This is a genomic window from Psychroflexus planctonicus, assembly GCF_014640195.1.
Taxonomy (GTDB): domain Bacteria; phylum Bacteroidota; class Bacteroidia; order Flavobacteriales; family Flavobacteriaceae; genus Psychroflexus; species Psychroflexus planctonicus.
This window is the reverse complement of record NZ_BMGM01000014.1, coordinates 1-50597: the sequence shown is the minus strand read 5'-3', so window position 1 is coordinate 50597 and position 50597 is coordinate 1. Positions and strand designations below refer to the sequence as shown.

The 50597-nt window shown below is 33.3% G+C and carries 41 protein-coding genes; 23 read left to right on the top strand and 18 right to left on the bottom strand.

Annotated elements, in window-relative coordinates:
* Window positions 1–158: 158 nt before the first annotated feature.
* The 6 genes from IEV72_RS13205 to IEV72_RS13180 all read right to left on the bottom strand — a co-directional run bounded on the left by IEV72_RS13205 (window position 159) and on the right by IEV72_RS13180 (window position 9800).
* Window positions 159–1316 carry a cytochrome-c peroxidase gene (locus IEV72_RS13205; protein WP_188459596.1) on the bottom strand — a complete coding sequence of 386 codons (1158 nt, stop codon included), beginning with the start codon at window positions 1314–1316 and terminating at the stop codon, window positions 159–161.
* Window positions 1317–2798 (bottom strand): hypothetical protein, encoded by a 1482-nt coding sequence (locus IEV72_RS13200; RefSeq protein ID WP_188459595.1) that lies wholly within the window; start codon window positions 2796–2798, stop codon window positions 1317–1319.
* The gene (locus tag IEV72_RS13195) at window positions 2785–4251 is read right to left on the bottom strand and encodes a RagB/SusD family nutrient uptake outer membrane protein (RefSeq protein ID WP_188459594.1); all 1467 of its coding nucleotides are present in this window, start codon (window positions 4249–4251) and stop codon (window positions 2785–2787) included. The genes IEV72_RS13200 and IEV72_RS13195 overlap by 14 nt, the downstream gene beginning before the upstream one ends.
* Window positions 4252–4255: 4 nt before the next feature.
* Window positions 4256–7312, bottom strand: a complete 3057-nt coding sequence (locus tag IEV72_RS13190) for a SusC/RagA family TonB-linked outer membrane protein (RefSeq protein WP_188459593.1) — start codon at window positions 7310–7312, stop codon at window positions 4256–4258.
* A gap of 59 nt (window positions 7313–7371) precedes the next feature.
* Window positions 7372–8790, bottom strand: coding sequence for a T9SS type A sorting domain-containing protein (locus tag IEV72_RS13185; RefSeq protein ID WP_188459592.1), 1419 nt, complete (start codon window positions 8788–8790; stop codon window positions 7372–7374).
* 200 nt (window positions 8791–8990) lie between these two features.
* Complete coding sequence (locus IEV72_RS13180; protein ID WP_188459591.1) at window positions 8991–9800, bottom strand: UbiA prenyltransferase family protein; 810 nt, start codon at window positions 9798–9800, stop codon at window positions 8991–8993.
* A 127-nt stretch (window positions 9801–9927) separates the two neighbouring features.
* Here IEV72_RS13180 and gcvP point away from each other — a divergent pair, with 127 nt between their 5' ends.
* Together gcvP and IEV72_RS13170 are read left to right on the top strand one after the other, a co-directional pair.
* A complete protein-coding gene (gene gcvP / locus IEV72_RS13175) occupies window positions 9928–12777 on the top strand; it encodes an aminomethyl-transferring glycine dehydrogenase (RefSeq protein WP_188459590.1) in 2850 nt (949 codons plus the stop codon).
* Between the two features lie 246 nt (window positions 12778–13023).
* Window positions 13024–15768: an outer membrane beta-barrel family protein gene (locus IEV72_RS13170; protein WP_188459589.1), complete on the top strand. Its 2745-nt coding sequence runs from the start codon at window positions 13024–13026 to the stop codon at window positions 15766–15768.
* A gap of 71 nt (window positions 15769–15839) precedes the next feature.
* On the opposite strand, the gene IEV72_RS13165 is transcribed toward IEV72_RS13170, so the two are convergent.
* The gene (locus IEV72_RS13165) at window positions 15840–16391 is read right to left on the bottom strand and encodes a DUF922 domain-containing protein (RefSeq protein WP_188459588.1); all 552 of its coding nucleotides are present in this window, start codon (window positions 16389–16391) and stop codon (window positions 15840–15842) included.
* A 61-nt stretch (window positions 16392–16452) separates the two neighbouring features.
* Window positions 16453–17349 (bottom strand): GTPase Era, encoded by an 897-nt coding sequence (gene era / locus IEV72_RS13160; protein WP_188459587.1) that lies wholly within the window; start codon window positions 17347–17349, stop codon window positions 16453–16455.
* A gap of 110 nt (window positions 17350–17459) precedes the next feature.
* Between era and IEV72_RS13155 the strand changes: the two genes are divergently transcribed.
* The 6 genes from IEV72_RS13155 to IEV72_RS13130 all read left to right on the top strand — a co-directional run bounded on the left by IEV72_RS13155 (window position 17460) and on the right by IEV72_RS13130 (window position 23403).
* Entirely contained in the window at window positions 17460–18026 is a 567-nt protein-coding gene (locus IEV72_RS13155) for a hypothetical protein (protein WP_188459586.1), read from the top strand.
* 372 nt (window positions 18027–18398) lie between these two features.
* Window positions 18399–19808 (top strand): dihydrolipoyl dehydrogenase, encoded by a 1410-nt coding sequence (lpdA, locus tag IEV72_RS13150; RefSeq protein ID WP_188459585.1) that lies wholly within the window; start codon window positions 18399–18401, stop codon window positions 19806–19808.
* Between the two features lie 154 nt (window positions 19809–19962).
* Window positions 19963–20883 carry a DUF368 domain-containing protein gene (locus IEV72_RS13145; RefSeq protein WP_188459584.1) on the top strand — a complete coding sequence of 307 codons (921 nt, stop codon included), beginning with the start codon at window positions 19963–19965 and terminating at the stop codon, window positions 20881–20883.
* 17 nt (window positions 20884–20900) lie between these two features.
* Window positions 20901–21917: a DUF368 domain-containing protein gene (locus IEV72_RS13140; protein ID WP_188459583.1), complete on the top strand. Its 1017-nt coding sequence runs from the start codon at window positions 20901–20903 to the stop codon at window positions 21915–21917.
* Window positions 21917–22654 (top strand): shikimate dehydrogenase family protein, encoded by a 738-nt coding sequence (locus tag IEV72_RS13135; RefSeq protein ID WP_188459582.1) that lies wholly within the window; start codon window positions 21917–21919, stop codon window positions 22652–22654. The genes IEV72_RS13140 and IEV72_RS13135 overlap by 1 nt, the downstream gene beginning before the upstream one ends.
* Before the next feature lie 5 nt (window positions 22655–22659).
* Window positions 22660–23403 carry a succinate dehydrogenase/fumarate reductase iron-sulfur subunit gene (locus IEV72_RS13130; RefSeq protein ID WP_188459581.1) on the top strand — a complete coding sequence of 248 codons (744 nt, stop codon included), beginning with the start codon at window positions 22660–22662 and terminating at the stop codon, window positions 23401–23403.
* 7 nt (window positions 23404–23410) lie between these two features.
* Here the strand turns inward: IEV72_RS13130 and IEV72_RS13125 are convergent, their stop codons facing one another.
* Window positions 23411–24220: a lysophospholipid acyltransferase family protein gene (locus IEV72_RS13125; protein WP_188459580.1), complete on the bottom strand. Its 810-nt coding sequence runs from the start codon at window positions 24218–24220 to the stop codon at window positions 23411–23413.
* A gap of 41 nt (window positions 24221–24261) precedes the next feature.
* On the bottom strand, window positions 24262–24897 hold the full coding sequence (locus IEV72_RS13120) for an NUDIX hydrolase (RefSeq protein ID WP_229731931.1): 636 nt from the start codon (window positions 24895–24897) through the stop codon (window positions 24262–24264).
* A gap of 104 nt (window positions 24898–25001) precedes the next feature.
* Here IEV72_RS13120 and IEV72_RS13115 point away from each other — a divergent pair, with 104 nt between their 5' ends.
* The 5 genes from IEV72_RS13115 (at window position 25002) to IEV72_RS13095 (ending at window position 29768) form a co-directional block, all read left to right on the top strand.
* On the top strand, window positions 25002–25619 hold the full coding sequence (locus IEV72_RS13115) for a peptidylprolyl isomerase (RefSeq protein WP_229731929.1): 618 nt from the start codon (window positions 25002–25004) through the stop codon (window positions 25617–25619).
* A gap of 612 nt (window positions 25620–26231) precedes the next feature.
* On the top strand, window positions 26232–27314 hold the full coding sequence (gene gcvT / locus IEV72_RS13110) for a glycine cleavage system aminomethyltransferase GcvT (RefSeq protein WP_188459578.1): 1083 nt from the start codon (window positions 26232–26234) through the stop codon (window positions 27312–27314).
* A gap of 162 nt (window positions 27315–27476) precedes the next feature.
* On the top strand, window positions 27477–28307 hold the full coding sequence (locus IEV72_RS13105) for a sugar nucleotide-binding protein (RefSeq protein ID WP_188459577.1): 831 nt from the start codon (window positions 27477–27479) through the stop codon (window positions 28305–28307).
* 2 nt (window positions 28308–28309) lie between these two features.
* The gene (locus IEV72_RS13100) at window positions 28310–28594 is read left to right on the top strand and encodes a 4a-hydroxytetrahydrobiopterin dehydratase (protein WP_188459576.1); all 285 of its coding nucleotides are present in this window, start codon (window positions 28310–28312) and stop codon (window positions 28592–28594) included.
* Between the two features lie 541 nt (window positions 28595–29135).
* Window positions 29136–29768 (top strand): NAD(P)H-dependent oxidoreductase, encoded by a 633-nt coding sequence (locus IEV72_RS13095; protein WP_188459575.1) that lies wholly within the window; start codon window positions 29136–29138, stop codon window positions 29766–29768.
* Window positions 29769–30012: 244 nt separating this feature from the next.
* Here IEV72_RS13095 and IEV72_RS13090 read toward each other — a convergent pair whose 3' ends face one another.
* On the bottom strand, window positions 30013–31254 hold the full coding sequence (locus tag IEV72_RS13090) for a protoporphyrinogen/coproporphyrinogen oxidase (RefSeq protein ID WP_188459574.1): 1242 nt from the start codon (window positions 31252–31254) through the stop codon (window positions 30013–30015).
* Between the two features lie 129 nt (window positions 31255–31383).
* Here IEV72_RS13090 and IEV72_RS13085 point away from each other — a divergent pair, with 129 nt between their 5' ends.
* Window positions 31384–31803: an arsenate reductase family protein gene (locus IEV72_RS13085; protein WP_188459573.1), complete on the top strand. Its 420-nt coding sequence runs from the start codon at window positions 31384–31386 to the stop codon at window positions 31801–31803.
* A gap of 84 nt (window positions 31804–31887) precedes the next feature.
* On the opposite strand, the gene yaaA is transcribed toward IEV72_RS13085, so the two are convergent.
* The 6 genes from yaaA to mfd all read right to left on the bottom strand — a co-directional run bounded on the left by yaaA (window position 31888) and on the right by mfd (window position 39996).
* Window positions 31888–32649: a peroxide stress protein YaaA gene (yaaA, locus tag IEV72_RS13080; protein WP_188459572.1), complete on the bottom strand. Its 762-nt coding sequence runs from the start codon at window positions 32647–32649 to the stop codon at window positions 31888–31890.
* 141 nt (window positions 32650–32790) lie between these two features.
* The gene (locus IEV72_RS13075) at window positions 32791–33879 is read right to left on the bottom strand and encodes an AMP-binding protein (RefSeq protein WP_188459571.1); all 1089 of its coding nucleotides are present in this window, start codon (window positions 33877–33879) and stop codon (window positions 32791–32793) included.
* A gap of 52 nt (window positions 33880–33931) precedes the next feature.
* Window positions 33932–34882, bottom strand: a complete 951-nt coding sequence (locus IEV72_RS13070; protein ID WP_188459570.1) for a CPBP family intramembrane glutamic endopeptidase — start codon at window positions 34880–34882, stop codon at window positions 33932–33934.
* Window positions 34883–34885: 3 nt separating this feature from the next.
* Window positions 34886–35917, bottom strand: coding sequence for an o-succinylbenzoate synthase (locus IEV72_RS13065; protein ID WP_188459569.1), 1032 nt, complete (start codon window positions 35915–35917; stop codon window positions 34886–34888).
* A 259-nt stretch (window positions 35918–36176) separates the two neighbouring features.
* Window positions 36177–36404, bottom strand: coding sequence for a hypothetical protein (locus IEV72_RS13060; RefSeq protein ID WP_188459568.1), 228 nt, complete (start codon window positions 36402–36404; stop codon window positions 36177–36179).
* A gap of 178 nt (window positions 36405–36582) precedes the next feature.
* Window positions 36583–39996, bottom strand: a complete 3414-nt coding sequence (gene mfd / locus IEV72_RS13055) for a transcription-repair coupling factor (RefSeq protein ID WP_188459567.1) — start codon at window positions 39994–39996, stop codon at window positions 36583–36585.
* A gap of 475 nt (window positions 39997–40471) precedes the next feature.
* Between mfd and IEV72_RS13050 the strand changes: the two genes are divergently transcribed.
* The 9 genes from IEV72_RS13050 (at window position 40472) to IEV72_RS13010 (ending at window position 49516) form a co-directional block, all read left to right on the top strand.
* Window positions 40472–40693, top strand: coding sequence for a hypothetical protein (locus IEV72_RS13050; RefSeq protein WP_188406208.1), 222 nt, complete (start codon window positions 40472–40474; stop codon window positions 40691–40693).
* 59 nt (window positions 40694–40752) lie between these two features.
* A complete protein-coding gene (locus tag IEV72_RS13045) occupies window positions 40753–41472 on the top strand; it encodes a GLPGLI family protein (RefSeq protein WP_188459566.1) in 720 nt (239 codons plus the stop codon).
* A gap of 215 nt (window positions 41473–41687) precedes the next feature.
* Window positions 41688–41912 carry a hypothetical protein gene (locus tag IEV72_RS13040; protein ID WP_188406204.1) on the top strand — a complete coding sequence of 75 codons (225 nt, stop codon included), beginning with the start codon at window positions 41688–41690 and terminating at the stop codon, window positions 41910–41912.
* A gap of 51 nt (window positions 41913–41963) precedes the next feature.
* On the top strand, window positions 41964–42677 hold the full coding sequence (locus IEV72_RS13035; RefSeq protein ID WP_188459565.1) for a GLPGLI family protein: 714 nt from the start codon (window positions 41964–41966) through the stop codon (window positions 42675–42677).
* A 104-nt stretch (window positions 42678–42781) separates the two neighbouring features.
* Window positions 42782–43027 (top strand): hypothetical protein, encoded by a 246-nt coding sequence (locus IEV72_RS13030; RefSeq protein ID WP_188459564.1) that lies wholly within the window; start codon window positions 42782–42784, stop codon window positions 43025–43027.
* 51 nt (window positions 43028–43078) lie between these two features.
* The gene (locus IEV72_RS13025) at window positions 43079–43792 is read left to right on the top strand and encodes a GLPGLI family protein (RefSeq protein ID WP_188459563.1); all 714 of its coding nucleotides are present in this window, start codon (window positions 43079–43081) and stop codon (window positions 43790–43792) included.
* A gap of 36 nt (window positions 43793–43828) precedes the next feature.
* Window positions 43829–46504 (top strand): TonB-dependent receptor, encoded by a 2676-nt coding sequence (locus IEV72_RS13020; RefSeq protein ID WP_229731927.1) that lies wholly within the window; start codon window positions 43829–43831, stop codon window positions 46502–46504.
* A 135-nt stretch (window positions 46505–46639) separates the two neighbouring features.
* On the top strand, window positions 46640–48205 hold the full coding sequence (locus tag IEV72_RS13015) for a hypothetical protein (protein WP_188459561.1): 1566 nt from the start codon (window positions 46640–46642) through the stop codon (window positions 48203–48205).
* The gene (locus IEV72_RS13010) at window positions 48206–49516 is read left to right on the top strand and encodes a M48 family metalloprotease (RefSeq protein WP_188459560.1); all 1311 of its coding nucleotides are present in this window, start codon (window positions 48206–48208) and stop codon (window positions 49514–49516) included. It abuts the gene before it with no gap.
* A 102-nt stretch (window positions 49517–49618) separates the two neighbouring features.
* Here IEV72_RS13010 and IEV72_RS13005 read toward each other — a convergent pair whose 3' ends face one another.
* Entirely contained in the window at window positions 49619–50383 is a 765-nt protein-coding gene (locus tag IEV72_RS13005) for a DUF6503 family protein (RefSeq protein WP_188459559.1), read from the bottom strand.
* Window positions 50384–50597 lie beyond the last annotated feature (214 nt).

Below are 50597 nucleotides of genomic sequence, written 5' to 3'. Positions count from 1 at the left end.
TAAATATTTTTACAAAACACTCTACATTACCAAAACCAAACATCATAGCGAACTTGCGGGGCGCAAAAATACAACCTTTTTGCAATACAAAACAAATGTTTTTAAGGAAATAATTGAGGGAATTTTGAAATATTAATACTAGATTGATTTTCTGCGAATTAAGGCTCCACTACTAAATCTGTTTTATCAGAAGTAGTGTACTGAGAAGATAATGTTTTTAAAAATTGAATGATATGACCTACTTCTTCATTTGTTAATTGAAGGGGTTCTAGAATTTCTGAACTCTTTAAAAAGGCAATTCTTTTATCATTGGTTTTTAAGTGTTTTTTAGATATCGGAGCAGGATTACCATGATTATAGTATTGAACTACATCTTTTAAAGTTGGAAAATTGCCATGATGCATCCACGGCCCTGTAAGTTCTATTTCTCTTAAAGTAGGTGTTCTAAACTTACCTAAATCTGTTGTATCTTTAGTAATATTAAACAATCCTAAATCTTCGTGTCGAGAACCTAACAATGTTTGACCATCATTATGAAATTGATTATCGCTAAAATAAGGAGTATTGTGGCAACTTATGCAATTGGCTTTGGTTCTGTATAAATGCAAGCCTAAAACTTCTTCATCAGAAAAAATAGTATCGTTGCCTTTAACAAATTGATCAAACTTACTGTCTTTGCTTTGTATGGTACGTTGGAAAGTGGCTATTGCTTTGCGTAAATTTTCATCAGAAACTTTCCCGTCTTCAAATGCAGCTTTAAATTTTTCTTGATAATAAGGTAAACTAGCTATTTGACTTAATGCTATTCCAAAATCTTGATTCATTTCAGTGGGGTCTTCAATTGGAAAAGAAACTTGTTCTTCCAAAGTTTTTACTCGTCCATCCCAAAACAAAGAACTGGAATGTGCTATATTTATAATGGTCATAGCATTTCGTTTCCCCATGATTCCCTTGTGGCCTATAGACTTTTCAATTCCATCTGTCCAGCCTTTTTTGGGATTATGACAGGATGCACATGCTATCTGACCGCTAGAAGAAAGTCTTGGGTCGAAAAATAAATCTTCTCCTAGAGTTGCTTTTTCTTTTGTGTAAGGATTGTTTTCTGGAAATACAACATGTGGTAATGCTCCGATATCTTCAAACGAAGATACATCAACAGATTCATGCAAATTTGGGTTAGGCCAATTTTCATTGTTTCCTGAAGAGTAAACTTCTCGTAAATACGAAACATCTTCGTAATCGCTCTTAGAATCTTGATTGCATGAAACCAAAAACAATACAAATGTAAAAGATAAATAGGTGAGAAATTGCTTCATTTAAAATTCGTAATAGGGAGAACAGATTTCATCTAGATTTTCTGGGTCTCCAGATACATTTAACGAATATACGAAAATATGCTTTTCAACTAAAGGATTTCCATTAATTTCTGTTTCATCACAAATTAGTGTCAGGTCCATTTCCCAAGCATTAAAGTTTTCATTAAATGAATAACTTCCGCTTCCGCACATCGGTACATTTATTAGGTTTTCATCGACAAAAAATTGTAAGGTTCTTGGAATAACTCTAACCACTCCTGTATTTGTAAGGTTAGGATCGGGGAAAAATTCAACTGCTTCGTTAATTGCATAAGCTGGAGAAAAAACACTTGCTCCATCGTAGTATCTTCTAAGATTAAATGGATTGGTTCCTACAATATCTCCGTTTGGGTTTGCAATGATGCTTCTGAAACCAATTTTAAAACGGTGGTAGCCTTCTCCATTATCAAATTCACTTCCTGTTTCTACATCAACAGGTCTGGTAAAGGCTTGATAGCTTTGCCAATCGCATTCTCCATCTACTTCATCAAAGTACCAAGCTCTACCAAAAGTACGGTGAAAATTGTTATTTGCATTGTACCAATTTGTTGCGGGGTCGCCTTCTCTAGTTACATCTAAGCTTCCTTCTTTGGTGAAGTTAATCGACCTATTTCCTTGTCGTATAAATTCTTCAGAATTTACCTGTCTCAAATTTAGATTTAAATTAGATTCGAAATCTCCTACGTCTTCAACTATAGTAAAGCGTACTTCAACTGAGTTAGACAAACCTTCAAATGGGATGAGCTCTACTGAAAAGTCGAATTCGCTAAATGGATTTGCATCACAAACAAAATTGATGAATTCCGAATCAAAAAAATCAAACTCTGAAATCTCTTCAAAACTAACTAATTGATCAAACAGAATTGAAAAAGTAAATTCTTCATTTTGATTACCTTGTATATTGAAATCTACATCTTCAAATTGGTAAACAATAGGCTGTGTATTTTCAATAAAAACGGTGAAGCTGCTTAAATTATTTTGTTCTCTAGGATAACCTAAGTGAATATCTTCATCAGATATTTGATTCAATTCGATTTCTATGATAGCTCCTGAAAGGTTATTGAAACGTTGCTGCGGAACAATTGTAATGGTATCTGAAAATTTAGAATTATTAAAATTCAACTGATTGTTATTCGGCAAAAGAAGTAGATTTTCAGTTTCTAGTCCATCGATGCTAACCGAATAATCAAGGTTTAGATTTTCAATATTCTTTGAAGTACTCAACACTAAAGGTAACTTTAAGGTGTCTCTTTTATCTAATGTATAAGAAAAAACTTCTAAGGCATTATTGGATTGTTGTGGAAATACTAAAGGGTTTCCGTTGTTGTCCAACATTAAACTAAAGCGCACAAATTGGTCTTGCAAAACCGGTCTATCGTCTTCTTGGCATGAGCAAAAAGACAAGACGAATAGTAAAATAGAAACAACTTTAATAGCCTTCATTTTGTTCCATGTTTTCGTTAATCAATTCGCTTGCAAGCGGTATAGGCATAATAAACCTAAAATTTGGGTAATTTACGTTACAGTTTCCAATCGTACAACCATCGTTTCGGATTAAATCCTTTTGGTTACGCATTAAATCGAAAAACAAATGACCTTCAAAAGCCAATTCTCTCCTTCTTTCAAGCAAAATTTCTTCCACTAAATCTTCTCCTGATAAGTTGATTGGTCCTGCATTTGGATTGGCCCTTAATCTTATTTGCATAAGATCTGCAATAGCGGCTGTTTCATTACCCAACTTAGCATTGGCTTCTGCCCTATTCAGATACATTTCGGCTAAACGCATAAACATCGTACCGCTATCTCCTGGGTATTTTCTTACAAAATGATAAGGCAAAGCTTCCACTCCATCTGGAGTTTCAGTATTTATTTCGAAGGTTTCTAGCAAACCGCCCAATCCACGAATATCATTTTCTTCATACAACTCAACTAAATCTAGCGAAGCGGAATACCTTTCATTATCGATTACTTCACCATCATTATTAGTAATAATTGCATAGTAACCTGAAACACTTGAGCGAGTTGTTCCATCATCGCTCGAAATGGGTGGTGTGAATTCTAATAAAGTCTCAGAAATGGGTGAAAATTGTGACCATTGATTCACCAATTCTTCTCTTGGAGTAAGCTGGCTTTGTTGGCTCAAGACTTGAGATGAATATGTTATTGCATCTTCCCATCGGTTAGCATACAAGTACACTCTAGAAAGTAAAGCGCGAGTGTTTAAAGCATTAAAATAACTTATTGAAGCACCAAAGTCTATGGCGGAAGTAGATGTGTATAATTGAAGCGCATCTTGTAAATCTGCTTCAATTAAATCGAAAGTTTCTTGCACGGTATTCCTTGAAGGAAAGTCTACTCCAGCTTCTAAAATATCCATGGCGTAAACAATGCCAAGATGAGATGCATCTGCGGTAAAATTATAATCTTGAGCAAATAAATTAAGCAATTCGAAATGAGCTGAAGCTCGAATGCTCAAACACTCCGCTTTAATTTGATTTATTTTTTCAGGTGATGCATCGGGTAAATCGTCTACATTCAACAAAATTTGATTAACAGAATAAATCAATTGATACATTCCGTTGTAATAAGAAGTATAAGTTGCTGCATTTGCTTCTTCATTTAAAGTGTAAACCGTTTCAAATAAAGGGTCGATATTGGGAATTCCTTGTTGGTTGGGAGCAAATTTCACATTACCACCAAAAGCATCAGCAAATACAAAATGTATGCTCGATTTTAACTCTTCATATTCTCGATACGAGCCGTTCAAAGCTTGTAAAACTCCTTCAAGCGAACTGAGTTGCTGCTCGGTTGAAGTTTGTTCAACGGGGTCACGATCTAAAAAATCGCTACAGCCCAGAATTGCAAAAATCGATATGAATAGAATTACTTTTTTCATGTTATTATATTTTTACACTTGCGCCAATGGTTATGGTTCGCATTTCTGGATACCTAAATCTCAACTCTCGTATTCCATTTTGGCCTTTTGGGCTTCCGTTTTTGTACCAATACGCAATGTTATCCATATTTACAAAAATGGCTGCTGCTTTCAACTTTAAGCGTTCGACAAATGCAGGTTTTAGGTTGTAATTGATGGTTAAATTTTGAAATTTAATATGCGATGTATCATACACATAACGAGAAGTGTTTGAAAAAATAGGTTGTCCAGCTCCCGGTCTTGGGTTTCTGGCAACATCACCCGGTTGTTGCCAATAGTCTAAGGTATTTACAATCATATTTCTGGTTGGTAGCAATTGGTCTGTACTTTCTAAATCTCGACTCAACAAAATATCTTCACCCCAAGAATACAAAAATCTTGCTCGAATACTCCATTGTTTATGAATGACAAAGGAATGTTGAAAGCTACCAAAAAAACTAGGCAAGCGATCACCGATAATTTCCCAGTCTTGATTATCAAATAACTCTCGATAGGTTGCACCATCGTAAACTTGACCGTCTTTGGTAAAAAGCTCTCTTCCAGTTGCAGGGTCAATGCCGATAAAATTCAAACCCCAAATTGCAGTTGTACTTTCGCCAACCCTTAAAGCTGATGCACGTTCAGCCGATGAAAAGGCAGAACTTAAATTCTCTATGGTTAATACTTCATTTGCATTTCTGGAGAAAATAAAGTTGAAATCGTATTTAAAATTTTCTTTTTCAACAAATTTGACTCTAAGTGAAATCTCCACTCCTTGGTTCATCATGCTTCCTGTGTTGGCTTGTACTGTTGTAAAACCGCTTTCAGGAATAATATTGGTTGAACTAATTATGTCAGTAATAACATCTCGGTAATATTCTATGGTGAAGTTTACGCGCTTTTTCCAAAAATTAAGGTCTAAACCAGTATTGAATTTAATGTTTCTCTCCCATGACAACCTAGGATTAGGTGCAGATTGTGGAAATGCACTTATGCCACCATTGTATCCATCAAAATCCAATACATCTATATTGTACAAACCACGCGCTCTAAAACTTCCGATTCTGGAATTTCCTGAAGAGCCATAACTTGTTCTCAAGCGTAAGAAATCAATGCCATCGATTTTTTCAAAAAAATCTTCTTTTGAAATGACCCAACTTACCCCCAAAGCTCCATTAATAGCTGCATTTACATCACCACCAAAAGCTGAACTTTGATCTTGCCGTAGACTACCTGTTACAAAATACTTTTTTTGATAATCGTAATTTAATTGAGAAAAAATTGAAGTTCTAGCATTTTCTGAAGTAAATGAAGCTTTCCTTACATCGTTAGCATCTTCAAATGAAGCACTTCTGGTTTGTTCTATAAATCCACTTCCAAAAGTTCTTTGGTTGGTGATGTTTTCTTCGGCGGCTTCAAAACCTAAGATTCCATCGATAGAATGATTTTCGTCTATTTCTTTCTGGTAAGAAACAATTTGATTGAAAGTGTAACGTTGGTTATTTCTATTGAAATTTACTTTTCTTCCCCAGTTGGGGTAAGTTTCTCCGTCAGCATCAAAAAAACCACTAAGTCTACCTGATGCATTTTCACCTGAAAAAAAACGGTCCTGGTCTTTTTCGGTATAGTCTAAACCTAAAATGGTTTTAACCGACCAATTTTCGTTTATTTGGTAATTCAAATTTAAACTTCCTAATAAACCAATTGTTCGGGCATCTGATTGATTTTGTTCTAAAACCGCTAAGGGATTTCCCAAAACTCCGGTATCGATAATAGTAAAGCTTCCGTCTTCTTGAAAAGGTGAAACGTTGGGCGGTAAGGGAAAACTAAAAAGCGAATTGGGATTGGTTTTGTTAACCAAGGTTGGCACCAATCTGAAATCTGCTGAGAATTTTTCTTTTTTGTAGCTCACTCCAAAAGTTCCTGACAAATTGCTGAAAGAATTACCCACCTGTGCTTCATCGTTCAGCAAATAAGAAATGGAACTTCTAAAACCAAAATCGCCTTTTGAACCAGAAACTCCAACACGTGTTCTGCTAAATGAGCCGGTTTCATTCATTAAATCAAACCAATTTGTGTTGATTGTTGATGATCCTGCTAAGTTGGTCGCGTTGGCTAAAGATTCTCCATTGTTTAGATAATATTGAACCAAAACAGAATGGTATTGCGGGCCTGATAAATAACCTATTTCGTTTATAGGGTTTGAAAATCCAGATTGTTGAGAAACCGTAACATCAAAAGCTTTTGACTTTCCCTTTTTGGTGGTGATTAAAATTACTCCATTTGCTCCATCTGCTCCGTAAACACTAACCGCGGCTGCATCTTTTAAAATGGAAATACTTTCAATTTCTTCAGGTGGAATTTTGGTTAAGGGATTTAAAAATTCTTCTCCAAAGCGACTACCGCCATCAAAAAGTTGATCGTCAAAACCGTTTTCTTCTGAAAGGATTACACCATCAACAATAATCAAAGGTTGAGCTGAAGCATTTAGTGAATTTCCAGTTAGAGAAGTAAAGGTACCTTGTCCCCGAATGTTGATTTGCGTGGCCGTACCCAATTGAGAATTAGCTTGAATTTGCACTCCGGGTGCAATTCCTTCAATCATTTTATCTACCGATTCAAAGCTTTGCAAGGTGTTGATGTCTTTGTTAGAAAGCTGTGTAATACTTCCAACCACTTCTTCTCGCAACTTGTTGGTACCGTAAGAACTGGTAATTACTACTTCACCTAATTCATCTTCAGATGGTTCCAGATAAATGCTAAATGTATTTTTGGAACCCACTTTTATGGTTTTGGATTTAAATCCTAGATAGGAGATAATCAATTCAGTTTCTTCAATATTGTCGGCGATGAGTTGATAAATAAACCTTCCATCAAAATCGGTTATCGCGCCCTTTTTTGTTCCTTTAACCGTAATATTTGCAGACGGTAACGGAATTGAATCTTGTGCGCTAAAAACCTTTCCGGTTATTCTTCGGGACTGTTGTGCTTGCGTAAAGTTGACCAAGCTAATGAATAATATGGCTGTAAAAAGATATTTCATATACAATTTGCTCGTCTGCAACAGATACAGACAAGCAAGTTTGAAAAATTAATGTGTTATTACTTTACAGTAAGCTTAAAAGTTTTGTTGAAGTTAGCCTGGTCAACTACTTTCAAAAGATACATTCCTTGTTGTAGATTGGTTTGTATGCTTTGGTTGTTGATTTCGCCTTGCTGAATTAGTTTTCCTTGTAAATTGAAAAGTTGATAATTGGCATCTGGCAAGTCTTGGTTAAAATTGATTTGGTTTTGCACCGGATTTGGATATACTTCCAATTCATTTAAAGGATTGATTTGCACTACCGATAAGCTTTCAGGATCGAAGGAATACAATTCATTTCCGGTTACGTTTTCTTCTTCACCTCTAAAAAAGATGCGGTTATCAAAAACAGCGAGTTCAGATACACTTATTATAAAATCATCCAACTGTTCAACTGTAATTCCGTCTGTTCTCCATAAATGATCCTCAGTGTCTTCTCCATCTCTACCTGCATAATACATAAACCCATCATGAATTACAAAATTAGATGGTCTGTGATCATCGTTTCCTCCGGAAACACTTGAAAGTTGGGTGGCATCATCTGCCACAGGATCGTACTTCCAAAGTTCTCTTCCATCATCGTTGTTTCCTTCAAAATAAAGATTTCCTTCCCAGACAAATAAGTCATCTACTTCAAGGTTTTCATTTTCGGTAGCTGCTATTTTTAGAGTTCCTGTTTCTGTTCCATCTGTTTTCCATAATTCATTTAAAGCTTCAAAATACACTTCGTTATCAAGGTTTACAAAATTGGATAGATTAGAATTCTCATCTCCTGGATTAATGTCTTTTACCAATTCAAAAGTTTCATCAGGAATAGAATATTTGTATAATTCTCTACCAACATCGGTTGGTTCTGTTGTTAAATTCATGTAAACTAAAAGATGATCGCCTAATCCGATAAATTGCCCACCTAATACAACTTCGTCTCCACTACCTGGAACTTCTCCACCGGTTGTTCCGTCAAATTCAATTAAACGGTTGAATGTAAAATTACTATCGAATCCTGCAAAATATATTTTACCATTATGAACCACTGGATTAAACAAACCAGAAAATTGATTTCCGTAAAGCGATTCGCTACTTACTTCTACTCCATCGTAAGAAAACAAATCTACGCCTCCAACATTTACATCAAATGCGGTAAAAAACAATTTTCCATCAAAAAGCGTCAAATTATTAGGAGTTGAATTACTACCTGGACGTAAATCTACTACTAATTCTGCACCATCATCTATGGTAAATTTAAACAATTCGTTTCCGCTTCCACCACTACTAGAAGTACCATTTGATGCTCTAAAAATTAATTCACCATCATACTCGGTAAGCTGTGTAGGTGTTGAATTACCGTCTCCAACATTAATATCCGCTTCTAAAACAGGGTTTTGAGCAGTGGTCAGAAAGAACGTCATAAACAAACTAAAAAAGTAAATTTTATTCATATTTGGGAATTTTAAATTAATTGAATTGCAAATATATTTATTTTTATTAAATCTAAATAAGATATAAACTCAAAACAATCAAACTTTAGAAACAAATTACCTATTTTTAAATCAATTATTCACAAACTAATTGATTTATTTTTACAAAAAAATTTCCACTAAAGCCAATAAAGCAAATATTTCTATCAAAAAAACATAAATCATGAGCCAAAAATTAAATTCATTACAAGTGCACAAATTGGAATAGCTTCAACCCAAAAAGCAGCATAATACCTACCTTGATTTTTCTTGCTTAATATAATTGATACTCCCAAAAGCATCGAAAATATAATTGTGAATATGAAATTAATTTCTTCAATGAAAATTGCAATCAGTAAACTAAAAACAAGAAATAAAACACCAACTAACTTGGTTTCCCAAACACCTAAAACCTGCGGTAAAGTGAGTAAGCTATTATCATCGAAGCGAAAATCTCTAATTTCAAAAGGAATCATTAAAGCCACTACAAATAAAAATTGTTGGAAAAATTGAAAGTAAATTAACTCATCGGTTTGAATCCCGAATTCAAAAAAAGGAAGTAAAACCACTGTAGAAGACCAAACCAAAGCAATTACAAAAACTTTAAAACCGCTTAAGTTTCTTAAATTTTTTCCATTTTTAAAAATAGGAAAAGCATATATAAAATTGAGTAATGCTAAGCCCAATAGCAAGTATAAACTTTCCTGTTGCAATTGAAATAAGTAATAAAGCATGGCTATAAACACCAAAGCCGAAAACAACTGTATTGCTTTTAACTGTTTTGTTAACCTGTAGTGATACAACTTAGCCACACCTGCGTATTTCACAAAATTATAGCCAGAAATGCTTGCAAGAAATGTAAAAATTAAAAGATTAGAATCTGGATTTAATTGCCATTCTTGCATTCTTAAAAACAGGAAAGCAACCACTGCTAAAGCAACATGAAAGCTGGAATGTATATAAAAATGAAAAATGCCCTTCAGTATTCTCATATTGCAAAGCTAACTTAAAATAAAAGTAGTTAACAAATGGTTGAAAAACTTCTAATCAGAAAGTATTTATTTAACAAAAGTTTCCTTTCTAAAAAGCTATTTTTGCGCGAAACTTTAAGCTAAATTCATGAACACAAATATTTTTGCTTCACGACACATTGGTGTAAGACCAGATGAATTACCCGAAATGCTCGAATCTATTGGAGTTGAGTCTTTAGGTCAATTAATTTACGAAACCATTCCCAATGATATTCAGTTAGACGCAGACTTAAATCTTCCTCCTGCTTTAAGCGAGTATGAGTTTGCAAATCACATCCAAAACTTAGCTCAAAAAAATAAGGTATTTAAATCCTACATTGGTTTGGGTTACCACGAAGCAATTCTACCGGCAGTTATACAACGTAATGTCTTAGAAAACCCAGGTTGGTATACAGCTTACACGCCTTACCAAGCAGAAATTGCGCAAGGTAGATTAGAAGCTTTGTTGAATTTCCAAACCATGATTAGCGACTTAACTGGAATGGAGCTACCCAATGCTTCGCTTTTAGATGAAGCTACCTCAGCAGCGGAAGCAATGACGCTTCTATATGCGGTGAGAAGTAAATCAAAGAAAAAAGCAAAAGCCAATAAATATTTTGTATCAGAAGAAGTTCTTCCACAAACCTTAGCACTGTTACAAACAAGAGCTGAGCCACTTGAGATTGAATTGGTTATAGGCAATCATGAAAATTTTGATTTTTCAGAAGAATTCTTTGGTGCCGTATTGCAATATCCAGGAGTAAAAGGAAAAGTATATGATTACGAAGCATTTTGTAAAAAAGCCATAGAAACTGACATAAAAATCGCCGTTGGGGCTGATATTTTAAGTTTAGTTGAACTTGAAGCACCAGGAGATTGGGGTGTTGATGTAGTGTATGGAACCACGCAACGCTTTGGAATTCCCTTAGGTTACGGCGGTCCACACGCAGCTTATTTTGCAACTAAAGAAGAATACAAAAGAAACATTCCAGGTAGAATTATTGGTGTAACCAAAGACCTTGATGGCAATCCATCTTTACGCATGGCATTGCAAACCAGAGAACAACACATTAAGCGCGACCGTGCTACTTCTAACATTTGTACTGCTCAAGTATTGTTAGCTGTTATGGCAAGTTTTTATGCTGTTTACCACGGACCAAAAGGCTTAAAGTTTATTGCAAACCAAGTTCACAAAAAAGCCGTAAGCTTAGCCAATCAATTAGAAAAATTTGGCATTTATCAGGAAAATGAATTGTTTTTCGATACCATTTCATTGAAAACAAATGCTAAGGCTATCGAAAAAGTTGCAACAGCAAATGGAATCAACTTTTATTATCCAGATGAAGAAACAGTGGTTATTTCTATAAATGAAACTACTTCTGTTGAAGACTTGAATAGCATTATAGCTGTTTTTGCTGAAGCGCTTCAAAGTGAAAACAAACAAATTAAAGATTTACTTCCTAGCATAATTGAAACTTCAGCATTAAAAAGAACAACTGCTTTTTTAACCCACGAAGTTTTTAATTCTTTTCATTCAGAAACTTCTTTAATGCGTTATATCAAACGTTTAGAACGCAAAGACTTAGCTTTAAACCATTCCATGATTTCATTGGGTTCTTGTACCATGAAATTGAATGCCGCTTCAGAAATGCTTCCGTTAAGTAATCCGCAATGGGGAAATATTCATCCTTTTGTTCCTGTAGAGCAAGCAGCAGGATATCATGAAATGCTAAACCAATTAGAAGATTATTTAACTGAAATTACTGGTTTTTCAGCTACTTCACTTCAGCCCAATTCAGGTGCCCAAGGAGAGTTTGCTGGATTGATGGTAATTAAAGCTTATCATGAAGCCAATAATCATTTCAACCGAAATATTTGCTTAGTTCCTTCTTCTGCTCACGGGACAAATCCTGCTAGCGCAGTAATGGCAGGAATGAAAGTAGTAGTGGTAAAAGCAACTGATAAAGGAAATATTGATATAGAAGATTTAAAAGCAAAAGCAGAAAAACACAGTGAAAATTTGGCTGCTTTAATGGTAACCTATCCATCTACGCATGGCGTGTTTGAATCTTCAATTAAAGAAATTACTGGAATTATTCATGAACATGGTGGTCAAGTATATATGGATGGCGCTAACATGAATGCGCAAGTGGGCTTAACTAGTCCTGGAAAAATCGGCGCAGATGTTTGTCATTTAAATTTACATAAAACATTTGCTATTCCACACGGTGGTGGTGGTCCTGGAGTTGGTCCTATTTGTGTAGCTAAACAATTGGTTCCTTTTTTACCTTCTAATCCGGTAGTAAAAACAGGCGGAACAAACGCTATTTCAGCTATTTCTGCTGCTCCTTGGGGTTCTGCATTGGTGTGCTTAATTTCTTATGCATATATTAGAATGTTGGGTGCAGAAGGTTTAAAATCTTCTACTGAATACGCCATTTTAAATGCCAACTACGTTAAAGCAAAATTAAATCAGCATTACCCAAGCTTATATTCTGGAGAACGTGGAAGAGCTGCTCACGAAATGATTATTGATTGTAGAGATTTCAAAAAGAATGGCATTGAAGTTAAAGACATTGCAAAACGATTAATAGATTATGGCTTTCATGCACCAACGGTTTCTTTTCCAGTGGCTGGAACCATGATGATTGAACCTACTGAAAGTGAAGGAAAAGCAGAATTAGACCGTTTTTGTGAAGCTATGATTTCTATACGAGAAGAAATAAATACGTGTACAAAAGAAGAAAAGGAAAACATTTTAACCAATGCACCGCATACGCAAACTATGCTTACATCAGATCATTGGGATTTTTCATACACCAGAAAACAAGCTGCTTTCCCTCTGCCTTTTGTGGAAGCCAATAAATTTTGGCCAAGTACGCGTCGCGTAGATGAAGCTTATGGAGATAGAAATTTAATGTGTACTTGTGCTCCAATTGAAGATTACATTATGGAATAATTGTTTAAAATCAAGGATAAATTGAACTTCTTCAATTAGCGCTTTAAAGTTCATTTAAACTAAATTTAATATGCATGCCGTAAATCTTGAAATTAGATTTACGGCATTTTTTTTTCAGCAATTCTGCATAAAAATTCGTCTTTTAATATTTTTGGGGTGTAAAAATTTAAAATAATTCTAATTTTTTTTAGTTATCTATTAAACTAAGCAAAACTTATAGAGTCAAACCTTTCATAAAACAAATCAATGCAAAAAACTTTTTTCATCCTAAGCTGTTTTTTTATTATACTTCAAACAGCAGCTCAAGACTTTGAAGTTAAAGGAAAGATAATCGATAATTTAACCAATCAGCCACTTTATTCTGCAACAATTTTTGCTGAAAGCCTTAAGGATTCAACTTTAGTGGCCTACACCATTTCAGATCAAGACGGAAATTTTTTATTGGAAGGTCGCTCTTCGGCAGAAAAACTGAATTTATTTATTACATATACAGGCTTACAGGCTGTAAAAAAAGTAATTAATCCAGCTGAAAAAATAATAGATATTGGAGAAATAAAAATGGAAGAGTCTTCAGACGAGTTAGATGAAGTGCTTATTAAAACCACTCGTTCTCCCATTGTTTTGAAAAAAGACACTTTAGAATTCAATGCAAAATCTTTTAAAACCAGAGAAAATGCAACTTTAGAAGATACTTTAAAACAGCTTCCCGGTGTGGAAGTAGCGGCTGATGGTTCCATTACAGTAAACGGTCAAACGGTAAATCGCATTTTAGTAAATGGCAAAGAATTTTTTGGAAACGACCCGAAAGTAGCTACCAAAAATCTACCAAAAGAAATTATTGATAAAATTCAGGTTGTAGATACCAAAACCAGAGAAGAAGAATTTACAGGTAAAGCAAGCGATTCTGAAGATAAAACCATTAACATAACCATAGACGAAGATAAAAACAAAGGCTATTTTTCTCGTGCTACTGCGGGATACGGAACGGACGACCGTTACGACACCAGCGCTATTTTTAACTATTTTAAAGACAAAATGCGGTTTAGCATTTTAGCCAGCGCAAACAACATTAATAGCCCAGGATTTAGTTATGATGAAGTTTTTGACGCTATTGGAAGTACTTCTTCACTACCTGGTGGATTCTTTGGAAATAACAATGGTATTACTACTTCAGAAACCATCGGCGGAAATTATGTAAATGAATGGGATGATGGAAAATATGATCTTGCAACTGATTATTTTTATGGTGCAACCGATCGAGAAACCAGAACTTCTACCATTCGAGAAAATATTTTACCTGATAGAAGCTTTTTTACTCAATCTGAAAATTCAGGAAATAATGCTAACGAGTCGCATCGGTTTTCTGGAAGGTTTGATATTAAACCCGATACACTTACCCGAATATCGATCAACCCTAACATAAACATTAATTTAGGGACGAATGATAGTGAAAGTACAAGCTCTTCTTTTGATGAAGACAACAACATTATTAACTCGGCAGAAACCTTTAGCTTCAGCGAAAGTACATCAGCTAATTTTAGAAACGATTTGATAATGACGCGAAAACTAGACACATTGGGTTCTTATTTAAGTCTAAGCTTCAATAACAGTCACAACCGAAACGATAACGAAAACTTGTTCAATTCGGAAAGAATAATCAATGCGGGTAATGAAACGCAAATACAAAATCAGTTGATTGACCAAGAAAACAACACCGATAATTACCGCGGTAGCTTCACTTATCGACAATCCTTAGCCAAGCAGTTGTTTTTAGATGTGGGTTATTCTTACGAAGCCAATACTACTTCCAACACCCGAAATATTTTTGATTTTGATGAAAACACCGGAAGTTATTCCAACTTTAATGAAACGCTTTCAAACGAATTTAAAGCACGTTCACAAATTAACAGACCAAATCTTGGACTGCGTTACGAAACTGAAAAAGTACGAAGCGGCGCTAGTCTAGGTTTGCTAAATACCACTTTAAGAACCGAGAACTTTTCTCAAAATATCGATTTTTCAAATACCTTTAACGATATGTATGCAAATGCATTTATTCGTTACCAATTCAGCAGGTCTAAAAGCATTCAATTTAATTACAGTAATAGTGTTGACATACCCAATGTGCAGCAATTACAACCTGTAGAAATCATTACAGATCCATTGAATATTCGCGTTGGTAATCCTGACTTAAATCCTTCACTAGAGCAATCATTCCGTTTAAATTTTAGAAATTTCGACTTTAAAACACGTTCGGGATACGGAATCTTTTCTAGATATTCCATTACAGATAACCAAGTTGTTCCCGTTTTAACTACCGATGAAAATTTGGTAAGAACCACTTCATACACCAATGTAAATGGAGTGCAAAATGCCTTTGCTTATTTATATTTTAGTAAAACCATTCCTACCGAAGGTACAGATGTGATACGGTATAATTTATACGTTTCCAATAGTTATAATAGAAATGTAGGTTTTAGTAATGGCCAAAAATTCAACTCTGATTTGTATGCCATATCTCCAGGACTTCGATTCACTTACGAAATTCCAGACCTATTTACTTTACAGCCTAATGTAAGATTCAATTACAACAATACAGCTTACAATATTTTCTCAGATAGAAATGAAGATTTCACCAATACAGAATTAGGACTTGAAGCAACTTTATTTTGGCCAGAGAATATCATTTTTGGAAGCGATTTTACCTACTTTAATTATGGAAATGTTTCCGATGCATTCGAGTCCACATCATTATTTTGGAATTTGAGTTTAGGTTATCAATTCCTAGATGAAAAAGCCACTTTAAAAATTAAAGTGTACGATGTGCTAGATCAGAATATTTCGACTAGAAGAAGCACAGGAGACGATTTTATTCAGGATACCGACCAATTGATTTTACAACGCTATGCCATGTTAAGCTTTACCTATAAATTAGATAAATTTGGCGGTAAAAAACCACCTTCACGTGGTGGCAGAAGATACAGAAGATAATTCGAATCTTATGCAATTCAATAAATAATAGAATAGAAAAAATTTCATTGAAATTAAAACGAAGCAAGTAATTAATGAATTGACTTTATGCTATTCAATTTATTGAGAATATCATTTTCCCATTTTTGGTTTTCTTCTATAAAAATACCATGATTGGTTTCGCTATCGTATTTCATTTGAAGCGCTTTGCATTCTGCCCACAATTTGTTATAGGCAGCTGAATAAGCATTAAAATTAGCATTTTTTTCCTGCTTTAATTTTTCAAATTCCAACCTTAACTTTCGAGCATACAATTCTGCAATATCAAAATGCAGCTGTTCATGTTTAAGTAAATTGTCATCTTCTTCATACACCCAAGAAAGCTTAGCATAAAACTGTGCTACCGCAGTAAGCGCTTCATAATTTTGAATATGATTATTTGAATCTACAGCTACGTTAGTTGGCAAAATTTCAATTTTATAGACGGTATTGGCGAAGGCTAAAATTGTAGTATCAGCTTCAGCTTTAAAATCAGACCATTTCAATTTATAGTCTTTAGACCATTCTATAATAGACTGGGCTTGTGTTTTAGTTGAAAAGCCAAAACATAAAACTAGAATAAGCAATTTAAAAATGATCTTCATTTTAACAACATTTACAAATTGAAACATTTACAAATTGAATTGTTGGAAATTCATAGTTTATCTAACTCCCCAAATATCCAAAGCGTTTCAACTGATTTTCATTGTTTCTCCAGTTTTTATTGACCTTTACATATAATTCAATAAAAATTTTCTTTCCAAAGAAACGTTCCAAATCTTTTCGTGCTTCCGTCCCTACTCTTCTTAGCGATTCGCCTTTATGGCCAATAATAATGGCTTTTTGCGATTCGCGTTCCGTCATAATGATGCTGCGTATGCGGATAATGTTTTCTTCTTCTTCAAAACTTTCGGTTTCTACTTCTACACTATACGGAATCTCTTTTTTGTAATGCTTCAATATTTTTTCTCTAATGGCTTCATTTACAAAAAAACGTTCTGGTTTATCTGTAAATTGGTCTTTAGGATAAAAAGCTGGCGATGTAGGAAGAAGTTCAATAATGCGGTCAAAAACTTCAGCAACACCAAAATTTTTCAAAGCCGAAATAGCAAATATCTCAGCATTAGGAACTTGTTCTTTCCAGTAAGTAACTTGCTCCACCAATTTTTCTTCGTTGGCGGTATCAATTTTATTCAATAATAAAATCACAGGGATTTTAGCATTGACGATTTTGTTAAAGAAAGCTTCATCTTTTAAGGCTTTTTCGCCTATCTCAACTAGATAAATCAACACATCGGCATCCTGAAAAGCAGACTTTACAAAATCCATCATAGAAGATTGCAACTGATAAGCCGGTTTAATAATTCCTGGTGTATCCGAAAAAATAGCTTGAAAATCGTCTCCATTCACAATCCCTAAAATTCGGTGGCGGGTGGTCTGTGCTTTAGAATTGATGATAGAAAGTTTTTCTCCAACAAAAGCATTCATTAGAGTAGATTTACCTACATTTGGGTTACCAATTATATTAATAAAACCTGCCTTGTGCGGTTTTTGATCTTCCATGTGTTATATTTTTTTTCAAAAGTACGCATATAATATAAATTGACTGAAAAGCTATGCCAATTTCAGCTTTAAAAATTACATTTGTCCTTAAGAATTTAAATTCTATTTATATGAAAATTTTATACTACTTAATATTTAGTTTTCTTTTTGTGAACTTAAGTTTTGCCCAAGAAGATGAAAATCAAACAGAAAAAAATTATGAAAGAACTGGTGATACTCCAATATATGAAGCCAAATTAAATGTAGGACTTGTATTTATTGGAAATGCCAACTTCACTTACGAAAATTTACTGAATGATGAATCTTCTATCGGTGCCTCTGTAAGTTTTCCATTTGATGATTTTATCTCGTGGGATTTAAATTTTTCTGCAACTGCATTCTACCGTTTTTACTTTGGTGAAGGTTATGGAAAAGGCGTTTTTGCAGAAGGTTTCGGAATGTTTAATAACTACGAAGAAACATTAAAAAAAGGAGCTCCAGGTGAAAGATTTGATAAAACTGAAAATGTATCTGATTTTGCTTTAGGTCTAGGCGGTGGTTACAAAATGGTTTCTAAAGGTGGAGTTTCTCTTGAGTTTCATTTAGGTATTGGCCGTAATTTATTTAATTATGGTTTAGACGGAAGAAGCTTCAATTTTGTTCCACGTGGTGGTATTCATGTGGGGTATCAGTTTTAATTGAAATAGAGATTTCATAAATTATTCAATTTTATATTGTTTAATTCAAGATTAGTAATCCTTTTCAGGTCTAAAATCAAGCAACAATATTTTACTGGTTGCCGGTAATCAATCATATAAACTACAGGTTGTAAAGTCAATCCTAGTCAAGACATCATTTTTAAAAACTGTAGTTTTTTGACTTCTCAACTTATGTTCATCCTGAGCAAGGTCAAGGGAATAGCATTTTATGCTTGATTATGTATTTTCAAAATTTGCTTTTCAATCAACTTACATTTTTCCTGAATTTATAACAAAAGCTTTTGCTTTAAAGCTTATCTAATTTTGCTTTAAATTGTATTTTTGTAATCATTATTCATAAAATAAATTTACATGAAATCTTTTGATGTTGCCGTAATAGGCTCTGGACCCGGCGGATATGTTGCTGCTATACGATGTGCACAACTCGGAATGAAAACTGCTATCATTGAAAAATATGCTACCAAAGGCGGAACTTGCTTAAACGTGGGTTGTATTCCTTCAAAAGCACTTTTGGATTCGTCTCACCACTACGAAGATTCTGTAAAGCACTTTAAAGACCACGGAATTGAAATTTCTGGTGACATAAAAGTGAATTTAGAAAAAATGATTGCCCGCAAACAAGACGTAGTTGACCAAACTACCAAAGGCATCGATTTTTTGATGGATAAAAATAAAATTGAAAGTTTTCAAGGAGTGGGATCATTTAAAGATAAAACTCACATCAACATCACCAATAGTGATGGCGAAACTGAAACCATTGAAGCTAAGCACAGCATTATTGCAACAGGAAGTAAACCTAGAACTTTACCAGGTATTGAAATTGACAAAGAACGCATCATCACTTCAACGGAAGCACTTTCATTGAAAGAAATTCCTAAACATTTAATCTTAATCGGCGGTGGCGTAATTGGCTTAGAATTAGGTCAAGTATACAGCAGATTAGGTGCAGATGTTACAGTTATAGAATACATGGATAGAATTATTCCTACTATGGATGCGGCCATGAGCAAGGAAATGAAAAAAGTATTGCGAAAAGCAGGTGTAAAATTTGCGCTTTCTCATGAAGTACAAAGTGTAAAACGCAATGGCGATGAAATCACTATTACTGCTAAAGACAAGAAAAAAGATAAAGAAGTAGAGTTTAAAGGCGATTACTGTTTGGTTTCTGTAGGTAGAAAACCCTATACTGATGGATTAAAAGCAGAAAACGCTGGTGTAAAATTAAACGACCGTGGTCAAGTTGAAGTAAATGACAAATTACAAACGGCAACCGAAAACATCTATGCCATTGGCGATGTAATAACTGGTGCAATGTTAGCCCATAAAGCCGAAGAAGAAGGAACTTTTGTAGCTGAAGTGATCGCTGGACAAAAACCACACATCAATTATAACTTAATTCCGAATGTTGTGTATACTTGGCCTGAAATTGCATCCGTTGGAAAAACCGAAGAGCAATTGAAAGAAGCTGGTGTAGAATATAAATCAGGTGAATTCCCTATGCGTGCTTTAGGTCGTTCTAGAGCAAGTGGCGATGTAGATGGTTTAGTGAAAATCTTAGCTGATAAGGAAACCGACGAAGTGTTAGGCGTACACATGATTGGTGCGCGAACTGCAGATTTAATTGCCGAAGCCGTTACCGCCATGGAATACAGAGCCAGCGCTGAAGATATTGCACGTATGAGTCACGCTCATCCAACTTACGCAGAAGCTGTAAAAGAAGCAGCCTTAGCAGCAACGGAAGACCGAGCAATACACATTTAATCTTCACCTTATTTATATATAATAAAAGCCTTTCTGTTCAAGATTGGCTTTTATTATTTATGACCTAAACAGGAAAAATGCTTTTTAAAAATAGTTGAAATTAAAAGCTTTGCTTTCCCTATTTTTGAAAACTTAAAAACTAAGCATTACTTTAATGAAAGCAATTCAAAAAAAATACTTTACTGTTGTAGTCAAAGGAATGGCTATGGGAGCTGCCGATGTAGTCCCAGGTGTTTCAGGAGGCACCATCGCGTTTATTACTGGAATATACGAAGAGTTAATTACCAGCATAAGCAATATTAATTTTGGTTTAATCAATGTTTTAAAAAAAGATGGATTTTTAGCCTTTTGGAAAAAATTAAACGGAAGCTTTCTTTTGAGTCTTTTGATAGGAATTTTAATTAGTATTTTCAGTTTAATGAAGCTCACCAGCTATTTAATAGAAAATCATCCTATTTATATTTGGTCTTTCTTTTTTGGCTTGGTGTTGGCTAGTATTTGGTATGTTGGTAAACAGATTGAAAAATGGAATATAGCAAATATTATAGGATTAGTTTTAGCAGCAGTAATAGCATACAGCATTACTTTACTAACTCCTTCTAGTGAAGAAACAAGCTTAGCTTACCTATTTTTATGTGGAGCATTAGCCATTTGCGCTATGATTTTACCCGGTATTTCTGGAGCTTTTATTTTGGTATTGTTAGGCGCTTACGAAAATATAAGCACTGCTGTAAGTGAATTTGACTTTACCACAGTTGCTGTAGTTGGATCAGGTGCCATAGTTGGTTTACTTAGTTTTTCAAAATTATTAAAATGGCTTTTCAACAATTATAAGAATCTAGTTCTGGCAATTCTAACTGGATTTATTGCGGGTTCTTTAAATAAAATATGGCCTTGGAAAGAAGTTACAGAAACCCTTATTATTAAAGAAAAAGAAATCCCAATTGGAGAAATTTCAGTTCTACCTCATAATTTTACTGGCGAACCACATCTTATAGCAGCAATAATTTGCGCAAGTGTAGGATTCTTATGTATCTTAGCCTTAGAATTTTTCGGTAAAAAACCAATACAATAGATAAATGAAATAAACCTATGCAACAAACTAGATCCCTTACTGATAAATCTTTTCTGTTTCTGAAAGGTTTAGCTATGGGTGCAGCTAACAAAGTTCCCGGAGTTTCAGGTGGCGTTGTAGCTTTTGTAGCAGGTTTCTACGAAGAATTTATTTATTCCTTACAAAAATTTAATCTTAAAGCGCTAAAACTACTTATTGCAGGCCGTGGCAAAAGTTTATATACTTATCTAAATTTTAATTTTATAAGTATCCTAATTCTGGGAATGACTGTTAGCTATTTCAGTGTTTCAAAAATTTTAGACTTTTTAATTGAATATTACGAGTTGTATGTTTGGTCTGCTTTTTTTGGGATGATTATCGGTTCTGTTTATTATATAGCAAAAGATTTTGAACTCAAATCTACTCGAAATCTCATATTTATAGTTGTAGGAATTACAGCAGGGATATTGATTAGCTTATTGGAGCCTGCTTCAGAGAATGACAATCTCTGGTTTGTTTTTTTCTGTGGAATTATTTCTGTTTCTGGAATGACTTTACCAGGCTTGTCGGGATCTTTTATATTAATATTACTTGGAAACTATGTTTTGCTTTTAGTAGATTCAGTAAATGCACTTTTTGATACACTTATAGATATTTCAAGATGGGATTTTGCCTTTAGAAAAAATGAGAATAGAATCAAGTTGCTTAAAGTTTTAACTTCATTTACAGCGGGTTCCGTATTTGGCTTAATTAGTTTTTCTCATTTGTTAGGCTATGTATTAAAACACTATAAATCCACAACTTTTGCACTCATTATTGGTTTCATCACAGGAAGTTTAGGTGTGGTTTGGCCATGGAAAAAACCTGTTTATCAAAAAGATGAAGTAGGAAAATTAATCTTAGATTCTAACAATAACAAAATACTGAGCAATTATCAACGCTTCTGGCCAGACCTAAGTGAAGCTTCAACATGGATTGCAATTATTTTCGTGTTTGTTGGGATATTTATTGTTTTATCCTTAGCTTGGTATGGAAATAAGAAAAAAATAAAATAATGCGTAAGTTTGGTTTATTAGGAAAAAATATTGACTACTCCTTTTCAAAAAGATTCTTTAGAGATTATTTTCATAAAAATAATATCCGTGCAGATTACACTAATTTTGATGTAGAAAAAATTCCAGCATTATCTCAGTTAATGTTAGCCAATCCTGGGTTAGAAGGTTTCAATGTAACTACTCCATTTAAAGAAGCCATCATTGAACACTTAGACGAATTAGACGAAACAGCTAAACGAATTAAAGCTGTAAACACTGTGAAGATTAAAAATGGAAAATTTATTGGTTATAATACAGATGCATATGGTTTTATAAGATCTATTTTTCCTTTGATTGAAAATCATCATGAACAAGCTTTAGTACTTGGAACAGGCGGAGCAGCAAAAGCCGTTACTTCTGCCTTAAAATCCATGTCTATTGCCACTACTTTTGTAAGTCGAAAACCTAAAAATGCTGGTGAAATTGCTTATGCAGATTTAAACGAAAATATTATTCAAAAACATTATTTAATTGTTAACTGCTCGCCAGTTGGAACTGTTCCCAACGAAACAAAATGTCCCGACATCCCTTATACTTTTCTAGGCAAAAAACATTTTTTATACGATTTAGTGTATAATCCACCGCTAACTAAATTTTTAGCCCTTGGAAAGCAAAAAGGAGCAAAAACAGCTAATGGATTAAAAATGTTAGAATTACAAGCCTTAAGAGCTTGGGAAATTTGGAATGAAGAAGAGTGAAAATTATGAAATTAAATTTAAAAATCTGGAGACAAGCTAATCGAGCCGCAAAAGGTAAATTTGAAACCTACCAATTGGACGGACTAGAAGAAGATATGTCTTTTCTGGAAATGCTAGATTTTTTAAATGAAAAACTCATTTTAGAAGCTAAAAACCCAGTTGTTTTTGATCATGATTGTAGAGAAGGAATCTGTGGACAATGCGGTTTTATGATCGATGGAGTTGCACATGGGCCAATTCATAACATTAGTACTTGCCAATTGCATTTGCGAGAGTTTAAAGATGGCCAAGAATTAGTTTTAGAGCCTTTTCGAGCCAATGCATTTCCCGTAAAAAAAGATTTAAAAGTAGATCGAAGTAGTTTCGATAAAATTATTGGAGCTGGTGGTTATATTTCTGTAAATACAGGTCAAGCACCAGAAGCCAATTCAATACCAATATCCCATAAAACCGCAGAAGAAGCCTTTGATGCAGCTGCTTGTATTGGTTGTGGAGCTTGTGTAGCAACTTGTAAAAATGCAAGTGCAGCTTTGTTTACAGCAGCAAAAATTAGTCACTTAAGTTTATTACCACAAGGAAAACTGGAACGCGAAGAACGTGTGATTAAAATGGTAGACCAAATGGACGAAGAAGGTTTTGGTAATTGTAGCAACACTTATGCCTGCCAAGTAGAGTGCCCACAAGATATTGATGTGTTACAAATAGCGAGAATGAATGCCGAATACATCAAAGCAAAAACTAAAATATAATTACTGATTAGTCTTTTGCACTATATCTACGTTTTTCATTTAATCGTTCTGCTTCTTCTAATTCCTTTTTAGAAATAACCTTTAAAAGTGAAGGATGTTGCTCAATAGCAAATTGCAATTTTTCAACGATACTTTCTACACTTTCATTTTCATAATCAATTTCAAGCGGCTCTTTAATGTGCATGGATTGCAAAATACCTCGCTTTTTTATATTGATTCCTTTTTTATCAAAAGAACGTCTAAAGCCATCAATAACTATTGGAATAACTATGGGTTTGTATTTTTTGATGATGTGCGCTGTTCCTTTTCTAATGGGTTTCCAAGGTGTAGTTGTGCCTTGCGGAAAAGTAATTAACCAACCATCATTTAAAGCTTTACCAATATTGGTTATATCGCTCATTTTTACCTGTCTGTTTACTTCTTTTCCTTGAGCGCGCCAAGTTCTATCAATACTCACCGAACCAGCGTAAGCTAATAATTTAGGCAAAAAACCACCTTTCATGGTTTCTTTAGCAGCTACATAATAAATATTGAGCTTCGGATTCCATAGATAACCAATATTTTTAATATTGTCGTTTCTTCCTTTTAAACTTGCATTAAAAACGTGATACATAGCTACCACATCTGCAAAATAAGTTTGATGGTTAGATACAAAAAGTACATTGGTATCGGGTAAATCTTTAAATATCTCGGAACCTTCAATTTGCAATTTATTAAAACCACGATAGCGCCTATGCGTGAGCGCACCCATAATGCGGATCAACCATTTTTTTAGAAATAAATAATGTCCAAAAGGATTTTGCTTAAATAAGCCCATTGCTAAATTTTTAACTCGACAAATATAGAAAAACCTACTAATTAAAGGCTTTTCAATAGATATTTGATTTCACTTAATATCATTGCTGTTGCGCCCCAAACTGTAAAATTATTCAGTTTAAAGGCTTTAACATCTATTTTTTGTGCATAAGAAGTACTTAAATTTTCAGTTACCAAAAATCCATCGTCTAATAAATTACTCAGTTTTACTTCAATTAATTGCTCTACTTCTTCAGGTTGAAGCTTAAATTTTGGGGTTTTGTTACAATATCCAATAAAGGATTTTACCTGAAAATTAGAAGGTGGAATATAAATATCACTCAGTTGTCTTAACACCTGAATGTCTTTTTGAAAAACTCCAATTTCTTCTTCGCATTCACGCAAAGCAGTATGTTCAAAATCGCTGTCTGATTTTTCAATTCTGCCGCCCGGAAAACTAACTTGGTTAGAATGTACTCCTGGATAAGTGTTTCTCAAAATCAACGGAAAATGCAAGACTCCATTTTTTGGATATATCAAACAAAGTACTGCAGCCAATTTTGGAGAAAGCGTATCAAAATCCAGCGCTTCTAACTCTTCTTTACGAGACAAAGGCATCATCTTAGCGTGCGCTTTTCTTCCCAATAATGGATTTTTTTTTATTTTCGTTGCTAAATCTTCTAAGTATGCGGTATCCAATCCTGTTGTGTTTTTGCTTTAGTTTAATTTGTGCTTGTTCAAATTCAAGTAAAAATACAAAATCAAATTCATCTACAAAGTCAACAAAAACTGAAAAAATTGAAATGGAAGATGAAATGCCTGATGTTCAAATTCCTTCAAGTGGAATGGAGACAAAAGATTTATCGCATATCAAGACTTTAAAACAAGAAGAGTTAATGCCTTTTCTTGAAAATTATGCAGCTGAAAATCCAGAAAATAAAATTCAAATTGAAACTGAATTTGGAAATATAATCGTTCAACTTTATGACGAAACCCTTTATCATCGAGCTAATTTCATCCGTTTAGCTAAATTGGGTTATTTTGAAACCTGTTTGTTTCATAGAGTTGACCCAGATTTTGTAGTGCAAGCTGGAAATTCAGATCGCGTACTTACCAGAGATTATCGAAAAGCCATTGGCAGATACTTGATTCCGAGTGAATATACAGATACCTATCCGCATGATTACGGAGCTTTTGCTGCTGCTAAATACAAAAAACAAAATGTGAGTAATGCCTCTTCACCATTCGAGTTTTACATCGTTACCAAAAAAGATGGAGCGCATCATTTAGATGGCGAACACACTGTTTTTGGAAAAGTAATTGAAGGAATGGACGTAGCCGAAAAAATCTCTGCGGTAGATACCGATGCAAGTGAATGGCCGATTAGTAATATTGATTTAAAAGTAAAAGTGCTTCAATAAAATTCTATTAATCCGTTGTGCATTATGACAAAAATCTGTCAATTCGAGTGAATTTCACGATTGAAATTAGTGATCCCGAAGTCTCGGAAATATCGAGAAAGAATTTTCCGATATGAATTGGTTTTAAGTACGATTTTTTTTTTTAAAACACTACCTATGAATTCTTTATGTATTTTATCTGTTTTAAGCTGCTTTCAAACGGGTTTACTGGTCTTACTATTAATGAATAAGTTTGATTGAAATTTTTTCCCTAAAGGGAAATGCCGAAAGGCAAAGGGTGTTTTTGTGTGTTAATTTACACCCAACCCTTACCCTTCCCTGAATGGAAGGGAAGAAGCTGATGCATAGTTTAAATGAAAAAAATTGTTTCAATTACCAGTTCCCATTAAATGAAATTTTCAAAATTTCAGTAAGTTCGAACCTGTCTGACTGAACGGGCAGGAAGGCTTTCGTTATGCCATCTATTTTAACTCAAAACACACAACATGTTAATATATATGTTTCACTTTCCATCAATCCTTGCATAAAAAAAAGAACACAATTCATTAAATATAAAGCCATTTCAATACCGCTTCAATTGGAAAAACTTAAGTTTGCAAAAACATTTTTTTGATGAAAAAAACAGCTTTAAATCATATACATCAGCAGCTAGGAGCTAAACTAGTTGACTTTGCAGGATACGAAATGCCTGTCTCCTACACTAGCGTTAATGCAGAACACGAATGCGTAAGAAATAACTTAGGTGTTTTTGATGTTTCCCACATGGGTGAATTCATTGTGCAAGGTCCAGAAGCGCTTCAATTAATTCAAAAAGTGTGTAGCAATGATGCTTCAACACTAAAAGATGGAAAAGCACAATATACCTGCATGCCTAATGAAACCGGGGGAATTGTAGACGACTTAATCGTGTACCGTTTTACGGCTGAAAAATACTTGATGGTGGTCAATGCTTCCAATATTGAAAAAGATTGGAAGTGGATTAACCAATACAATTCATTTGATTGTGAGCTAAGAAATGTATCAGACGATTACGCTTTGTTGGCCATTCAAGGACCAAAAGCAGTTGAAGCTATGCAGAGTTTAACAGAAATCAACTTGGCTAAAATTCCCTTTTATCATTTTGAAGTAGCCAAATTTGCAGGATGTGAAAACGTCATTATTTCAGCAACAGGCTACACCGGAAGTGGTGGATTCGAAATCTATTGCAAAAATGAAGATGCCGAAACCATCTGGAACAAAGTGATGCAAGCAGGTGAACAATTCGGAATTCAACCCATTGGTTTAGCGGCTCGGGATACACTTCGTTTGGAAATGGGCTTTTGTTTATACGGAAACGACATCGATGAAACCACTTCTCCAATTGAAGCTAAATTAGGTTGGATTACAAAATTCACCAAAGATTTTGTCAATTCTGAAGCGCTTCAAAAGCAAAAAGAAGAAGGTGTAAGTAGAAAATTAGTAGCCTTCGAATTAAAAGAAAAAGGCATCCCGCGTAAAGATTATTTAATTGTGGATGCTAATGAAAATGAAATTGGAAAAGTAACTTCTGGCACCATGTCGCCAAGCCTAAAAAAAGCGATTGGTTTGGGTTATGTAAAAACCGAATTCTCTAAATTAGGTAGCGAAATTTACATACAAGTTAGAAACAAACAACTAAAAGCAGAAGTCGTAAAACTTCCATTTTATAAAGCTTAATAGAATTAAAAAATCCAAAAAACTGCCTTAAAACGATAACGATTTAAGGCAGTTGTATTTGGTCTTTACTTCATTTGCAGCATTATTCATTAAAATTTACCCAGTTGCAATTTTTAGTACATTTTAAGTATCATTTAAAATTACAATTGGTATTTTGTATTTATGGCAAAATCAAAACAAAAAATATTAATTCTTGGTGTTAGCGGATTTTTAGGAAAAAATCTCTACAAAGAGTTGTATCCCTATTTTGATGTATATGGAACCTACTCCACTGCCACCACAAAACTTTCTAAAAACAAACAATTTTTTTTGTGGGATGCAGAGCAAGAATTGCCAGGTATTTTATTGGAGTCGCTTAAACCCGATGTGATTATTTCTGCTTTTAGAGCCGAATTAAATGCTTTGGTGTATGCACATTTCGACATCATGAATTACTTGATTAAATACGATAAGAAATTGATTTATATCTCTTCCAGTAATGTGTTTGATGCCTTCACCAATTATCCGTCTTATGAATATGACAAAAGTTTGTCGCAAAGTAAGTACGGTTTATTTCAAATTAAAATTGAAAATGCTTTGTTGCGCTTACCTAATCATTTGTACAATATTGTGCGTGTTCCCATGATTTTTGGTCACGATTCACCTAAAATCAATGAAATTAAGCTGCTTTACGATTTAAAACAACCTATAGAAGTTTTTCCAAATGTGGTGATCAATGCAACGGTACACAGTAAATTTACACAGCAGATGCATTACATCATCAACCGAAAAAAAGAAGGCGTTTTTCATTTAGGAAGTACAGATTTAATACATCATTATGAATTAATTGAAGAAATTTGTGATGTGCTTCAGTTGGAAAATCCTACATTTAAACAAGTTTATGATTCAAATGAAGATCGATTTATAGCGGTTATTCCTAGAGATAATCTACTCCCTAAAAATCTTCAAATTAGCATAGACGAAGTCATAGAAAAATCAATAAAAGTTCAGTAATTATGGAGAAGTTAAAAAAAGACGAAATTGAAAAAGCCTTGAAAAATTTAGATGGATGGGAATACAACGAAAATGCTATTCATACCACCATCGAGTTCAAAGATTTTAAAGAAGCCTTTTCAGCAATGACCAGAATTGCTTTTGAAGCCGAAGCACAACAACACCATCCCGAATGGACAAATGTGTATAACAATTTAGAAATAAATTTAAGTACACATGATGCAGGCGGAGTTACTCAAAAAGACATTGAAATGGCTACCACTATCGAAACTTTGCTGTTTAGCTAATTTTTTTTGTTGATTAGTTTAATAATTGGGTAAAGTTTCAACTCATACACTAAGCGAAGTTTAAAACTTCGCTCTATCATCATTAATGATAATTCGGATTTATAATCCGAATTGACACAAAGGATAGTCATGATAATTTGGATTTGCAATCCAAATTGACACACAGGATAATTCGGATTTATAATCCGAACTAATATATTGGCTATTTGTTCATTGAAATTTTTTTGCTATGCGAAGTTTGCAACTTCGCATCGTCATCATTTACTTGAAAACTTCATTACAAACATAAAATAGAAATTAAGTAGCTAACATTAACACTAGTTTACTTAATTAAAACAGGATAGTTCGGATTTGTAATCCGAACTAAAATATTGTCTATTTGTTCATTAAAAATTTCATGATAAAAAGTGTACCATTTTGCCCCATCAAAACCTAGAAACAATTTCACATTAAAAATTAACACTAGTTTACTTAATTAAACCTTAACTTCAACAAACAACCAAAACGGAATTTTATATTTGCAGCTTGAAATAAATGATTTATGACAAGTTTAGATGCATTAAAATGGCGTTATGCCACCAAAAAATTCGATGAAAATTTGATTATTGATGAAGGTAAAATCGACATTATAAAAGAAGCTTTCAATCTTACACCCACTTCTTACGGCTTGCAACCTATCAAAATGTTGGTGATACAAGACAAAAAATTGCAATCTAAACTCAGAGAAGTAAGTTTTAATCAGCAGCAGGTTTCAACCTGTTCTCACTTACTTGTATTCTGTATCGAGCAAAAAATTGACAAAGAATTTATTCAGAAAAACTTCGAGCGCATAAAAGAAATTCGAAATACGCCAGACGAAACCTTGGCTCCGTTTAGATCCTTTTTAATCAATGATTTTTCAACTAAAAATGAATTTGAAATTGCCGCTTGGGCAAAAAACCAAGCCTACTTAGCTTTAGGTAATATTCTTACAGTTTGCGCATACGAACAAATTGATGCCTGCCCAATGGAAGGTTTTGTGGTTCAAAAATACGATGAAATTCTTGGTTTAAAAGAGCAACAACTTTCATCTTGCCTTGTTTTACCTATTGGTTACCGCGCTAAAGACGATGAATTTGCCGAATTTAAAAAAGTACGCAGACCTTTAAAAGATGTTGTTTTAGAAATCGATTAATTTACTTTTGGGTAGCTAATCCCGCTATTCATTTCAAGTCCGCTGCCTTAAATGCCAAAAAATTAAGCCACAAAAAGAGCTTCATAAAGTCGCTTTTTTGAGTCAAATTTTTGTGCATTTCAGTCGTTACGGGCTTTGCATTGCTATCGGGGCTAAAAAACTAAGATTTTTCAATTGACACATAGGTAATACAGAACTAAAATTGCTATCGGATTTAATAGCTAACTAATTTAAAAATTCTGGATTAATTGATGTTTATAAAACCATCTTTAATTTTAGCAATTACAGCACGAGCAGCCGATTCGCCATTCAACATCGCTGCGTTTAATGAACCGTTAGAAAGTTGGTCTCCGGCTAAAAATACTCGGTCTTTTAATTGAGTTTCAGAAGGTGGCATCATGTAATTTACCGTGTACATAACAGGCAAGGCTTTTTTAATTTTATAATATCGCTTAAATTCTACAGATTCAATTCCGCAATACGTCTGTAATTCTTTTTCAACTTGTTTTATTAAATCGTCTTTGTTTAAATGATGAAGTTTAACCACGCTAACCGACAATAAAAAATGATTAGTATCTTTTATATTTTGGTAGTGTATGTTATTGATCAAAGCAGCTTCATCTGCAACTAAACCAATTAAAGGTTTGTCGATTACTTTATTTTTTACTTCAAAATATAAATTTTCAACCGATTTCCATTTTGATTCTTGGTTTTTCAAATTCGAAATCAGTGGCCAAGCTTCAGCAGCAATAATTGCATAATCGTAAGGAATTTTCTTCTTGTTTTCCAAGATCAATTCTTGGTCTTTTATTTCAGCAACTTTCATATTGAATTCAAATTGAGTCTGCTTCAACTGAGCAGCTAATTGATTTGGGATGGCCTGAATTCCCTTTTTAGGAATCGCTGCATTTCCTTCAGCAAACATTTTGTACACAAATTCAAATTTACGACTGGAAGTAGACAATTCATCTTCTAAAAAAATTCCGGTAAAAAAAGGCTTAAAGAACTTCTGAATAATTTCATCAGAGAAACCCTTGTTTTGTAAATAAGCCAAAGTAGTTTGCTCTGGAGCTAAGAAAATATCGTCAAAACTTTTCTTTTTTACGGCATTACTTAATTGAAGAACTTTCCATTTATCAGAAACACTCCCGATTTTAGCAAATATAGTGGGAAACAACAATGAAGATTTTCTGCTAGGATCGCCAATAGTGAATTTACTTTGTTTGTAAAAAATACACGAGCCTGGATAGAAATCTTGAAGCTCTAATAAATCATAATCAAGATATTTTACTGCAGCTGGATACTTTTTTAATAAAACCTGAAAACCATGGTCAAATTGCAAACCATCTCGGTAGTCTGTTTTAACTCTGCCACCTACTCGATCAGATTGATCAATCACAATGGGTTTAAAACCTGCTTTTTCTAAATTAATAGCTGCAACTAAACCACTTACACCTGCTCCTACAATTACAATTTTTTCTTTCATTTAAAGCAATAGAATTTTGTTTAAAAATAAGGATTTCAATTCATTCAGAAAAACCAAATAGAATTTATAAATATTTGCAAATGCTATAAGCAGAATCAATAAAGCTTGTATCTTTAAGTCAAAAATAAAATGTCAAATAACAAAGAGATGGGAGTAATTGCCAAGAACGAAAAACAAATTACATTATTTAGTCATCCCGATCATCATCTTACTACAAAATGCATTGCCGTAGCAAAATCAAGCAAAGCAGAAGTTCAAGTTGTTGATTTAGCAAAAACAAAATTAACAGGAACGGCCTGGAAAGAATTAGCTAAAATGTTGGATGCTAAAGTAGAAGATTTAATTTCGAAAAACCATCCTGTATTTCTTGAAAAATTTGATAAAGATGCTGTTTTAGATGAAGAAGATGCGATGAAACTACTTCAAAATGAACCAGAAATTTTAGCCTATCCCATTGGTGTGCGTGGAGAAAAAGCAATACAAGCTAAGAACAGCACCGATATGATGAAATTACACAAACCCGATTCTAAAGATGCTAAGTTGCCTTAGACTTTTTTCAAATACTTATATGTGAAACAAAAAAGCGGGAAAATTCCGCTTTTTTTATTTGAAAATTGAAACTCATTATCTAAGTTACCTGATAAAAACAGGTTCATCTTGTTTTTCTGTATGTTCTTCACTAAAACGGTAGTTATCATAATCAAACCCAAGTAAATTATCTAAAGTTTCTACGTTTTGGTCAATGATATATCTAAACATACTCCCTCTTGCTTTTTTAGCATAAAAACTGATAATTTTTAATTTTCCATTTTTAAAATCTTTAAAAACAGGACTGATTAATTTTGCCTTTAACTCTTTCTTGTTTACAGCTTTAAAGTATTCATTACTAGCTAAATTAATAAGCAATTCATTTGCTTTCATTTCTGCATTTAAGCTTCTGGTAACCTTATCTTGCCAAACTTCATATAAATTGTTTTTATCTTCAACAGCTAATTTGGTTCCCATTTCTAAACGGTAAGCTTGTATTAAATCTAGCGGCTTCAAAACACCGTATAATCCAGAAAGTATTCGGAGTTTATTTTGCACTGCATCAATCTTATCAGTTGGAATAGTGTAGGCATCAATACCATCGTAAACATCACCATCGAATGTATAAATGGCAGGACGTGCGTTTTTAGTTGAATGCTCTTCTTTAAATTCCTGAAAACGGCTATAATTTAAATCGGCTAACTTATCGCTGATGCTCATCAAGTCAGCAATTTCTTGCTTAGTCATTCTAGCTAATTTCCTTTGAATTTGAACAGCTGTATCTAAAAAAAGGGGTTTAGTATGTTGCTCTGTAGGTAGACTACTTTCTAAATCTAAAGACTTTGCAGGTGAAACGATTACTTTCATATCATAATTTTTATCAAAAATACTTTAATGTAGATGAGCAGCATTCAAATTAAAAAATCATTATGAAAAACGAGCTGCAATTATTGTTACTTCTACGGCCTCTATTGTTGCTATTGATAATGTTGTTTTTTTAATCAAAATTTACCTTTTAACTAACTCTTTAGTGCCTGAGCGATTTACTTTTCCAGTTCTGGTTTTTTCGAATTCATCTACAAGTATAATTTCTTTGGGAATTTCAAATTTGTCTAAAGTTTCTACTTCTTTAACTAAATTTTGAATGGCACTCTTATCTGCTTCATCTTTACTTTCAACAAAAAGCACTACTTTTTCACCTAAGGATTCATCTGAAATTCCCGTGATAAAAAATGGTTTTTCAATATGAAGCTGAAGCTTTTTTTCTACTTGTTCTGGGTGTATTTTCACTCCACCAGAATTTATTACATTATCTAATCTACCTTTCCAATAAAAACGAATATCGTCTACCAATTCTACCACATCACGGGTTACAACAGGTTCATCTGTAATTTTTGGTGCGGTTACAATTAAACAATTTTGATCATTTACTGTAAAACTCACATTTTTTAGCGCTTTTAATGGCTTCAATTTGGTTTTGGTAGAAGAATTTAATCTTCTTGTAGCAATATGCGTTACGGTTTCAGTCATTCCATAGGTTTCAAAAACCTTAGTAGGAATATCTTGAATCTTTTTCAATAGACCTTCAGAAATCGGTGCACCTCCAACAATTACTTTCTTAATCAAATGAATTTTATCTAAAGAATGGCTTAACTGATGTGGAGTTAAAGCTGCAAAATCATATTCCTTTTCAACTTCTTTTAGTGCATTAGCCTTCGGTTCTACTAAATCTAAATGCCAACCCAAGACCATGGCACGAATCAGCATCATTCTTCCCGCTACATAATTAGCAGGAATACAACACAATGCCTTAGTTTTAGCAGGCAATTTAAAGCGCTTACCTGTAGCTTCAGCACTGTTTTTCATTTTTTCTCGAGAAACAAACAGCTCTTTTACTTCGCCAGTTGAGCCAGAAGTCCTGAGCTTCATTTGTTCGTAATTATCATTGAACCAATCTAGTAGAAAATTACCAATTAACTCTTCGTATTCTGTTCCTTCTTTAATAAAACTGTAAGCAACAGGATAAATTTCTTCTTCGTTATAATGATAGCCATTCAACTTAAAATCTGGATGAATTGGAATGATATTGTCTAACATATTTTCTAATTTTATTAGAGTATAAATGTAGAAAAAATTAAGCAATACCAGTTTATATATTTTCCATTTCTACTGGCGGATTTACTTTACCAAATAATTTTTGTTTCCAGTTTTTCCATTTGTAAATTTTAGCAAGAATTAGCACATAAATAGGATAAATGACTAAAACAGGTACTAAAACATCAAAATTCACACTAGGATCCGCTTCAGAAATTAAAATAGATTCTGTTTGAAAAGCAGTCCAATCTGCCGTAACCAACAGAGCTGTTACCAAATTATTTGCTGCATGAAAACCTAAAGAAAGTTCCAAACCTTCATCCATTAAAGCAAAAATGGCAAGCAGAAAACCTGTTCCAATATAACTGATCATAATAATATTACCAATTTTGTCTACTTCAGGATTGAAAAAATGTAGCATTCCAAATACAACTGAAGTGAGCACAAATGGTACGGCCCGATTTTTAAAAATAGTTCCCAAACCTTGCATTAAATAACCCCGAAAATAAATTTCTTCAAAACTGGTTTGGATGGGAACTAAAATAATCCCAATCACGGCTAAAATTAAAAACGGAACTAAGTTAAAGTTGATGCTGTAGTCTTCTGGACTTGTGTAAAAGTCTACTAAAGTAGCAACTACAATTAAAACTGCAATCAAACTAAAACCGACAAAAAAACGTTTCCAATCAAAGTTTTTGCGCGTAGTTATTACTTCTAAAAAATGCTGTTGATGAATAAATTTAACTACGAACCATATTCCGAAAAACCCGATTACAAAAGAAAACATCAATAAAAAGAAAGTGAGATTTTTGCTTAAGGTGTTCATCATGACCGAATAATCGTTTATTGAAGAAATGGATTCACCTTGTTCTAGTAACTTCCAGGAAACTATTCCGGCAAAAGGAAGTTGACCAAATTGCCAAATCACAAAAATTAAAACCGTTCCTACAATATAGCGCCAAGCATCATGTTGCGCTTTAAATCCTTGAGCTACAAAATCTTTCATGTATTAAATCTTTCCCCACTTTAACTGTGGATTATACCATAATTTTTCGCCTTTTACTTCAAGCGGAGACGGAATGTTGTTGGTATACAAACTTCCAGTTCCTAAACCTTGTGGCATTTCATTTTGCAAAGTTTGCGTAAATTGAGCAATGGCATTTAAGCCCACGTTGCTTTCTAACGCACTGGTAATCCACCAACCTGTTTCTTGATTTTCAGCTAAATCTATCCAGTTTTTGGTTTGCAAAAATCCTCCTACCAAACTCGGTTTTAAAATAATGTATTGCGGCTGTATGGTTTGTAGCATTTTTTCGCGATTTGTTACATCAAAGACTCCGATTAATTCTTCGTCTAGCGCAATGGGTAATGGAGTTTTTTCGCATAAATCAGCCATGCTTTCCCACTGATTTGCTTTGATGGGTTGTTCGATGCTGTGTAAGTTGAATTCACTCAGGCGTTTCAATTTTTCTAAAGCATCATTTGGGTGAAAAGCACCGTTGGCATCTACTCGTAATTCTACTTCTTCAGGTGAAAAATCTTTTCTTATTTTTTTCAACAATTCCAATTCAGCTTCAAAATCGATCGCCCCGATTTTTAATTTTACACAGCTGAAACCTTGTTGTAATTTTTCTTCGATTTGTTTTTTCATAAAATCGAATTCGCCCATCCAAATTAAACCGTTGATAGTAATTCCTGTTTTTCCTTGGGTAAAATTGGATGAAAACAACACATGCGGATGACTTGCTGCTATGGATGCCAACGCCATTTCTACACCGATTTGTATGGAAGGAAATTCAGTAAGTTCTTCGAGTAACTTTTCTTTGCCTAAATGAATGTTTTGGCAAGTCCAATGCAGTTTTTCTTCGTAGTCTGGTCGGTCGTCTACCGATAATCCACGTAAAATTCCACACTCGCCTATTCCATAATTTTCATTTTCCGTAAGTTGAATGAACCAAGTTTCTTTGGTTTTTAAAACTCCACGTGAAGTTCCGCTGGGACGTTTAAATTCGAGAATATATTTTTGATAGGTTGCTTTCATGCCTATTTGTTTAAAAAATGTTTATCTAATCTAAGATAGCTAGGCTGCAAAGATTCAATACTCAGTGTGATTTTCAATTGTAATTAGCATAATTTTTAGCCACGTATGCACGAATAATCGTATAGTCGTGTATTCGTATATTCATTTAGTCGAATACATGAATTAATTATGATTTTGGGTTTTATTGGTGGCAGGTTAGTGACTAAAATTTGGAAGGTGGATATTTTTAAATTTAATGAAGGAGCTATCTAAATTTGTATCAAGAACTACTTTTTGCATTCCTACACGCTTTTATTTCATCATTTATTTCTTGCATTGTCATTTCTGAAAGACCGCATTTATTAGATAGTTGGATGCTTTTTTCCAAGGTTTGTTTCGTGATTTTCTTACCAATAATATCAACCAATTCAGAAAATGACAAGGTATTTTTGTTTAAACCCAATTGGTTAAATTCAAAATCAGATATTTGGATATTTACAGACTTCATTTTTATTGATATTTATTTCAAATTTACTAAATTCAAATTTGATTTTTGTTTTATGCATCTTTTTTTTATAATTTTTAGCCACGATTGCACAAACACAATAGATTCAACATTCGTACACCCAACATTTCTCACAGGCAAATTTGTAGCAAAAATTTGAAAGCATAAAAACTTTATTTATCTACCCTTCTGAAACACTTAAAACTTCTTCTTTTATTTGCTCAGGTAATAATTCTTTAAAAATAGTAAGCGCTTTTATTGCTTTTTGAATGGATGTAATTTTATTGAAACTCACTAACAACCGAAGTCCGTTTCGGGTTTGTTTTTCTTTGATTTGACACAATTGATAATTTTGCTGCACCAATTGCATAACACGGGTAAAACGCTGGGTTTGGTAAAATTCAGATTGTTGGTCGGCTACAAAATAGCCTATCATTTTGTTTTGCTTCAAAATTACCTTTTCTAAGCCCATAGCATTGGCAATCCATTTAATGCGGACACTGTCCAACAGATCTTTAGCCTCGTTAGGTAAAGCACCAAAACGGTCTTTCAACTCATTTTCAAAAGCAACTAATTCTATTTCGTTGGCAACATTTCCTAACTTGGAATACAGATTCAATCGTTCTTTGATATTGTTGATGTAATCATCTGGGAAAAGAATTTCAAAATCTGTATCGATTTGGGTTTCCTTCACAAAGATTTTATCTTCTTTGCTTTCATCATCATACAAATCCTTAAACTCTTTTTCTTTCAATTCTTGAATGGCTTCATTCAGAATTTTCTGGTAGGTTTCAAAACCAATATCGTTGATGAAACCGCTTTGTTCGCCACCTAATAAGTCTCCTGCGCCACGGATTTCTAAATCTTTCATCGCAATTTCAATTCCGCTGCCTAAATCAGAGAATTGTTCAATGGCTTGAATTCGTTTTCGGGCATCTGGCGTCATGTGGTGTAAAGGTGGTGTAATCAGGTAACAAAAGGCTTTCTTGTTGCTTCGCCCTACCCGACCGCGCATTTGGTGCAAATCTGAAATTCCAAAATTATTGGCATTGTTGATAAAAATGGTGTTGGCGTTGGTGACATCCAAACCGCTTTCAATAATGGTGGTGGCTACCAAGACATCAAATTCATTGTTCATGAATTTCAGCATCAACTGCTCCAATTTTTTTCCATCCATTTGTCCGTGACCAATTCCAATTTTAGCATCGGGAACAAGTCGTTGAATTAAACCTGCTACTTCTTTGATATTTTCAATACGGTTGTTGATGAAAAATACTTGTCCACCACGTTGTATTTCATAGGAAACCGCATCGCGAATCAATTCTTCTGAAAAACGAATCACGTGCGTTTCGATAGGATAACGATTGGGCGGCGGTGTTTTAATGGTCGACAAATCTCGAGCAGCCATCAAACTAAATTGAAGCGTCCGCGGGATAGGTGTTGCCGTTAAAGTAAGCGTATCGACATTGGCTTTGATGGTTTTCAATTTATCTTTTACAGAAACGCCAAATTTTTGCTCTTCGTCGATAACCAACAAGCCTAAATCTTTAAATTTCACATTTTTGTTCACCAGTTGATGGGTTCCAATCACGATATCAACTTTACCAGCTTCCAAATCGGCTAAAACTTGGCTTCGTTCTTTTGCTGTTCTAAATCGGTTTAAATAATCTACCGTTACTGGAAAATCCTTCAAACGTTCACTAAAGGAATTGTGATGTTGAAAAGCTAAAATGGTAGTCGGCACCAAAACAGCAACTTGCTTGCCATTATCTACCGCTTTGAATGCAGCCCGAATGGCGACTTCTGTTTTGCCGAAACCTACATCGCCACAGACCAATCTGTCCATGGGTTGTGGACTTTCCATGTCTTTTTTTACATCTTCGGTGGCAGCACTTTGGTCGGGTGTGTCTTCATACATAAATGAAGCTTCCAACTCGTGTTGCAAATACGAATCAGGATTGTATTGAAAACCTTTTTCCAACCTGCGTTTGGCATACAATTGAATTAAATCGAAAGCAATTTTCTTAACCCTGGTCTTGGTTTTTTGCTTTAAACTTTTCCAAGCTTTGCTTCCTAACTTATAGATTTTAGGTGCTTTGCCATCTTTTCCGTTGAATTTAGAAATTTTATGAAGCGAATGAATACTCAAATACAAAATATCCCGATCGCCGTACACCAATTTAATGGCTTCTTGTTTATTTCCTTCAACATCAATTTTTTGAAGTCCGCCGAACTTCCCAATTCCATGGTCGATGTGGGTTACATAATCGCCAATTTCTAAGCTGGTCAATTCTTTAATAGTCAGTGCTTGTTTTTTGGCGAAACCACTCTTCAATTTGAATTTATGGTAGCGGTCGAATATTTGATGGTCGGTGTAGCAAAGCAACTTATTATTGGCATCTACAAAACCTTCATGCAAGGAAAAAACCAAGGTTTGGTAAGCTACTTTTTGGTCTTGGTCATCAAAAATATCATGAAAACGCTTGGCTTGTTGTTGACTTATACAAGCTATATAATTGGTAAAACCTTCTTGATTACGTTGGTTCAAATCTTGCATCAACAAATCGAATTGCTTATTGAAACTAGGCTGTGGTTTTTGGTTGAAATCCAATACTGCTAGTGCTTCAAATTTAGTTTGGCTGCTGACTTCAACAAAGCTAAATTTTTCAAATTGCTTGTCAATGACTTCTGCATTACAAAACAAATCTTTTGGTGGACTGTGTTTTAATTCTAAATCCAATTCCGCATAGGCTTTTTCAGCTTTGGAAAACAAATCATCTAACTTAGCATCCAAAAGTGAAACATTCTTGCTGAATATGATGGTTTTAGCCGAAATGAATTTCAGAAACGACTCTCGAGTTTCGTCTAACTGCTTGTTTTCTACATTCGGCATAATGCCGATTTTCTTTTTAGTATCTTTAGAAAGTTGAGTTTCTACATCAAAAGAACGGATGCTTTCAACTTCATCGCCAAAAAATTCAATTCGGTAAGGTTCATCGTTGCTGTAAGAAAATACATCAATAATTCCGCCGCGAACGGAAAATTCACCAGGTTCGGTAACAAAATCTACGCGTTTAAAGTGGTATTCAAATAAAACTTCGTTGATGAAGTCCAAACTCAATTCTTCACCGACATTGATTTTCAATATGTTTTTGTCAAGTTCTTTTTTGGTGACTACTTTTTCAAAAAGTGCTTCGGGATAACTAACAATCACAGAAGGTTTTTTTCTAGAATTAATGCGATTAAGCACTTCTGAACGTAGCAAAACATTGGCATTATCGGTTTCTTCACCAGAAAGCGAATCGATGTGATAGGGTCTGCGGTAACTTCCGGGGTAAAAAAGCACGTCTTTTTCGCCGATTAATCCTTCTAAATCGTTGAGATGATAGGCTGCACTTTCCTTGTCTTCCAATAAAATTAAAAACGGAACATCGCTATGTTTAAAGGCTTCTGCCAGCAAAATGGAAAAACCTGAACCCACTATGTTTTTAAGTTGAAGCTTTGGATGTTGTTCGGATTGTGACGCAAAAATCCCCATCAATTCCGAAAATTGTGGGGAGTCTTTAAGGGACTCGCTAAGTTTGGATATGCTCATGCCGCAAATATAATTAGTTTGCTAGCTTAATGGACTACAATTTTAAATTTGACAATTATTTAATAGCGGTGTAGGTGTTATGGTAATCTTGCATTGTAATCTATTATACATGGTGTAGCGTAAGAAAAATCAAAAGGTGAACACCTGATAATCAAAAAATTAATTAAAAATAGTTTGCTACATTGTTTTTTTTTTTTTATAAATTTGAAATGTAAAACCGATAAAAATTGTCACTATTCATCAAAAATTAACAATAAAAAAGTATTGATAAGGCAGGAAGCAATACACACCAAGTCGCTAAAAAAAAGCCCCTGCATATGCAAAGGCTTAATTAGCGGAAATATGAAAAAACATACATCCACATCCAAATACAAATGTACGTTTTTTCATGATGACCTATACCAATTTCTATAAAAGAAAGTTGGATTATCGTTCCAAGATGGGAACAACAAATAAAATTTAAAAATTTATCAAAATGAAAAAATTAGTATTAACTTTAGTATTGGGTGTATTCGCTTTTGGAAGCAGTGGGTTTGACACACAAGAACTACAACAAGATCCTAGCCAAGATTGCTTGAATGACGCATGGGATTATGGGACAAGAGCAGCGAGCCTACTTGTGTACCCAAACACAGAAGAAGCAAGAAATCAATTTGCTTATTTAGCAATGGAATATTATATCGAAGAAAATTGTTAAAATTTAAATCTCTTATTTATATTATAGATATGGATAAGAGATTTTTAATACCCATTTAAATGACTAAATACATTTTATTTTTTTTTATTTTTATAAATATTACAGCAGCTCAAAATCATGGTAAAGCCATTTATAAAATTAAATACAATATAAATCTTGATTCTGTATTCAATGATATTAAAGGAGAAAAAAAAGAAAAATTCAAAAAAACTTTTTTTAAAACAATTGAAAATACAGAAAAACAGAAATTTTCATTAATTTTTAAAGATAATGTATCTTATTTTTCAATGGTTGAAAGAATGGATTCAGATCATGACGAAATTGAATCAAAATTTGTCAAAAAGTTATATCCAGATCATTATTTTTATTTCAAGGAAAATAATTTATTTAAAGTACAAAAAGGATTTAATAAAAATGGTTATTTAGTAGATATCAATAAAATTATTGATGTCTCAAAGTTAGATTTTAAAGATGGGGCTTTTAACAAAAAAATCAATGGTTTTGATTGTTCCTTGGCTTTATATGAATCTAAAGATAAAGAAATAACAAAGATATGGTTCACAACAAATATTAACAAACCTTTTGGTCCGCTTACATATGTCGGATTGCCAGGATTAGTGGTAAAAGTTGAAACCCCTAATGGAATTATAATAAGCTTAGAAAAAATTACATTTAAAAAACAAAAAGATATTACTATTCCTGATGATTTAGAAAAAATCACAGAAGAAAAATTCAATGAGATAGTAAAACAAGCCTTAGGTAGATATAATAACAATTAAACCAATAAATATGTCAATCTTCTGCAACTAATCTAAAAAAGAGAAAGCTCCTACAGAGTAGAAGCTCCTCACCGTAAATGCATGAAAAACATACATCCACAACCAAACACAAATGTACGTTTTTTCATGATGACCTCAACCACTTTCTGTAAAAGAAAGTTGGAAGACCGTTCCGAGATGGGAACGAAAAATTAAAATTTTAAAATAATAACAAGATGAAAAAATTAGTATTAACTTTAGTATTAGGCGTATTTGCTTTTGGAAGCAGTGGGTTTGTTACAAATGATAATGACCCAATAACAGTAATTAAAGACTGTAACGAATTACAACATGTAATTTTTGCTTTTTACTATAATAATGGTTGGGGTAGCGACTATGCATGGGATAGGAGCATAAGATCTTATGAAAGATGTGAGGCTAGAAAACTATTAGGTAATTAATCAAACACACTAATCCTATACATAATAGGATTAGTGTTTATTTCACAATTTATGATAAAAATAAAGTTTATATCTGCAATTTTTTTTGTGACTAGTATTATTTTTTCTCAACCCAATAGTGGTGAAATTACTTATGGTCAAAATGTTATCAAAATGGTAATTGACACTACTTCAATTAATGATTCGTATGTCAAAAAAATATTAGTTGAGCAATATTATGAGAAGCAAAAAGCACTGAAAGCAGACGACCCTTATTACTCGCTTCAATTTAATGGAGAAAAATATGTTTTTAAAAGGCTAAATTTCATGGACAATGATGCTTATGGAAAAATAACCAACCAATTGGCAAAAGGAACTTATTTCATAAACACACAAAAAAACTCTATTTATCATAAGGGTAATTTTATGGGAGAAGATCTAATAATATATTACAATAAACAGCCCTACAAATGGGAAATTAAAAACGAACATAAAATTATACGAGGTTATAATTGCATAAAAGCAGAAACAATAAAAAGAAATGAAAAGGGAGTAGAAACAAAAGTGACAGCTTGGTTTACCACCGAGATCAATTTAAATTTTGGTCCAAAAAATTACTTTGGCCTTCCCGGATTAATTATAGAATTATATGAATTAGATAGTGTCTATTATTTGAAAGATATAAAATTTAAAAGTATAAAATTGAATGAAATTAATTCTAAAGACAAAAAAATAATTACTTATGATAAATATATATCAAAAGTGAATGGTAATATCAGATTCTAAATAGTATTGAAAACTAACTTTTTAAGAAAAAATAAAATTTGTTTGTTACAAGAGAAAGTTAAAATACCGTTCCGAGATGTTACAAAATTTAAAAATTTATCAAAATGAAAAAATTAGTATTAACTTTAGTATTGGGTGTATTCGCTTTTGGGGCAAGTGGGTTTAAGTCTGATAATTATAACTATAGTGAAGTTGACTGTATGATGTACCAGCATCGTGTATTTGCACACTTTTATGATAGTGGTATTGATACTGATACTGCTTGGGACGAATCAATTATGTTTTATGAAGCTTGTATGACTAATAATTACCCAAGTTTATTAACAAATAATCCAATATTGCCACATTAATTAATAATCACACTCCGTAAATTTTAAGTTTACGGAGTATTTTTTTTAGATATGAAAATTTTTCAAACATTATTTATTTCATTAACATTTACTTTTTTTTGTTCTTCTCAAAAAAATTCTGGTATCATTACCTATGGTCAAAACTTAAATAATTTTATCATTGACACAACTTCAATTGATGACTCTTACCTAAAAAGTGTTTTATTAAAATCATTTACTGACAGGAAAAATGCGCTTTCAGCAGATGTAGATGTATATAAATTAGTATTTAATAAAAGTCAAAGTAGGTTTGAACCAATTGAACGTTTGAGTTCAGATTACAAAAATGCTTATCAACGAGCAATAACAAAAGGTATATACTATATTGATATTAATAGCAATAAAATAGTTTACTCAAAATACTCTGGATATTTAGGAAAGCAGCTTATTATAAATTATGACAAACAACCTTATGCTTGGAAAATTCATAATGAAAAAAAAGAGATTAAAGGATATATCTGTCAAAAAGCAGAAGCTATAATACAGAATGAAAAAGGAGTTAAATCTAAAGTAATCGCTTGGTTTACAAACGAAATAAATTTAAATTTTGGACCAAAACAATATTTTGGTTTACCTGGATTAATTATAGAATTACACGAATTAGAAAGTGTATATTACCTTCGAAGTATAAAATTTAAAGATGTTGAACTAGATACAACAAAAAAGGGTGAAGAGATTAGCTATGATGATTATTTAAAGATGGTTAACGGGGTTAGTAGGTTTTAATTTATTTAATAAATCAATAAAAAATTTAAAGATAAATTGAGTAAAAAAAGTCTTGTAGTATTTTCATTATTATACAGTATAATGAGTTTCGCCCAAACCCTAACCGGCACAGTTCAAGACAGCACAGGTATAGCTTTACCCTACACCAATTTAATAGCTTCTCCTATTGCTAGTCCCGATGCACAAATCACCTTTTCCATTTCTGATGAGTTAGGCAGGTATAAGCTGGAGCTAAAAAAAGCCATCCCCTACAAAATTGAAATTACCCACATGGGGTTTTCAAAACTAACAGACACCTTACAAATTGAAGAAAGCACCACTAAAAATTACACCTTGATAGAAAGCAATGAAAGTTTAGAAGATGTATTGGTAAAAGCCGAGATGGCAGTTATTGTGAAGGAAGATACCATTACCTACCGTACCGACCAGTTTAAAACTGGAGACGAGCGCAAACTCCGCGACATCTTAAAAAAACTCCCTGGTGTAGAAGTGGATAGAGAAGGTAACGTAACCGTGAACGGTAAACCCGTTACCAAACTCATGGTTGAAGGCAAAGAATTCTTTTTTGGCGACCCTAAACTAGGTGTAAACAACATTCCCGCCGATGCGGTGGATGAAGTGGAAGTCTTGGACAATTATTCAGAAGTAGCATTTTTAAAAGGGCTTAAAGACAGCGATAAGATGGCACTAAACATCAAGCTAAAAGAAGGCAAGAAGAAATTTGCTTTTGGCGATTTGGCAGTCGGTGGCGGTCATCAAGACCGCTATTTGGTCAACCCAACCTTGTTTTACTACAGCCCCAAAACTTCGGTTAACTTTATAGGCGACTTTAACAACGCTGGGCAAAAGTCCTTTAGCATGAGCGATTACATCAATTTTGAAGGCGGTTATGCTGATATGATTGACCGCCCAAACGCATTTTCCATTTACCGAGACGATTTTGCCCAGTTTCTTAATCAGCAGGATTTCGTTTTCAACCAAAACGATTTTGGCGCAGGTAGCTTATCGCAAGACTTAGGGCGCAATTGGCAACTAGATGCCTATTCCATCATCAACCGAGGAATTGTAGAAACTCAAAACAGCAGCGATATTACCTACCAAACCGGTATGGCAGAAGATGAATTGCGAACCCAAGAAAGCGAGCAAGAAATGCTGTTTAGCATCAACAAAGCCAAACTGCGTTACGATAACATTAAAGATGTAGATATGTTTATCGATTTGTTGGTCAAAACTTCAGATGCCGATAGCCAATCTACTTTAAATTCGCTTACCGCTTCTCGAGAAAATTTTGTGGTTACAGACCAATCGCCTAGAAAGTTAGATGTCTCCAAAACCATGAGCATCAACAAGCAATTTTCCTACAAACACACCACCAGCATCAATACCAAATTGCAATATGTAGAAAGTGAAAATACCCAAGATTGGTTGTTTAATCAACCTGTTTTTTCAAATCTGATTCCGTTTCAACCCGATGGCGACAGCTTCAACTTACTGCAAAACAACCGCACCATTACTCGAGCTGCTCAAATTGATGTGAAGCATTATTGGGTCTTGCACAACTTTCACCATATTTATCCAGTGGTGGGAACGGATTATTTTAGCCAATATTACGGCAGTAACGATGCACAAATTCTTCAAGATGGAAGCGTGAATTCCTTTCAAGAAGCAGGCTTCAATAACGACTTAGATTTTCGACTTTTAGATGCCTACGCAGGATTTCAGTACAAAACCAAAATTGATAAATTAACTATTCGCCCAGGTTTAATTGCGCACTCATTTCATTGGAGCACGGCACAGTTTGATGAAGCACAAGTTAATCATCAAAAATTTGCATTTTTACCCGAGCTGATGATGAAATACGAACTCAATTCTAGTGAAAAATTCAATTTCGATTATAATTTACGTACGCAATTTGGTAATGTTCAGCTATTTGCTAATCGGTTACGTTTAGCTAACTTCAACAGCTTGTACCGCGGTAATGAAGAATTAGAAAATCAACTGTATCATCAATACCGCTTGCGCTACTCCAACTTCAATATGTTTAAAGGCTTATTTTTGAATGCATCCTTAAATTACAATCGTCGTTTTCAAAGCATCCGTAACCAAACCGAAATAGAAGGCATAGACCAAGTTAACACCAGTATTTATACTGATTTACCCGAAAATTCCTATAGCTTCAATAGTTCAGTATCCAAGTTAATTAGGAAATTGCGTTTGGGAATTTCTGGTGGAATCACTTTAAGCGATTATTCACGCATCATTAACGATGAAGTGATTGATTACAATTCCAATTCATATAACTATGCCTTCACTTTTAGTACACGATTTAAAGAAAAATGGCCCAATGTAGAATTACGTTTTCAGCAGTTTTATAATGATTTGAGTTCAGTGGCAATAGATAATCAGTTTGTACAAACTTCACCCAACATCAATGTAAGTTATCGGTTTTTAGAAGATTTTTTATTCAAAGCAGATTACCAATACAATCATTATAAAAACCGAACCCAAAACCAAAGTAATATTTTTGAAATTGGAAGCGCCAGTTTGTTATACGGAAAAGAAGACAGTCCGTGGGAATTGGGAATAGAAGCAACCAACTTATTCGATGTGCGTTTTAAAAACAACAACTCTGTCAATCAATTTTTAGTGAACGACCAACAAATCTTTATCCAACCCCGAATTATCATGTTGAAGTTGAATTATAGGTTATAGGTGACATGTTGTAATGTTGATGGGAGCTGCTGTAAATTCTATTTCAATGGTTGCTATAATTTTTATTTTTTCTTAAATTTTCGGAAAATTCAGAAAAAAATATTCTATTTTTCAAAAAATTTTAATCCAATTATTATGCGCTTCGTAATTTTATCTATTGTATGCTTCATCTTAATTTCAGCAAAGTCTACTGCACAAATCAATGATTTAACCGATTTATCTACTGGAGAGTTTGTCAGTTTTCAAGCTTTATTCGATTATGACGACAATTTGTTTGGCTATGTTGCTCAATTCAACTTAGGAGAAATTGAAAAAAGAGTAAACAGCTTTGAATTTGTGGTATATGACAAAAACTTAAATCGTTTATTGGTCGAACAAGTTACAGGAGACGATGTTGTTAAAAAATACAATTATGACCTTAATAAAGATGGTAAATTAATTGTATCTCCAGAATTTGATTTTAGCGATATTAATGTTTTTCAAGCCATGAACATCAATAAGAATGCAAGTTATAGAAAACTACTTGAAGTAAATTTAAATTCCGGAACAGTTTCAGATTACAAGCCACCGATCTATTTTGCAGGTGAATTAATGTTGGATTATTCAAGCATGGACAATAAAACATTAAATAAAAAGATGAAAGCCCATAAAAGAGAGATAAAATTTTATGAGCAAGGGGTAACAGAAGTTTTAGAAAATGGCAAGTTTTTAGTAAAAACTAGAAGAACAAAAGACTTCCAAAGTTTTACTGATTTTCAAATCAAACTTTTTGATGAAAATAAAAAAGAACTTTGGTCTTACGAATACAATGTGAAATCTAAAAGAAATAAATACGAAGAAATCGGCATTTTAGATTATTCTGATAAACAGATAAGCTTTATTCAAAAAAATGTAAAAAAGAAAAACGTTGACTTATTTTTTAAAGTAATTGATGCTGAAACTGGAAAAATTATTGCTGAACAAAAAATTGAGAACATAAATAGTACGGGGTTAAATCATTTACTTTCTTCCAAATCCAATTTAATGAAGCGTAGTAATGATGAGCATACTGTACTTTCGGCAGCTATAATTGAAGATAAAAAGGATGATGTTTCTGGTTTCTTTGTTGCTAAAATAAATACAAATACTAACCAACTTCAATATAATGTTATCGATTTTAATAAAGACCTTTCTGTCTTAATAGATGATGAAATTAAAAAAAATGGCAGCATTGATGGGCATCATTTATACCCAAGAGATATCTTGCTAAAAGATGATGGTAGCTTCAAACTAATCGGAGAATTAACGAAGTATGACCTCAATGATGGTAATGTAAATATAAAATCGGTTGAAGATTTGTACGTCTTAGATTTTAATTCAGATTTAAAACTGCAATCCGTAGATGTAATTGAAAAGACCGAACAAAAACAAAAACGACCAAATTATCTATTTTCTAGAAAATTGAGTGATGATAGTGACGATTTAGTTTTCTTTTACAGAGATTTTATTGAAAATGAAGAAACAGGAGACGAAAATTGGATTTTATACATCAATACATACAAAGACAATAAGCTCACACAAGATCAACTGAAACTTACGTCTAAAAATGAAGGCTTTGAAATTTATCCTTTTGTAGCTAAAAAAGGTTTTATCTTACTTCATGAATTCGACGAAAATGAAGAACACAATCAAGTTAGATTAGAGCGTTTAAATGTGTATTAAATGAAATTCTGTTTAAATAATTTATCATTCATTATTTTTCTGATTGGCTTTATTTCATTTTCACAACATAATCAATGGACTTTAAATGAGAATGAAACACTTCAAAAAGAAGTGTACAACTCATTTTTTGAAACTAAAGAATTATTGTATGCAGATTTAAAGGATCGACATTCTCGAAAAATTTACAAATTAATGATTGAAGAGTTGGATGAATTTTATGATGAATTCGACAAACAATTTGATGATGAAAAATTTGTATTCGATAATAGACTTTATGATTATACAAATGATGTATTTCAAAAAATAGTAGCCGCTAACCCAGAAATTGCTAATGCAAAAGGTTTGCTTATTTCTAAGGAAACAACACTCAATGCCTATAGTTTACCCAATGGATTTATAGTTGTTCATATCGGTCTTTTTTATTGGCTTCAAAATCAAGATCAAATGGCTTCAATAATTGCGCATGAATTGGGCCACAATGTTTTAAATCATTCGCTGAACCATAGAACTGAAATGTTAATTGAAGAAAATTCCAGAGCGAGTAAAAAAAAGTTGAGAAAAATTAAGCGAAGTCGAAAGGGTAAATCGATTAAAGCAAGAGAAGCTTTTAAATCTAGTTTGTATGCAACAAGCAAATACAAAAGAGAAAATGAATTTCAAGCAGACTCTATAGGTTATCATTTTATTGAAAATACGGTTTTTGATAAGAATCAAATTATTTCTTCTATGGAATTATCTTCAATGTATGATAGCCTTCAACCAGTGGGATTAAATGCTAAAACATATATGCAATTGTTTGATTTAAAAAAACAAACTTTTAAAGAAGAATGGCTTGAAATTGAAGACCTTTCCAATTACAATTATGATTTATTGAAATCAAGATTTTTAAAGGACTCCATTGCAACGCACCCAGATATGGAAGTTCGTATCGAAAATTTGATTCAGCAATTTCCAAATTTAGAAAGAAATACAAATTTGAAAGCAGAAACAGATTTTATAGAACTCAAGAAATTAGCTAAAATGCATCGAGTAGTTAGCCTTTTTGAAGATGAACTATATAGCCATTCACTTTACGAATGTTTGTATAGAATACAAAATGAAGACGAAATAAAATATTACACCTATTGGCTTGGTAAAAATTTAAATCAACTTTATCATTCTAGAAGAGATTACACTTTTAATAAACATGTTAGCCGAATAAATCCTAAAAATCAATCGGATAGCTACATGCAGTTTTTAAGTTTTTTATGGAATTTAAGCACTCCCGAGTTGGAGACCATGGCTGAACATTATAATAATACAAAAGACTAGTTCTCATTTCAATTTAATGCTTGCTGTGTTGTTGTATCTTCTATGGCTAATCAGAAAGCAACAGAAGCTATAGAAGCAATAGGTTCCTTAGAAAAAACATCATCAATTACAATTCAATTCCACATCATTTACCAAAACATCCGTATTTTCAATAGTTGATAAAAGCACATACTTTCCTGCTAAGAAATCTGCTAAGGCATTTTCAACTTTAGCATTTTCAAAATTAGGTTTATAGTTTTCATAACCTAAAAACTGAATTCCATTGACTTTTTGTTGGACAATTGCTTTTCTAAATCGTATTCCACCACCGTTTACTTTAAAGGAATAAGCCAAATAAGCAATTTGAAATGTTTCGGAATTAATCCAATAATAATAGACATCTTCAAAATCTTCTCCGCCGCCTTCTTCTTGAAAACTTACTTTTATTTTATAGTATTCCTTGTTTTCATCAGTTTCCATTCCTATTAAACTCTTCTGAACAGCTTCATCATTCAATCGAAACGGAAGTTGCACAAAATAATGTACAGAGTTGATAGATTCTGAATACAAATTGGCTAAGCTGTCTTGTACTGAAACAAAAGTTTCATTTTTAGTTCTTGTGAATTTTCCTTGATTCAATTCATCTTTAATGATGGCAGAATCCGTTTTAAATTCACGTTGAAGTTTTAGTCCTTCACAAGTTGGAATACTTCTGTAAGTTTTCTCTCTAAATTGAAATTGAACAATGGCTTTTTCAAATTTGCTCGTCCCAGATGAATCAATTGCCCTTTGAATAATGTTACTCACTTCTAAGTTTTCCTTTTTATCCGATGATGAACAAGCTGATAAAACAAGAAAGATGACCGAAATTAGCCAAAATTTATGCATGGTTGGATTTTGATATCAAACATACGAAATTTCATTTGTTCGTACTATTGAGCTTAGAAGTTAGGTTAGAGTTGTACTAGGTGTTATGCGAAGATTCTGTGTTAAAAGCAAAGGAATATTTAGACTTTTTTATATTTGTATAAAATCAGCATAAGCTAGATTCTAAAGGTTTTGCATTTTCAAGCAAAGCCTTTTTCTTTTCTTCATATTTAGA

What these genes read in the sequence shown, in the direction of transcription:
- IEV72_RS13115 (WP_229731929.1), top strand. Translation starts at nt 25,002, where the DNA reads ATGGAAGATGAAATGCCTGATGTTCAAATTCCTTCAAGTGGAATGGAG.
- IEV72_RS13125 (WP_188459580.1), bottom strand. Translation starts at nt 24,220, where the DNA reads ATGGGCTTATTTAAGCAAAATCCTTTTGGACATTATTTATTTCTAAAA.
- IEV72_RS13145 (WP_188459584.1), top strand. Translation starts at nt 19,963, where the DNA reads ATGAAAGCAATTCAAAAAAAATACTTTACTGTTGTAGTCAAAGGAATG.
- IEV72_RS13195 (WP_188459594.1), bottom strand. Translation starts at nt 4,251, where the DNA reads ATGAAAAAAGTAATTCTATTCATATCGATTTTTGCAATTCTGGGCTGT.
- IEV72_RS13190 (WP_188459593.1), bottom strand. Translation starts at nt 7,312, where the DNA reads ATGAAATATCTTTTTACAGCCATATTATTCATTAGCTTGGTCAACTTT.
- IEV72_RS13075 (WP_188459571.1), bottom strand. Translation starts at nt 33,879, where the DNA reads ATGTTAGACAATATCATTCCAATTCATCCAGATTTTAAGTTGAATGGC.
- IEV72_RS13170 (WP_188459589.1), top strand. Translation starts at nt 13,024, where the DNA reads ATGCAAAAAACTTTTTTCATCCTAAGCTGTTTTTTTATTATACTTCAA.
- IEV72_RS13140 (WP_188459583.1), top strand. Translation starts at nt 20,901, where the DNA reads ATGCAACAAACTAGATCCCTTACTGATAAATCTTTTCTGTTTCTGAAA.
- IEV72_RS13010 (WP_188459560.1), top strand. Translation starts at nt 48,206, where the DNA reads ATGAAATTCTGTTTAAATAATTTATCATTCATTATTTTTCTGATTGGC.
- IEV72_RS13205 (WP_188459596.1), bottom strand. Translation starts at nt 1,316, where the DNA reads ATGAAGCAATTTCTCACCTATTTATCTTTTACATTTGTATTGTTTTTG.
- IEV72_RS13040 (WP_188406204.1), top strand. Translation starts at nt 41,688, where the DNA reads ATGAAAAAATTAGTATTAACTTTAGTATTAGGCGTATTTGCTTTTGGA.
- mfd (WP_188459567.1), bottom strand. Translation starts at nt 39,996, where the DNA reads ATGAGCATATCCAAACTTAGCGAGTCCCTTAAAGACTCCCCACAATTT.
- IEV72_RS13100 (WP_188459576.1), top strand. Translation starts at nt 28,310, where the DNA reads ATGGAGAAGTTAAAAAAAGACGAAATTGAAAAAGCCTTGAAAAATTTA.
- gcvT (WP_188459578.1), top strand. Translation starts at nt 26,232, where the DNA reads ATGAAAAAAACAGCTTTAAATCATATACATCAGCAGCTAGGAGCTAAA.
- lpdA (WP_188459585.1), top strand. Translation starts at nt 18,399, where the DNA reads ATGAAATCTTTTGATGTTGCCGTAATAGGCTCTGGACCCGGCGGATAT.
- IEV72_RS13050 (WP_188406208.1), top strand. Translation starts at nt 40,472, where the DNA reads ATGAAAAAATTAGTATTAACTTTAGTATTGGGTGTATTCGCTTTTGGA.
- IEV72_RS13070 (WP_188459570.1), bottom strand. Translation starts at nt 34,882, where the DNA reads ATGAAAGATTTTGTAGCTCAAGGATTTAAAGCGCAACATGATGCTTGG.
- IEV72_RS13155 (WP_188459586.1), top strand. Translation starts at nt 17,460, where the DNA reads ATGAAAATTTTATACTACTTAATATTTAGTTTTCTTTTTGTGAACTTA.
- IEV72_RS13030 (WP_188459564.1), top strand. Translation starts at nt 42,782, where the DNA reads ATGAAAAAATTAGTATTAACTTTAGTATTGGGTGTATTCGCTTTTGGG.
- IEV72_RS13065 (WP_188459569.1), bottom strand. Translation starts at nt 35,917, where the DNA reads ATGAAAGCAACCTATCAAAAATATATTCTCGAATTTAAACGTCCCAGC.
- IEV72_RS13015 (WP_188459561.1), top strand. Translation starts at nt 46,640, where the DNA reads ATGCGCTTCGTAATTTTATCTATTGTATGCTTCATCTTAATTTCAGCA.
- IEV72_RS13130 (WP_188459581.1), top strand. Translation starts at nt 22,660, where the DNA reads ATGAAATTAAATTTAAAAATCTGGAGACAAGCTAATCGAGCCGCAAAA.
- era (WP_188459587.1), bottom strand. Translation starts at nt 17,349, where the DNA reads ATGGAAGATCAAAAACCGCACAAGGCAGGTTTTATTAATATAATTGGT.
- IEV72_RS13045 (WP_188459566.1), top strand. Translation starts at nt 40,753, where the DNA reads ATGACTAAATACATTTTATTTTTTTTTATTTTTATAAATATTACAGCA.
- IEV72_RS13135 (WP_188459582.1), top strand. Translation starts at nt 21,917, where the DNA reads ATGCGTAAGTTTGGTTTATTAGGAAAAAATATTGACTACTCCTTTTCA.
- gcvP (WP_188459590.1), top strand. Translation starts at nt 9,928, where the DNA reads ATGAACACAAATATTTTTGCTTCACGACACATTGGTGTAAGACCAGAT.
- IEV72_RS13180 (WP_188459591.1), bottom strand. Translation starts at nt 9,800, where the DNA reads ATGAGAATACTGAAGGGCATTTTTCATTTTTATATACATTCCAGCTTT.
- yaaA (WP_188459572.1), bottom strand. Translation starts at nt 32,649, where the DNA reads ATGAAAGTAATCGTTTCACCTGCAAAGTCTTTAGATTTAGAAAGTAGT.
- IEV72_RS13090 (WP_188459574.1), bottom strand. Translation starts at nt 31,254, where the DNA reads ATGAAAGAAAAAATTGTAATTGTAGGAGCAGGTGTAAGTGGTTTAGTT.
- IEV72_RS13085 (WP_188459573.1), top strand. Translation starts at nt 31,384, where the DNA reads ATGTCAAATAACAAAGAGATGGGAGTAATTGCCAAGAACGAAAAACAA.
- IEV72_RS13185 (WP_188459592.1), bottom strand. Translation starts at nt 8,790, where the DNA reads ATGAATAAAATTTACTTTTTTAGTTTGTTTATGACGTTCTTTCTGACC.
- IEV72_RS13035 (WP_188459565.1), top strand. Translation starts at nt 41,964, where the DNA reads ATGATAAAAATAAAGTTTATATCTGCAATTTTTTTTGTGACTAGTATT.
- IEV72_RS13060 (WP_188459568.1), bottom strand. Translation starts at nt 36,404, where the DNA reads ATGAAGTCTGTAAATATCCAAATATCTGATTTTGAATTTAACCAATTG.
- IEV72_RS13165 (WP_188459588.1), bottom strand. Translation starts at nt 16,391, where the DNA reads ATGAAGATCATTTTTAAATTGCTTATTCTAGTTTTATGTTTTGGCTTT.
- IEV72_RS13200 (WP_188459595.1), bottom strand. Translation starts at nt 2,798, where the DNA reads ATGAAGGCTATTAAAGTTGTTTCTATTTTACTATTCGTCTTGTCTTTT.
- IEV72_RS13005 (WP_188459559.1), bottom strand. Translation starts at nt 50,383, where the DNA reads ATGCATAAATTTTGGCTAATTTCGGTCATCTTTCTTGTTTTATCAGCT.
- IEV72_RS13025 (WP_188459563.1), top strand. Translation starts at nt 43,079, where the DNA reads ATGAAAATTTTTCAAACATTATTTATTTCATTAACATTTACTTTTTTT.
- IEV72_RS13095 (WP_188459575.1), top strand. Translation starts at nt 29,136, where the DNA reads ATGACAAGTTTAGATGCATTAAAATGGCGTTATGCCACCAAAAAATTC.
- IEV72_RS13105 (WP_188459577.1), top strand. Translation starts at nt 27,477, where the DNA reads ATGGCAAAATCAAAACAAAAAATATTAATTCTTGGTGTTAGCGGATTT.